Source organism: Streptomyces blastmyceticus (genome assembly GCF_039521185.1).
GTDB lineage: Bacteria > Actinomycetota > Actinomycetes > Streptomycetales > Streptomycetaceae > Streptomyces > Streptomyces blastmyceticus.
Map to the genome: position 1 here is coordinate 764,947 of NZ_BAAABW010000026.1, position 55,890 is coordinate 820,836.

The following is a 55,890-nucleotide window of genomic DNA, read 5'->3' on the forward strand; positions in this document are numbered from 1 at the left end:
TGCCGTCGGTCCAGATGTCGACCGCGCCGAAGGAGCAGTTCATGTCGGCGAGGTTGTTGGCGGCGGGACCGGCGCGGTCGAGGAGGAAGTAGTCGACGGTGCCGGACATGTCCTTGAAGACGGCGTCGGGGTCACCGGACGCGGACAGGTTCGCGGTGATCCGGCCGGTGCAGACGAAGCGCGCCGGGCCGTGTGTGTCGCCATTGGACGCGCACTGCGGTGTGTTCGAGGTGGCGCCGGCGAAGGCCGAGCGCACGTCCTCGGCCCGGGCGTAGGCGAGGGAGCCGTTGGGGGTGAAGTGGGTGTCGGGGACGTACAGCTTGTCCACCTGGGCGATCTGCTCGTCGAGGAAGGCGTCGTACTCCCGCTGCTGCGCGGCGTCCGCGCCCATCCGGGTGCGCCAGGCGTCGAAGCCCTTGGGGTCGTCGGCGCGTTGATAGCCGTACATCTCGCGGATCAGTGACGGGTGGTGCTGCCAGAGGAACTCGAAGTACGTGCCCGCGTAGGCGTAGAAGCGGAAGCCGTCGCCGGCGTAGGTGGCGTGCAGCAGTTGCTGGACGGTCATCCGCGGGCCGCCGCCGGCGGTGTCCGTGATCACGCTCTGGACGAGGGACTTGCGGACCTTGATGCCCTCGTCGCGGGTGGCGCCGTCGAAGAACTCGGCGGTGCCCTCGTCCATGGCGGTGGTCAGGTCGCCGGAGTACCAGCGGGGGTCGCCGAAGGTGCCGGGCACGGCCCAGCGGCCGTTGAGGTAGTGGGTGTACTCGTGGCGGAAGAGCTCTTCGAGGGTGAGCGAGGAGTCCTGCGGGACGCGGCGCTGGTAGGTGTAGAAGGTCGCGCCCTGCTCGATGTAGACGCCGCCGTTGTTGGTGCCCATGCCGGTGAGCAGGGGGTGGAAGACCTCGTAGTCGGCGCGCGAGGCGTAGAGGTGGATGTGGAGGGTGGTGTTGGTGTCGTCGGGCAGCGGGGCGTCGGTGCCGAGCACCCGGAAGAACTGGGTCTTGACCTGCTTGCTCGCGTAGTAGAGCTGGTCGACGGTGGCGCGGTCGAGGGCGGTGCGCACCTGGATGGCGCCGTTGTCGTAGGTGTAGGTCTGCGGGAAGAGGTCGTTCTCGATCTGCTGCTTGCAGACGTGGTGGCGCTCGCAGTCCCCGAAGGTGTTCAGCCATGAGACGACGCTGGCCCAAGGGGCGCTGAATTTGCCGAAGTTGGCCTCGGTGACGGGCAGCAGCGTGCCGAGGTCGGTGACGATGGCGGTCTTGAGGCTGTCGATCTGGCCGAAGCGGCCGTATTCGCCGAGGGCGTCGCGTACGGCCCAGGCGTTGGCCGTGCCCTTGAGGTGGGTGTGGCCGGAGAAGGCGCGGAAGGCGGCGCGGTAGCCGGGGTCGGCGGCGGCCGCCTGCCGGAACGCGGTGTCGTTGTTGCCGGGGTAGACGCCGAGGTAGTTGACGGTGAGGGCGGCGAGGGTGGCACCGCCCCAGGCGGCGTCACCTGTGGTGGGTGCGCCGGGGCCCATGGTGGCCAGCACCCGCTCGACCAGGGGCAGTTGGTGCTGGCGCAGGCCGGGCGCGCTCGCGGCGTCGAGGGTCTCGCGCAGGGTGTCGGCGTTGGGCCGGGTGGGGTCGAAGGTGTGGGCGCTGCCGCCGTAGGCGTCGACCGCGCGGCGCATGGCCTCGGCGGTGGGGGCGTCGGCGATGTCGATCTCGTGGTGCGAGAAGGCGTGGTAGGCCACGGCGTGCAGGTAGGTGAACAGCTCGTACAGATGGGCCGTGTCGGTGCCGTCGTGGCCGGGGGCGAGAGCGGTGGCGCGCCGGGCGACGGCCTGGATGTGGGCCCGGGACATCACCGGCGCGAGGCGGGGGTCCCAGGTCCATATCAGTCCGCGCAGGCAGGTGTCCGCCGTGACGGCGGGGTCGGTGAGGAAGTCCGCGAGCTGTTCGGGGCCGAGGGCGGTGATGCCGTCGAGGGTGCAGGGGGTGGTGCCGCGCAGGGCCCTGGCGGTGGAGCGGTGGTGGGGCGCGGCGCCCGGGGCGGTGTCGCCGGGTATGCGGCCGGCGGATATCAGGCCGCCGCCGGGTGCGGTCCCCTGATCCTTCGCGGGCGGTACGGCGAGCCGGTCGACGTCGTCGGCCGGGCCGGTGCGGGCCGGGGCCGTGGAGGGGGCGGCGGCCGGGGCGGGGGCGGCTTGTGCGGCCTGGACCGCGGGGAGGGCCAGGCAGGCGGTGAGGGCGGTGGCGAGCAGCCCTCTTCGGACGTGGCGCAAGGCGTGCATGGTTTCTCCTGCTGGAAGTTGACACTGCATCAGCTGAGAGAGTGCGCCCGTACATTAGTAATGTGACATTGCACTGACAACTCGGTGGCCACACCTTTGCCAGGGCTTGCCTTTTCCGCACCGGGGCCCGGGGCGAAGCCCCTGTCGAGATAAGGCCCTGGAGCGCTACGGGGAGCAGTGCGACCGCGCATCGTGGAGGAGCTGTCCCGGCCCGGCCCCGCGCTGCCCGTCGTGCGGGCCGTCGTGCACCGCTTCGCGGACGAGGCCACCCGCGACGACCTGCGGCGCGACGTCCCGGCGGGCCGCACGGGCGCCCCGGAGGAGATCGCGGCCGCGGTCCTCCACCTCGCCTCGGACGAGGCCGGATTCACCGTGGGTGCCGACCTCGTCCTCGACGGTGGTGTCACTGCCTGACGGCCTCGGCGACCGGCTCGGCGGCCTCCGGCGCGTCCTCCTGGGTCGCGCCGGGGACCGGGCGGCGGGCCGCCATCCACGCGTAGACGAGGATGCCGACGAAGAGGAAGAGCACGCCCTGGTAGATCGCGGCGTACCCGGCGCCCGCCACCAGCCAGAAGGAGAAGGCGAACGCGCCGAGCGCCAGCACCATGTCCCGCACCAGCCGGTCCATGCGGACCTTGTCGCGCCGGTCCGTCAGCAGGAAGTACACCTGGGCGGCCGCGGCCAGCAGATACGGCACGGTCGCGGAGAAGGTGGTGATCAGGACCAGGATCTCGAAGACGCCGCCCTCGCCGAGGGTGTAGTTCACGAGGGTCAGCAGCGAGGCCAGCACGGCGGCCGCCAGCACGCCCACGGTGGGCACCCCGCGCCGCTTCTTGCCGAAGGACGCCGGGAAGAGGCCGTCCTTGGCCGCCGCGTACGGCGCCTGCGCGCTCATCAGGGTCCAGCCGTTGAGCGCGCCCATGATGGAGATCACCGCGGCGGCCGCGATCAGCGTGCCGCCCCAGTGGCCGCCGAACATCGTGTCGACCGCGTCCGAGAACGGCGCGGTGGACTTCACGAGCTTGTCGTGCGGGACGGCGCCGAAGACGGAGAGCGTGCCGAGGAGGTAGACCACGGCCGCGCCGATGGTGCCGAGCACGCTCGCGCGCCCGACGTTGCGCTCCGGGTCGCGGACCTCGCCGGCGCTCATGGCCGCGGACTCCACGCCCACGTAGCTGTAGAGCAGGATCGCGGCCGACGCGGTCAGGCCGCCGGTCCAGTTGCCGCCGCCCTCGGTGAAGGCGCCGAGGTTGGCCGGGTCGAAGTAGAAGAGGCCGACGATCGCGACGAACAGCAGGGGCAGGAACTTCAGCACGGTCGATATCAGCTGGATCGCGCCGACCCAGCGCGTACCGGCGAGGTTCGCCAGCGCCGGGAGCCAGAGCGCGGCCAGCGCCACGGCCAGGTCCGCGCCCTTGGAGGAGGTGCCCCCGGTGACCACGTGGAAGTAGCCGACGCCGGCGACGGCGAGGGCGGCGTTGCTGACCCAGGTCATCGTCCAGTACGACCACGCCGACAGGAACCCGGCGAAGTCGCCGAACGCCTCACGGGCGTAGACGTACGGTCCCCCGGTCCGCGGATGGCGCTCGGCGAGCCGCCCGAATACCAGCGCCAGCGCGATCGCGCCGATGGTGAGAACGCCGAACGCGAGCAGGCTGACCGTGCCGAACGGCGCGACCGACGCGGGCAGCAGGAAGATGCCGCCGCCGATGATGTTTCCCATCACCAGGGCGACAGCAGTTGGTAGGCCGAAACGGCGGCTGTTCGTGCCGTCGGTGTCGTGCATGAGGTGGTGCGCCTCTCGTCCTGCGGGCAGGTCGCGGATCTGTGCGACAGGACATGGTGACCGGACGGGTGACCTCCGCAAAATCCTTGATTTTTGTCCCGCGGAGCGGCCCCGCGGACCGCAAAAGGTGCTGCGAGTCACCCCGCCCGCCGTCATTCGTCCACCCGCGCCCGCTCGGTGACCTGCGACACCATGGCGGGAGCGCCGTCCCACGAAGCGAGGCAGACGATGAACGAAACCGCCCCCGTCCTTGGCATCGCCGACCCCGGCGGGTTCGGCTGGGGGGTCTTCCACGAACGCCATCCCGCCCTGATCCGGAAGCTGTGCGACAGCAATCCCTACGGCCCGGCGCAGCGGTCCCGGCTCGAGGACCTGGTGGAGGAGTCGCGCTCCGGCGCCGTCCGGCCGCCGGAGGCCGCGACCGCCGGGCACGCGCCGTGGCTGGCCGGGGGCGGCGGCTACTTCGGGCGGCCGTGGAGCGAGGTGCCGTTCCTGTGGGCCGAGAACTACTTCTATCTGCGTCTGCTGGAGTGCGTCGGCTACTTCGCCCCCGGCCCCTGGCAGGGAGTGGACCCCTTCACCCCGATGAAGTCGGCCGAACTGGCCGATCCCGGGCTGGAGTCCGACACGGCGTGGCTGGACGGGCTGGAGGACGCGTCACCGGCGGAGACCTTCCACGCCCTGCTGCTGGCGTCCCTGTACGGCAACCGGGCCGACCTCGGTTTCCGGCTGGTCCAGGCCGCCGCGGCCACGGACGGCACCGACGGCCCCCCGCTGCTCGCCGACGACAGCGCCGCGGTGTGGCGCCACGTCGACGGGCGGCCGCCGGGCGAGATCCACGTGATCCTGGACAACGCGGGGCGCGAGCTCCTCGCCGATCTGCTGCTGGCCGATCACCTGCTGGCGACGGGGCGGGCGACCGGTGTGGTGCTGCACGTCAAGCCACGCCCCTATTTCGTCTCCGACGCCGTCACCTCCGACGTGCGGGACTGCCTGGTGCGGCTCGCCGCCTTCCCCGGGGAGGCGGGCAAGGCGGGCGGACGCCTGCTGGACGCCGCGGCCGCGGGCCGGCTCCGCCTGCTCGGCCACGGCTTCTTCTGCTCACCGCTCGGCTTCGACAGCATGCCCGGCGACCTGCGGGCGGCACTCGCCCCGAGCGCCCTGTGCGTCGTCAAGGGCGACCTGAACTACCGCCGCCTGGTGGGCGATCGGGCCTGGCCCGCGACGCTGCCCTTCGCCACCGCCGTGGCCGGGGTGCCGGGCGCGCTCGTCGCACTGCGCACGCTGAAGTCGGAGGCGGTCGTGGGAATGCGGGCAAAGACCGTGGAACGGCTGGACGCGACGCGGCCGACGTGGCGCACCGACGGCTCGCAGGCGCTCGTACAGGCACGGCTCCAGGACTGAACCGGGGACGGTCGTCCGGCTTCCGGTGCGGGGCCCCTGGGCAGGATGCCGGCATGACCTCGCTTCGAACGCCCCGACTGACGCTGCGCCGCTGGCGCGAGGACGACCTGGAGCCGATGGCGGCGATCAACGCCGATCCGGAGGTGATGCGGTGGATCGCGGACGGTGCCGTGCGGGACCGGGAGCAGACCGCGGCGAAGATCGCGGGGTGGGAGCGGGAGTGGGACGAGCTGGGCGTGGGGCTGTTCGCGGTGGAGGTGCGGGAGACGGGGCGGCTGGCCGGGTTCGCCGGGCTGTCCGTCCCGGGGTACCTCCCCGAGATCCTGCCCGCCGTGGAGATCGGCTGGCGGCTGGGGCAGCCGTTCTGGGGCCGGGGCATCGCGACCGAGGCGGCGCGGGCCGTGCTGCACTTCGCGCTGCGTGACCGGGGGCTCGCCCGGGTGGTGAGCGTGCACAAGGTCGGCAACGACGCCTCGGAGGCGGTCATGCGGAAGCTGGGGATGCGGCGCGAGCGCCGGACGGTGGACCCGGCGAACGGGCGGCCGGTCTGCGTCCACGTGCTGGAGGCCTGACGCGGGCCCCGCGGGGCGGCCTCCATAAGGCCGGCGTGGGGTGCGCAGGTCCGGCCCGTCCGGCATTCGAGGAGCGCGCCCGCAGGCAGCGGACGGCCCGCCGGGCAGGCTCGACATGGCTGACATGGGTGCGCACATCCAGCCCAGGACGCTCCCGCAGGGAGCCCCCGCCGCAGGCGGCAGACGAGCCCGCAGACAAACAGGCCCCCGCCGGACGGCTAGAGCACCCGGCTCCCCCCGATCGGCAGGTCCCACAGGTCCTCGCGGGGGCGGCCGGTCGCCTCCCACGCCGCGCGGACGCGGTGCAGGGGTTCGAGCGGGGGTTCCGCGGAGAGGACGAACGTCGACCAGTGCATGGGGGCCATGGCCCGCGCGCCCAGGTCGCCGCAGGCGCGTACGGCCTCCTCCGGGTCGGTGTGGACGGGGCCGAGCATCCAGCGCGGGTCGTACGCGCCGATGGGCAGCAGAGCCAGGTCGATGCCGTCGTAGCGGCGGCCGATGGCCTCGAACCAGTGGCCGTAGCCGGTGTCGCCCGCGAAGTAGACGCGCCGCCCGCCGGGGGCGGTGAGCACCCAGCCGCCCCACAGGGAGCGGCACGTGTCGGTGAGGGTGCGCTTGCTCCAGTGGTGGGCGGGGACGAAGTCGCAGCGGACCGGGCCGCCAGGGCCGGGCAGCTCGACGGACTCCCACCAGTCGAGCTCGGTGACCTGGGTGAAGCGGCGGCGGCGCGCCCAGCGGCCGAGGCCCGCGGGCAGCAGCAGCGGGGTGGCACGGGGCAGCCGCTTGAGGGTGGGGGCGTCGAGGTGATCGTAGTGGTTGTGGCTGATGAGGACGGCGTCGACGGCCGGGAGGTCCTCCCAGGGGATGCCCACGGGGGTGAGCCGGGCGGGCGTGCCGAGGATCTTCCGGGACCAGACGGGGTCGGTGAGGACCGTGAGGCCGCCGAGCCGCAGGACCCAGCTGGCGTGCCCGGCCCAGGTGACGGCGGTGGTGGTGGCGTCGACGGCGGGCAGCGGGCCGGGCGCGACGGGCAGCGCGGGGATCTGGCGGAGCGCGACGGGGTCCGGGCGCAGTCTGCGCTCGCGGGCGAGCCGGGCGAGGGCGCGGACGCCGGGCAGCGGGGTGGTGAGGCGGTCGGCGAACGACCGCGGCCAGAGGCGGTTCTCGCCGAGGGGGCGGGGCCGGGGCCGGGTGAGGGAGTCGGGGGGCTCGGTGAGGGAGCGCTCGGTCTGTTCGGTCATCGAGTGGGCTCCATTCCATGGGGAACCAAGGTGGTGCGGCGCGCGCCCGCCCGGGCGGCGGCGGGCCTCGGGGGCGGGGGCCCGGTGGGCGCGTGGGGCTCGGTACGCACGGTCGGCATCGACGGTAGGTCAGCTGTCGGCGAGTTCGCTGAAGACCGAGCCGAATTCGGTCAGCGCATCGCGGACCCCGGGCAGGGCCAGCGGGTCCGGCGCGTCCAGGGCGCGCTGCCGCTCGGCGTCGGTGGCGCCCAGCAGCGGCGGGGTCGACAGCCGGACGCGGAGGTCGTCGGGGGCGTCCCCGAAGCGGTGGCCGCCGGGGACGGGCCGGCCGAGCGCGGCGCTGAGGTGGGCCTCCAGTTCGACGGAGTCGGTGATGGCACGGGCGGCGAGGGCGGTGCGGAGCTCGCCGAGGTCGGCGTAGAGGTACGGGCCGGTCTGCGGCGGCCGGCTGAGCACCCCTGCGGTGGCGAGCCGTTCGCGGGCGGCGGCGCCCAGGGTGCCGTAGAGCCGGGCGGCGGCGGCCGTACGGGCGCGTACGGGCCCGGGTTCCGCCAGGGCGTAGGCCGCGGCCGCGGCGATGGGGGGTGCCAGCTCGGCGCGCACGGCGGCGAGCGCCGAGGTGACCCGGGTCCGCAGGACCGGGCCGCGGCCGGCGGCGGGGAAGCGGGCCACGGCGGCTGGCCAGGCGGTGGGGGTGAGCGCGCCCGCGAGGTCGGTGAGGACGACGACGTGCTCGGGCCACATCTCGGCGGGGCCGAGGAAGACGGTCCCGCCGGAGTGGTGGCGCGTGTCGCGCCAGGTCTCGTCGCTGATGACGGTCATCCGCTCGGCGACGGCCGCCTCGCAGACCTCGTGCAGGATCTCGGGCGGTGCGACGGTGCCGGTCGGGTCGTCGGCGGCGGACAGGACCAGCAGCCGCGGCCTGCCGCCCTCGTCCCGGATCCGGCGGACGGTCTCCAGCAGCGCGAACGGGTCGGGGACGCCGCCGCACTCGGCCGGTACGGGCACGTGGAAGGCGGGGCGCCCGGCGATCCGGGCGAGCGGCAGGTACCAGGCGGCGCAGGGGCGGGTGAGGAGGACGTCGCCGCCCGCGGCGGCGAGCAGGGCGAGGAGCAGCGGGGGCGCGCCGGGGGCGGCGACGACCTGGTCGGGTTCGGTGGGCAGGCCGCGCCGTGACCAGTAGCCGCAGGCGGCGGCGCGCAGTTCGGGGCCCCCGCCGAGGGGTTGGGGCGCGCTGTGGGCGGCGGCCGCGGCGAGGCGGTCGGCGAGCTCGGGCAGTACGGGGAGTCCGCGTTCGGGTGCGGTGACGGCCGGGAGCGCGGGAAGGCTCGCCTGCATCCGTACCTCCGCCCGCCGTGCCTCTGCGACCACCTTGGCAGATCGCGGGCCCCGTGGCGGCCTGACACGGCTGCGCGGGTGAGCCGGAAACCCGGGCCGGGCGCCGGACGGGCGCGGGGCGGCCCGCGGGGTTTCGATGGGGGGTGACCGGTTACCCGTCCGGCCACGCACCGCCGCACCCGCGAGGAGGCAGCAGCCCGTCGACCGGCCGCCCCCGCCCTTTCCCGTACGGCCGGCCACCCGGACGGCGTAACGGACGCCGAGAACAGGTGAGAGCCCATGAGTCGGAAAGTGTCCGGTCAGAAAGTGTCCGACTTCCTTCTGGCGAGGCTGCGCGCGTGGGACGTGGAACAGGTCTTCGGCTACCCCGGCGACGGGATCAACGGGCTGCTGGCTGCCTGGGAACGGGCGGACAACCGGCCCCGGTTCATCCAGTCCCGCCACGAGGAGATGTCGGCGCTGGAGGCGGTGGGCTACGCCAAGTTCAGCGGCCGGCTGGGGGTGTGCGCGGCCACGTCCGGGCCGGGCGCGATCCATCTGCTCAACGGTCTCTACGACGCGAAGCTCGACCACGTGCCGGTGGTGGCCATCGTCGGGCAGACGCACCGGTCGGCGATGGGCGGCGCGTACCAGCAGGAGGTGGACCTGCACTCGCTCTTCAAGGACGTCGCCTCCGACTTCCTGGAGACGGTGAACGTCCCCGAGCAGCTGCCGAACGTCCTGGACCGGGCCGTCCGCATCGCGTACGCGCGGCGCGCGCCCACGGCTGTCATCATCCCCGGCGACGTCCAGGACCTCGACTACTCGCCGCCCACGCACGACCTGAAGATGGTGCCCTCCAGCCTGGACCGCAGCGGCTGGCAGGCGGTGCCTTCGGAGGAGGCGCTGCACCGGGCGGCGGATGTGCTCAACTCCGGTACGAGGGTGGCGATCCTGATCGGGCAGGGCGCGGCGGGCGCCCGCGCCGAGACCGAGGAGGTCGCGGACGTGCTGGGCGCCGGGGTGGCGAAGGCCCTCCTGGGCAAGGACGCGCTGAGCGACGAACTCCCTTATGTGACGGGCGCGGTGGGGCTGCTCGGCACGGACCCCTCGTTCGAGTTGATGCGTGACTGCGACACGCTGCTGACGGTCGGTTCCAACTTCCCCTACGCGCAGTTCCTGCCGGAGTACGGCCGGGCGCGTGCCGTGCAGATCGACATCGACCCGCACATGATCGGCCTGCGCTACCCGTACGAGGTCAATCTGATCGGCGACGCCCGGACCACCCTCCAGCGACTGCTGCCGCTGCTGCACCGGAAGGAGGAGCGCGACTGGCAGGAGGGGGTCGCCGCCGGGATGCGGCAGTGGGAGGAGGTGATGGCGCAGCGCGCGGACGCGACGGCGCAGCCGGTGAACCCGGAGTACGTGGCGCGGGCGCTGTCGCCGCTGCTGCCGGACAACGCGATCCTGACCTCCGACTCCGGTTCGGTCGCCGGGTGGTACGCGCGGCACATCAGGATGCGCGGCACGATGCGGGGCTCGCTGTCGGGGACGCTCGCCACGATGGGGTGCGGCGTGCCGTACGCGATCGGCGCCAAGTTCGCGCACCCCGACCGGCCGGTGGTGGGGCTGGTCGGGGACGGCGCGATGCAGATGAACGGCATGGCCGAGCTGATCACCGCCGCGAAGTACCACACGCGGTGGGACGATCCGCGGCTGGTCATCGGGGTGTGGAACAACCACGACCTCAATCAGGTGACGTGGGAGATGCGGGCGATGAGCGGATCCCCGCAGTTCCTGCCGTCGCACGAGCTGCCGGACGTGTCGTACTCGGCGTTCGCGCGCTCGATCGGGATGACCGGGATCCGGGTGGAGCGGCCCGAGCACGTCGAGGGGGCGTGGCGGCAGGCGCTGGCGGCGGAGGGTCCCGCGGTCGTGGAGTTCGTGACGGATCCGACGGTGCCGCCGGTCCCGCCGCACGCGGCGGCCGCCGGATGATCAGGCTTTCCTGCCCAGTTGGGCGAGCAGCCGGGTCTGGGCGTCGGCTCCCGCGGGCGGTTCGACCGCCGCGGCGAACAGGCCCGTGCCGGAGAGGGATCCGGCGTACGGCTCGACCTCGCGCCGTGTGAAGTCCACGAGCGCCCTGGGGAGGTGCTCGTCGGCGCCGATCGCGCGGGCGAGGTCCCAGGCGTGCACGACGGCGTCCGACGTCATCTGCGCGGCGTACGCGTCGGCGGACGTGGGCCCGTAGGAGAGCCGCACCGTCCGCTTCAGGGCGCCCGGCGCGGCGAACGCCTCGCGTGCCGCGGTGGCGGCGGCGTCCCAGGCGGCGGCCGGGTCGTCGCCGAGCACGTCGCCGTCCAGGGAGTCGCCGAGGTCCTCGATGGCCGCGCCGTCCAACAGGGGCGGCACCCACAGCTGTTCGGCGGTGAGGTGGTTGACCAGGTCGCGTACGGTCCACTCGGTGCAGGGCGTCGGATCGCCCCACCGGCCGGGGCCGACGGCGTGCACGCGGTCCGTGAAGAGGCCGAGGGCCTCGCCGTGCCGCTTGAGCAGCGTGTCGGAACTCATGGCACCCATTGTCGGCGGGAATCCGGGCGGCGGCGAGGCGAGCGGTCGGCCCCGCGCGGCCGGGCGGGGTGAACGCGCCATTGTGGGCGGGACGGGCGGGGGCACGTGCCTTCCCCGCCAACCGGAATGCGGCGAGCCAGCGGGCTCGCGGGCCGTCCGGAGGCGGACGCCCGGATGAATCAAGGCTGTTGGGGCGCTCGGCTCAAAAGCATCGCGGCAAACTCTTCTTTACTCGCCCAACATTGCCGCATGACCATTCCTTGACTAATGTCCGGACGGCAGACCCCGAACACGAACCACATGAACGAAGGCCGGGACCCCCCGCCCGCCGGCGTGGGTCTCGGCCCTGTCCGTGATGTGTTTCCCAGATGTGTCCCGTGACGCGCACGCACCGGCCGGAGCTTCGCAGGCAGTTGGCCGGAGCGTCGCATCGACGCAACCCAATGTTTCGGAGGGTACCGTGAACCACCCCGATCGGCTACGTGCGGCCATCGCCGAGAACGGAACGACACCTCTCATCGGTGTCTTCGACATGTTCTCCGCCTCCGCCGCGGCCCAGCACTACGACGGCATGTTCGTCTCCGGCTTCGGCTTCGCCGCGTCCCACTACGGCCTGCCCGACATCGGCTTCATCGCCTGGCCCGACCTCGTGTCCTTCGTCCAGCGGCTGCGGCTGGCCTTCCCCGCGCAGCACCTGCTCGTGGACATCGACGACGGCTACGTCGACCCGGAGACCGCCTGCCACGTCGTCCAGCACCTGGAGGCCATCGGCGCCTCCGGGGTGATCCTGGAGGACCAGAAACGGCCGCGGCGCTGCGGGCACGTGGAAGGCAAACAGGTGCTGCCGCTGGAGGAGTACCTGGACAAGCTCACCATGGTCCTCGAATCCCGCCGCGACCTCGTCGTCGTCGCCCGCACGGACGCCACGGAGGAGGCGGAGATCCTGCGCCGCGCGAAGGCCCTGGCGGCGACGGACGCGGACGTGGTCCTGGTCGACGGCGTCCGCAGCGTCGACTGGATACGCAAGGTCCGCGAGGTCATCGGCGACAAACCGCTGCTCTTCAACCAGATAGCGGGCGGCAAATCACCCCGGCTCTCCCTTCCCGAGCTCGGGGAACTCGGCGTCGACGTGGCGATCTACAGCACGCCGTGCCTCTTCGCCGCGCAGACCGCGATGGACGACGCGCTGACCGGCCTGAAGGCGGCGGACGGCCGGCTGCCGGAATTCACGGCCAGCAGCGTGGGCGTGGCGGAATGCCTGGCCCGGCTGGAGAAGAACATCAGCCGCCACCACGCCCACAACGGCGTCCCGAAGGTCCCGGTGACGTCGTAGCCCGAGGTGTCCCCGGGCGCCGGACGGCCTGCACGGCCGTCCGGCGTCCGGGTCTGCTTCCTGAGCCGAGGGTGCTTGTTCCGTTTGCCTCGCCCGCGGGGGCGTCGCCTCCAACTAGCCTTGTTCCCATGAACATTCTGGGGACTTCGCTGAGGGTGTGTGTCAACGATCTGGAAGCAGCCGTCGCCGTCTACGAACGCCTCACCGGCGCGGAAGCTCTCCGCTTTCAGCGCGGTGGCGTCTCCGTCGCCGCCGTCGGCTGCTTCTTCCTGATGAGCGGGCCGGAGCGGGAGCTGACGATCCTGCGGAAGATCACGGCCACCATCGCCGTCTCGGACGTCGACGAGTCGCTGGCCGATCTCCGGGCGGTCGGCGCGGAGATCATCGCGGGGCCGGTGCCGACGCCGATCGGCCGCAATCTGGTGGCCCGGCACCCGGACGGCCTGGTCTTCGAATACGTCGACCGCAAACCGTTCCTATCGTGATTGGCCGGTGTTGGCCGGATCACGGCAAGCCGGATGTGTGATCCGGTGGCCCCGCGAACGGTCTTCGGGGTCGGGGAGCGGCGCGAGTTGGTCACCTTGGTCCAGTCGGGTCTTACCGCCTCGTGCGGGCGGGCTCGCTGTCCTGGGTGGGCTCGCGGTCCCGCGTGGCCTGGGGACGAATGCGGTCTGGCCGGTAGCTCTCCGCGCAGCGATCCTCTGGTCGCTGGCGGTCACACCTGGCCGACGCCGGATTCTGTGTCCCAGGCCACGCCTGCCGATAGCCACAGCCGCCGAGTGGTGGCGTGTGACCGTGGTCCTCTTGCTGGTCTGCTGGAGCGGGGTCTTCCAGTATCGCTCGCCCCAGATGCTGGTGTACGCCGGATCGACCGCGATGACGACAAGCCCGGCGTGGAACGCCATGCCGCGCAGCCGTTCCCTGAACCGTGCGGTGGGGATGCCGGCCACTGTTTTCCGGAACTTCTTGCCCCGGCCGCCGCGTCCCATCCGCTCCCGGCCTACGGTGCGGGCGTCGTCGAAGTTGAGGTTCTCCACCACGATCGCGGCGCAGTCATGCTGCCGGGCGAGGGTGATGAGCTGGCTGATCGCGTCCCGGAGGCGGCCGTCGCGCTGTGATGCGGGGCCGGTCAGGTCGAGGGGAATGGTGTGCGGTCGGCCGATGGGGTTGCCGTGCGGGTCGAGGACGCAGGTGGCAAGGTGGTCGGCGTTGAGGTCGATGCCGATGGTCCGTTCACCGAAGTCCCGGATCTCTTCCGGGGTGGGCAGCACGGCCTTGTCGGCGCACCAGGACGCATCGAGGTACCAGCGCCCGCGCACCGGGTCGTACACGAAGTCGTACCGGACGGCCCGGTTCGCGGTCACGCGGTCGAGCCACTCCTCCCGGCGGTGGGAGAACTGCACGGTGCAGCCCAGCCGGTACCGGCCCCGAGGCGCGTTCGCCAGATGCCGCAGCGGCTCCGGGAGCACGACCGTCACGCTGCCGTCATTCGGGTCCACACAGATCGTGTAGTTCCCGAACGGCGCGCCCGACTCGCCATCCGCGGTCAGGAACAGCCGGGCGGCATCCCACTGCTCACGCCACTCGTGCTCGGTGATCTGCGCTTTCTCCAGGTTGTGCCGGGCCTTCGCCAAGCGGCGTCCGCCGGCCACAATCGACGGACGGCCCGAGACGATCCGCCGCTCAACGCGGGCGAGTCGCGCGTTGAGAACCTGGAGACGGCGCTGCTTGCCGAACCGCTCGGCCTGGTCCTTATAGCCGCGGGCCTTGCCCTCCTTGCCGCCGCACGGTGCGGCCAGGCGCCGGGTAATGGTGCGGATCGCACGCCGCAGAGACGATGCCTCGTCGTACAGGCACCGCAGAGAGAGCTGATACTGGTCCTCGCTCGCCCTGGTCATCGCCCCGGCCATACGCGAGGACGACACCCTCGTCAGGCCGCGCTTCCGTTCGGTGCGCCGGTTGTCCTTGACCGGCACCTTGCCGATCCCCACCCGGCAGGCCAGGTCAGCACGCTGATGGTGTCCGAGGTGCCGGCCAACCAGCGTCAACACCTGACCGTCCTGGCCGGTGGCGTGCACACGGTCGCGTATACGGGCACCGGACGGGGCAGCGACGGTGAACGGACCGGCCAGTACGCGAAGTCGCTTACCTCGCCTCTTCCGCGCCACTGGCCCGCCTCCTCCCTCGACAAGATCACTCCATGAGTTGCGGCCAAACATGTCCTGCAAGCCCGGATGGCAGACAGCGGACTTGACCGCCTTCGCCAACGCCCCGGCCTTCGCTGAACGCTGCCCGTACAACCCGCCGGAGAACAGCTGACCACCGCCAGCGTCTCCCGCACCAGCTCCGACACCTGTGAAACCTCCAGGTCTTCATCCATACCGGTGATTTCCAGCCCGACACCGAAGGACGGCAGCATCACATCCCGTATGACCCCCGGTTTCCGAACCGGGCAAGGCGCCCCTCATGCCCGACCAGCAGCACCGTCCACCACCGGCGGTACCGGCAGCGGCCTTCCGAACTGGGGCAAGCCCCCAGACCACCGGGTGTGCAATCCAGCCCGTGGGTACACCTCTGGCGGCACCCCCGGACGGATTCTGGGGGAGGCCAGCTGGAGGCACTCCCGCCGCAGGCGGCAACGAAACCCGCACCCACCGCCGCCCTACTCCGGCCGCATGCGGAACTCATAGCGCTCAGGCAACCGCGCCCCCGACCCCAACCGCTCCGCGATCTCGTGCCACGTGGACGTCAACACCTCGTCCCCCTCCCGCAGATCATCGACCTCGAACCCCCGGTCGAAGATCTCCCGAGCCCCCACCGCATCGCCCAGAGCAAGAAGCACGCGAGCCCGCAGAAGCCGGAAGCGACCGCGTTCGCGGATGCCGGGGCGCAGGCCCTCCAGAACCGTCGCGGCGTCGTCGGCGCGGTCCACGGCGAGCAGGGCCTCGATCGTCTCGCGGCCGAGCGCGGCCATCGCGGCGGTCCACGAGGCGCCTTCGCGGGCCTGCTCGCGGGCGCTGTCGAAGGCCGACAGGAAGCGGTCGGCGGCCCGCTCCGGGTGGCCGTCCTCCTGGTCGGCGACGGCGAGGCAGCGCATCGCGGGCCAGTCGCCGTCGGCGATCTGTTCCCAGCTGCGGACGGCCTGCGAGCGGTCCCCGGCGTGCCAGCGGGCGACGCCGAGGTGGTAGGCGAGGTAGCGGTCGTAGTGGGGGTTGCCGGTCTCGGCGGTCTCCAACTGGTCGCGCCAGTAGGGCGACACCAGGGTCGGTGCCGGTGGCAGCACCTGCCGCGGCGGGGTCAGGGAGCCGGAGCGCAGCAGCTCCAGCCAGGGCGCCTGCTCCTCGCCCAGGGTCGAGGGGTCGAAGGGCGTGCCGGGCAGGGTGAAGCGGCCTCGCTCGACTTCGAGGGCGCCCCAGCCGGATCCCGTCGCGAGGCTCTCCTTGGGGCCGAGATCGGCGTACGGCCGCCACGCGGCGTACGCCTGCTCGACGTCGGCGCGCGGCAGCGCCGCTTCCAGCCGGGTTTCGACCTCGTCGCGCGCGGCGTCCCAGTCGGCGCCGTGCACGGTGGCGGGGTCGGCGGCCAGCGGGCCGTACGCCTCCAGCCAGGCGAACTCCTCTTCCGCTTCGAGCCGGACGTGCTCCAGCTGGGTGCGGGCGAGGCCGGCCTGGATCTCGGCGTAGCCGGGCGTGCCGGGCTCGGTGAGCCACTGCTGCCAGCGGCGGCCGCCGCGCCCGGCGCCCCAGACGAAGAGCTTGCGGCCGCGCAGCAGGTCGGTCGAGGTCTGCACCAGGCCCCGGCCGTCCGCGTCCAGGGAGGCGATCCAGCGGCGCTCCCCGTCGGGCACCTCGTAGAAGAAGTCGGCGGCGTGCTCGCTGTTGAGGGGGTACGTGCGGTCGGCGCCCTCCCAGTGCGGCACGGGGACGCGGCGCAGGCTGCGTTCGTAGCCGAAGCGCCAGGCCTCGTCGGCGGGGGCGAGGACGCGGCTCGTCGCGCTCTCCGGCACGGCGATGTTGGACCACCAGTAGACGGGGGCGGGCCGGTCGTGGGGGTTGCGGATGCGTACGCCCACGTAGAGGAAGTCGGAGTCGTCGGGCAGCCACAGGTCGACCTGGAACGGCAGGTCGCGCATCCGCTCCCACTCCCACAGGCGCAGCATCTCGCCGCCGTCGGGGGCGGGGACCCGGGCGGCGTGCAGGGGGGCCATGGAGAGCGGGGTGTGGCCGGTGGCGCCGATGTTCCACTCGATGCCGCCGGAGAACCAGGCGCCGTTCAGCGCGAACTCGGCGGGCTGGACGACGGGGTTGCGGTAGAGCAGCTGGGTGCCCGTCGGCTTGTGCTCCAGGGAGTGGACGCGGCCGCCGAGGCCGGGCAGGACCGTCGCGCGCAGCCGGTCGTTCTCGATGACGACGGCCTCGACGTCGGTGGGGGTGCGCTCGCGGGAGTAGCCGTCGCGGCGGCGGACGGGCAGGACGGAGCGGAGCGGGCCGTAGCCCACCTGCCGGGCCATGGCCGGGGGGAGCTGCGCGCGCTGCGCGGCGTCGAGGTGGTGCTGCTTGAGGGGGGACAGCAGCGCGGGCAGCGGGTTCTCCGGGCCCGGCGGGGCGGCGGGAAGCGACAGCACGGCTCGTCTGATGGTCGTGGGCACGGCAACCTCGTTCTCTCAGCCCTGGTGGTCCGGGATCATGTCGGCGGTGATCGCCCAGCGCTCGTGGTCGCGCCACGCCCCGTCGATGAAGAGGAACCCCGGCGAGAACCCCTCCAGCCGGAAGCCGTGCCGCTTGACCAGCGCCAGGGACGCGGCGTTGCCCGGCTGGATGTTCGCCTCCAGCCGGTGCAGGCCCAACGGGCCGAAGGCGTGGCGGAGTACGAGCCCGAGGCCCTCGCCGAGGTGGCCGCGCCCGGCGCTGGGCGCGAAGGCGCCGTAGCCGAGTGCCCCGCTCTGGAAGCCGCCACGCACGATGTTGTTGATGTTGATGAATCCCGCTATCGCCCCTCCGGAGCCGGGCAGGCAGACCAGCAGGGACACCGACTGCCGCTCGGCGATGCGGTCGACGTACGCCGTGAACGCGGCGTACGCCGTGGGCATCGCCAGCCACGGGTGGTGCAGTTGCGTGCTGGCGCGGGCGAGGGCGGTGAACTCGGCCGCGTCGTCGTGGGTGAGGGGTCGGATGGCCACGTGCGGGCCCCGTGCGAGGTAGGAGCCTTGCTGGTGATCGGGATCGGACACGTTTTCATCGTAGAGGCCGGTACCGACATCGCCCCGTCCCCGGCAGGGGTCTTGACGCGACGGCTCCGCCGCGCCGTGTCCCGCCGCTGCCTGAACTGTCAGTTCCACTTCGGCTCGTCCGTCCCCCATCGCCCCGGCGTGCGCGACCAGTCGGCCGGTCCGCCGGCGAACCGCACCGGTGACCCCGCGTACCGCACGCGCCCCCGGGGGCCGTCCGCCTCCCGCAGCCACTCCCCCGGCTCGTACGTACCGCCGGGTTCTCCCGTGTCCCGTGCGCCCGTTCCGCCGCCGGTCAGCCATGCCGCCGTCTGCGCGAGGGCGAGCCGGGCGAGGTGGGTGCCGCCGCCCGCGCACTGGTCGGTGAGCGCCCGCAGCACGGCCGCCGCCAGCAGGTATCCCGTGCCGTGGTCAAGCGCCTGCGTGGGCAGGGCGCCCGGTGTGCCGTCCGGTGCCGCCTCGGTGACCGCGATGCCGCAGGCCGCCTGGACCAGGCTGTCGAAGCCCCGCCGGCCGCCCCACGGCCCGTACGTCCCCCACGCGCTCAACTGGCCGATGACCAGGCCCGGGCGGCGCTCGGCGAGTGCCTCGGCCGACAGCCCGTGGCGGTCCAGCGCGCCGGGGCGGTAGCCGGTCACGACGACGTCCGCGGCCGCGAGCAGCTCTTCGAACGTGGCCCGGTCGGCGGCCCGTCCGAGGTCGAGCAGGGCGGAGCGCTTGCCGAATCCCGTGTCGTCGTGGGCGTCCTGGCTCTCGGCCGGATCCGGCGGATCGACGCGCAGCACGTCCGCGCCGAGCAGCGCGAGCGTGCGGGTGGCCACGGGTCCCGCGATGACCCGGGTGAGGTCGAGCACGCGCAGCCCGTGCGCGGCCGGGCCCCTCTCCGGCCTGCGTACGGGTCCGCCCGCGATCCGGTCCAGGGAGAGCAGGGGGCGGCGCGCGGCGGCCGCGCCCTGGGGGTGGCGGGCCCAGTCGCCGGGGGTGCGGACGGCGACGGCGAGCGCACCGGCCGCGTACGCCGCCTCCTCCACGTCCTCGGCGCGCCGTTCCGCGAGCGTGGCGGCGACGCGGGCGACGAGGGCTTCGTCATCGGCGGCATCGGTGATGCCGAGCGCGGTGAGGAGACGGGCGCGGTGGTGGGGGTAGTTGGCGTGTGTGCGCACCCAGCCGTCCGCGCTCCGCCAGAACCGGGACAGCGGCGCGAAGGTGGCGCCCGCGCGCCCGTCGACCCGCAGATGGCGCTCGCTGACGAACGCGGTGGCCACGGCCCCGTCGTCCACCGTCACCCTCGGCAGCGCGCCGCCGCCGTGCCGTACGGTGCTCAACTCGGCCGCGGCGAGCGCGCACACCGCGACGGTCGCCCGGGCGAATTCCCGTACGGGCAGCGGGGACGGCAGCGTCCGGGCGTCGGGCCCGCCGTACTCGACGGCGGCGGTGAGCGCCGGATCCCCGCCGAGCAGGGCCCAGGCCCGGTCGGTGGCGTCCGTGGATCGCTTGATCATCAACGCAGTCTGGCACTGGTGGCCCCCGGCCCGCCAGCCTCAATCTCGCTGCTCCGCGGCCGAGGTGGGCCCTTCCGGCCGGTGAGGGCCGGCCGGAAAGTGTGTCAGGAGGGGCTGCCCGGATCGAGGAGGTCGGCGATGCGGAGCAGGGCCGGGAGTGCCGCGCGGACGGCCGACCGGTCGTCCGCGTCCAGCGATTCGAGGGCCTCGCTCAAGCGGCGCTCGTGGGCCTGTGCCCACGCCGCGAGTTGTCCGCGGCCGGCGTCGGTGAGGGTGACCGCGGAGGCGCGGCGGTCCCGGGGGTCGACGGCGCGGGCCACGAGACCGGCGCTGATCATCTGGCTGATGAGGCCGCTGACGGTGCTGACGGCCAGGCGTTGCCGCGCCGCGATGTCGCCGACCCTGGCGGGTGAGTGCTCGGCCAGCACCTGGAGCAGTTCGACCTGGGCCATGGGCAGCGTCTCCCACGGGTATTCGGTGCGGATCGAGGCGCGCAGGGCCCGGCGGAGGTGGGTGACGGCCTCCGTCAGGAGCCGGGCGTCCGGTGCGTCCGCGGCGGTGGGCCGGGGCGTCGGCGGGTGGTGCCTGGACTGCGGGGACATGGCATCACTGTAATCGGCGCGGGGCCCCGCCCCGTCCCCGGAAGGGTGCCCGGGGCCGCGTTCCGCCGCGCGACGGCGAGCGCTGCCAAGGCCGCGGCCAGCAGGGTGAGTACGGCGCGCTGCGGGCCGTCCGGCCAGTGTGTGCCGCCGGGGAGTTGCAGGGCGAGGGAGACGAGGGCGACGCCCAGGGCCGTGCCCAGGCCGCGGGCCATGTTGACCAGACCGCCGCCGGTGCCCGAGGAGCGCGCGGGGATCGCGGTCATGACGAGGGTGTTGTTGGCGGGCACATGGACGCCGAGCCCGAGGCCGAGGAGGGCGAGGAGCGGTGCGAGCGACGTGGCGTGCCAGGGCAGGACGAGCATGAGGGCGAGCGCGCCCGCGGACAGGGCGGCGCCGAGGGTGCAGCGGGACCGCTCGTCCCACGCGTACGGCAGGACCCTGTCGGCGGTGGCGGCGGCGAGCGCGAAGCCCGCCGGGAGCGCGCTGAGCACCAGTCCGGCGCTCAGCGCCGAGGAACCACGGGCGGTGAGCGCGAGGGGCACGAGCACGAGCGGGCCGAAGAGCACCAGGTAACCGCACAGGGCTCCGGCCAGGCCGAGGGGGACGGCGCGCACGCGCAGCAGTGCGGGGCTGAGCAGGGGTGACGCGGCCCGGCGCTGGCGTACGGCGAAACCGCCCGCCGCGCCCGCCGTGAGGAAGAACAGCCCGGCGGTCCACCCTGCGGGGACGGCCGGGCGGGGCAGGAGGGAGAGGGCGAGCAGGAGTCCGGTGGTGGCGACGGCCAGGAGCGCGAGCCCGGGCCAGTCGAAGCCCTGGGCGCGGTGGCGGGTGCGCGTGCGCGGCAGCAGATAGTGCCCGGCGGCCAGGGCGGCCAGCCCCACGGGCACGTTGAGGGCGAAGATCGACCGCCAGCCGAGGGTGGAGACCAGCAGGCCGCCCGTCAGGGGCCCCAGCGCGAGCCCGAGCGCCTGGGCCGCCGCCTGCACGCCCAGGGCGAGGCGCAGCCGGTCCGGGGGCGCACTGGTGGTGACCAGGGCGACGCTGTTGGCCTGCATCATCGCCGCGCCCGCGGCCTGCACGACGCGCAGGGCGATCAGGGCGGAGAGGGACGGTGCCAGCGCGCAGGCCGCGGAGCCGGCGGTGAAGACGACGAAGCCGTGGAGGTAGAGCAGCTTGCGGCCGTGGGCGTCGGAGAGCCGCCCCACGGGCAGCAGCAGGGCGACGAGGGTGAGGAGGTAGGCGAGGGAGACCCAGGTGACGGCGGCGAGCGAGGCGTGGAACTCCGCGCGGATGCTGCCGTAGGCGAGGGTGACGATGCTGGCGTCGAGCTGGCCCATGAAGGCCCCGGCGCACACGGTCGCGACGGCCGGCCGCCAGGCGCCCGGACGGTTGCGTATGCGTTCCGGCCGCGCGCGCTCGCGCGTCAGGACGCCGGGCACGCGGAGTCCGGGTGTGCCTGGTCCGGGTATGCGCGGCCCGGATATGCGCGGACGTCTCAGTCTCAGGTCGCCTGCCATGCCACCTCCCGCGACCGAGATTACATCGGTCACCGAACTATTCGGCAACCGACGAGTCAGGGGCGCGGAGGGGTGCGGGCGGCGCCCGGGGGCGCACGGCCGGGCGGGCGCCCCCGGAAAATCTCCGCAGGCGGGGCAGGGAAATGCCGGGGAATTCCCCTCTGTCTCGTTTTCGATGCACCTTCCAGGGAGTTCCCCGAACGCGGTTTCCCTCTTGCGTCGACGCCGTCGGAAATGCCAGCGTGCAACAAACGACGTGCCACGCACACGGAACCCCGGGTGCCGCGCTCACCTCTGCCCACCTGCTGTGATTCCCCAGGAGCCACGCCCGCTCGACGCCCTCCTAATTCTCCCCGCACCGGTTTTCGGCAACGCGAAAAAATTCCAGATGATAAACACAGGAGACGTCATGTCGCACACGCAGACCGCCGCCCGGTATCTGTCGCGTGCAACGGCCCGGGTTCGCGGATATCTGCCCACGCGTCTACCCACGTATCTGCCCACGCGGGACGACCTCGCCGTGATGTGCGCGTCGCCGCGCGAGGACGCCGTGGCCGGGCTGACCGTGGCCGTGGCCGCGCTGCCCCTGTCCCTCGGTTTCGGCGTGGCCTCCGGGCTGGGTGCGCAGGCCGGGCTGGTCAGCGCGGTGGTCGCCGGAGGGCTGGCGGCGGTGCTCGGCGGCTCGAAGCTGCAGATCACCGGGCCGACCGGGATCCTGGCCGTGGCCCTGCTGCCGGTGGCCCGGGCCTACGGGGCCGCGGGCGTGCTGACGACCGGTCTGCTGGCCGGTCTCGCACTCATGGCCGCGGCCCGCTTCGGGATCGGCCGGTACGTGCGCCTGGTGCCCGCGCCCGTCGTCACGGGCTTCGTCACCGGCGGCGCCGCGGTGATCGTCTGCCAGCAGCTGCCCGCGGCCATCGGCACCCACGGCACGGACGGCGAGGGCGTAGCCGCCTCGGCGGTCCGGGCCCTCGGCGACTTCTCTCCCGACCGGAACGGGGCGGCGGCAGCCATGACGATCGGCGTGCTCGCGCTGTGCCTGGCGGCCCGGCGCCTGCCCGCCGTACTGCCCGTACCGCTCCTCGCCGTGGGCATCGCGACCGCCCTCACCCACTTCCTGCACCTGCCGCTCGCCACCATCGGGCGGCTGCCCGCGGGACTCCCGGCCCCCTCCCTCGACTTCGTCTCACCGATGCTCGTGCCGCACCTGCTGCCCTCGGTGCTCGCCGTCGCGGCCCTGGGCGCGCTCGAAGCCCTGATGACGGCAGCGGCGGCGGACGCGCTCAGCCACGGCGAGCGCCACGACGGCGACCGCGTGCTCCTCGGGCTGGGCATCGCCAACGTGGTCACCCCCCTGTTCGGCGGGATGGCCGCGACGGGCACCGTCTGCCGCACCGGCATCAACATCCGCTCCGGAGCCGTCTCCCGGCTGGCCGCCATCGTCAACGTGGCCGCCATCGCGCTCGTCGCCTTCACCGCGGGTCCGCTGGTGTCCGCCGTCCCCCTGGCCGCGCTGGCCGGCTTCCTCATCGCCATTGCCGTCCGCATGGTCGACCTCACCGCGCTGCGGGCCCTGCGCGGCTCCGGCCACGGGCAGTTGGCCGTGGCCGCGGTCACCGCGACGGCCACCCTGCTGTTCGGTCTCGTCACCGGTGTCACCGTCGGTGCCGCGCTCACCGCGGCACTGGCCCTGCACGCGGTGACGAGGACCGCCGCGGTCCACCGCATGCTGCCCCGGCAGAACCCGGCCCGCGAGGGCGACGCGCCACTGCCCGTACCCGACGACGCGTCCGTCGCCGTCTACCGCATCGACGGCCCGCTCCTCTTCACCACCGCCGAACGGCTCCTCAAACCCGTCAGCGGCTCCCAGGCCACCGTGACCGTCCTGCACATGGCCCGCGTCACCATCATCGACGCCACCGGCGTGCTCGCCCTCGGCGAGGCCATCGACATCCACTACCGGCGCCGCGCCCACATCCTCCTCAGCGGCATCCGCCCGAACCACCGCCCCCACCTGGATTCCCTGGGCGTCCTGCGCAGGCTGCGCTCCCACGAGCACCACGCCTTCGCCGCACCCGCCGACGCGGTCCGCTACGCGCAGCACGCCCTGCTCAACCCGCTCGCCCTGCCGGGCCCGGCGCCGGATGCGTCGTGGCTGGAGACGGATGACACGATGTCCGGATGAGACCGGCATCATCCGAACGAACGCGCATACCCCTCGTCCGGCTCGGCGCGCTGCTCGCCACGGTGGGCCTGCTCTCGGCCTGCGGCCTCCCGACGCCGAAGCCCAAGCCGATGGACCCGCCACCCGAGCTCTCGAAGCTCCGCCCGGGCGACGCCCCCTCCCCCGACGCTCCCTCCGGCACGCCTCCCCCGCTCGACTGCCCCAAGTCGGGACTGATCGCGCAGGCCGGACCGGCCGACGCGGCGATGGGGCTACGGGTGTTGACCCTCGAACTGTCCAACTGCGGCAAGGAACGCCGAGTCGTGAACGGCTATCCGGACATACGGATCCTCGACCGCGACCGAAAGCCGGTGGAGGTCGAACTCGAGCGCGGGGCGAAGTCCATCCTCGCCCAGGAAAACTTCGACGCCGGGCCCATCCCGGTGACATTGCTGCCGGGCCAGAAGGCGGTGGCGGCGCTGGCGTGGCGGAACACGGTGGATATGACCGGGTCGCCTGTGAACGGGACGTATGTGTCCGTCGCCCCTGTACCGGGCTCTGCTCGGCAGCTCGTACCGGAGACGATCGACTTGGGGACGACCGGGAAGCTGGGGCTGAGCGCTTGGGCGGAGCCGAAGCGGTAGGTTCGTTGCCGCCTGCGGCGGGAGCCGATCAGGCCTTCTCGATGGCTTCGAAGATGTCGGCGTCGGTCTCCTGCTGCCAAGTCGGGAGGTCGGGCCAGTCTGCGACGTAGCCGGGCTTGGGGTTCTCGAAGTGCTTGAACATTTGCGCGGTCCAACACGTTGCCACGAAACGCCCCTTCTGCTCCCGGGACAGTCTGGCCGCGTGGCCCCCGCTGATCGCGATGAATTGGCGGACCTGGTCGTACACGGCGCCTGCGGCCTCACGCTCCCACTGCGGCGTGTCACCCCAAGGAGTGATGTACCCGGCTTTCGGCTCTCCAGGGAAGTGCTGGTGCACTCCCGCGATCCACGCTTCCCGGAACAGTCGTGCACCTTCGGTCTTCGGCATGCCAACTCCTCTCGTCACGGCGTGCCCAGCGCGGCGATCTCTGCCCCCAGCTCTGCTACACGGCGGTCACGGCTGAGGGGGCCGAACTCGTCGCACAGGGCTTGGAGTCTACGGGCGACGTATCCGGAGGCTGAGGCTCGGGCCAGGCCGAGGGCATCCCGGCCGTAGGCGATGAGCTGTTCGGGATCGCGTCGCTTGGCGCCGATGGCCGCCAGATCGGTCAGCACCGCACCCCTTCGACGGTACGAGTGACCTGCCGCGAGGACGGCCTGCCCCAGCGCTCGCTTGAGCGTCTCCTCCGCCGGGTCGAGGTGGCCCAGCTGCACATACCGGGCGCCGCGTTCATCTGCCAGACGGTCCCCGTCGAAGCGGAGCCAACCGCCGTTCGTACTGCCTGTGGTGAGGTCCTGGACTTTCTCGGCCCGGGCCAGTGCGTGTTCACAGGCCGCCAGGTCGCCGAGGCCGGCGTGCGCCTCGGCTTGGACCGATGCGACCCAATACCGAGTGGCGAGGCTGCTGTCTCCCCGGTCTGCGACGCGTTCGGCCGCCGCGAGGATTTGGGCCGCCTTTCGGTGGCGACCCTCGGACATGTCCACGTAGGCGTGCCGAACGAGAGCGCAGGCCCACAGGTCATGGGCTCCGGCTTCTTTACTGACGGACGCCGCCAGCGAGTAGGCGGCGGCTGCGTCGGCGTACCGGTTGGCGTCGAAGGAGACCTCGCCCGCCAGCTGGAAGAGGTCGGCCGCCGCGATCAGGAGTGGGCGGGAGTTGCCCCGGGTGTCCGCTGCCAGGGCTTCGTTGAGGGTGGAGAGCTGGTCTCGAGAGTGGCCTCGATGCTGGCGCGGATCGCGTAGCGTCGCTGCCATTCCTCGCTCCGCTGGCCGAGCCGGTTGCGCCTCTGGATCTCGTGGAGTTCGCGGGTGGGCAGCAGCGCGAGGGCCCGGGGGAGTCGAAGGAGTCGAAGGAGTCGATGCACCGACTGCGGGCCGGGCAGGCCAGGCAGTCCGCCTTGGCGAACTTGGCCTGGATGTAGTTGTTTCCGTTGATCCGCAGTGGTCTCCATTCCCTGCCGACCGAGCCCTTCGGGCACGTGGCCCTGGCCGTCTTCCAGTTGATGGTGAACGCGGACTTGCCGTAGCCCGCTTCGCTCTCTGGCCTGGTGACTGTGGTCGGGAACGATGGGCCCCAGCAGGGTGATGCCGTGGACGCGTTCGACGCGGGCAAGGGTGATGTAGGCGGCATCGGCCATATGCTCACCCGAGGCCAGCGCGCCGACCGCGAGATCGTCGAGGATCTGACCAGTGAGCTCGCCGTCCTGGACAGGGCGGTCGTGGTGGCCACGTGCACCACCACCTTGGGCCGTTCGACCTCGCACGTTTCGGTGAAGTGAACCCGGTACCCGCTCCAGCCGGTGCCCCGCTTGACGCAGCAGTGCGCATCCGTGTCGTAGGGCGAATCGAACCACACGGAGTTCGGCAGGATGCCTTGCAGAAAAGCCGGTCTGCCACCGGCTGCGACCCCGGCGACCGCTCGCGCCAGGGCGGCAGCAACGGTGCGATCAGCACCACAAGTCATCCTCCGGAATCAATGGCTGAATGCTCACGCCATCCAGAGCGGCCCGACCACTAGACCGTCACACCCCCTAGGAGTTCAAGAGACCGCGCTACGAGCTCTACAGCAACACCGTGATTCCGACACTCTCTATTGGGCCAGAATCACGGTGCTGAGCTTCAGCCGGGTGGCCGCGCCCGCTCACGGCCTTCGGTAACAAGCGCCAGCAGGCCGCAGAAAAGGATGAATAGAACAAGGAGCACTTCAGTGCCCATCATGCCGACATCCTTCTCGACCACGTAAGCCCCGGCGAAGAGCCACATCAACGAACCCATCGCCACGAGCAGATGGTTTCCTCTCTCCCGTAAAGCGCGCATCCCTGCCCATAACAGCACCGGCATCACCGTCACCCCGGCGGCCGTGGCCAGTGCCGACTCGAGGAACCCACCGAAGAACGAGTCAGAACGGGCTTCTCCGACATCCGACGCCCAATGCCTTGCGGACGCCCAGATCCAGTAGGTGGTGTGCGCAGCAGCAGCCGACACGACGGCCCCCTTCACGAAGCGGGAGGACTTACTTTTTGCCATACCTTCGCCCTTCATGGCACGGCAGCGGGGCCTGGGCAAGTCTACTCAGCCCCCCCGGCCTTCACTGAGTCAGTTCCCTTGGAGCGTGTGCTCCAGGCTGTGGCTCGCGGCTGGCACCCCGACCTCGCACCGCATCTCCGTGCCCGCGCCGAGGCCCTCAGCGGCGTCCAGCCGCCTGCCCCGGCGAACGCCGAAGTCAGAGCCTGAACTCACCCGTTCCGGAGGGTGCGTAGGAAATCCGTCCAGGACGAGGCGGGGAAGATCAGCGGGGTACGGCCGGGGTTCTTGCTGTCCCTGACGGGGACGAAGCCGGTTATGTTGTCGGCGACTTCGACGCACCCACCGCCATTGTTGCCGCTATAGCTGGACTTCTTCCCGCCCGCGTGCCAAGCAAAGTTGCGGGCGAGCTCTACGCAGTTGCCTTCGTTGCCACCGCTGTAGCTGGACTTGATCCACTCTGCCCCGGAAAGATCGAGCGTCTTCATCTGGTCCATTCCTCCTTCACCTTGCGAATCAGGTCAAGCGAATCCGATGGGGACAGCGCGCGGAGCGTACTTCGGGGTCTGGGGCGGGGCTGGGGAAAGAACCGTCACCCGTTCCGGAGGGTGCGCAGGAAATCCGTCCAGGACGAGGCGGGGAAGATCAGCGGGGTACGGCCAGGGTTCTTACTGTCCCTGACGGGGACGAAGCCGGTTATGTTGTCGGCGACTTCGACACACTGGCCTTCGTTGCCGCCGCTGTACGAGGATTTACGCCAGCTGGCGCGCGAAGCGAAGTTTCGGGCGACCTCCACGCACTCGCCTTCATTGCCTCCGCTGTAGCTGGATTTGATCCACTCCGCACCGGAGATGTCGAGCATCTTCATCTGGTCCATTCCTTCATCACGTCACGAATCAGGGCGAGCGATTCCTCTGGGGACAGCGCATCGGCGCGCAGCCGATCGTAGGTCACGTTCGCGTCCGCCACGGTCTGCGGCGAGTCGATCACCTGACCGGAGACCGGGTCCTCTACGTAGAGCACGTCCGATTCGCCGTCAGCGAATTTGAGCACGACGAAAGGCAGGTGTGTCGCCGGGGCCCCCGACTTGAACGGGAAGATCTGAAGCGTGACATGAGGCGTATCGGCCATTCGCAGAAGGTGGGCCAGCTGCTCATGCATGACCTCCGGGCTGCCGATCGTGTGTCGGAGGCACGACTCGTCCAAGACGACCCAGAGCAGTGGCGGATTCTCGACTTCCATGACCTGTCGCCTCTTGAGTCGTCGCGCGACCTTCTCCGCAGTCACGTCCAGGTCGTCCCGAGGGTGTGCCTTGCGGAAGACCGCGTGTGCGTACGCCTCCGTCTGCAACATCCCCATGACGAGGGTCGGGTTGTAGCTCAGGATCACCGTCGCCCGCTGCTCCAGCCGAACGTACGGCTCGAACCAGTCGGGATACCCGCGCCTCGCCACCCGCTCCCGCAGGCGCGCGAACATGCCCGGCGTACCGAACACCCTGTCACACGCCTCGGCGAATTCCGGGCTCGCGAGCCGCTCCCCCGCCTCCACCTTGGCCACGTACTGCTGCCCGTACGTCGCCTTCTCGCCCAACTCCCGCTGGCTCAGCCCACGGTCCGTGCGCCACGCGCGCACTTCGGTGCCGAAGTACGCCGCGCCGGTCAGATGCGCCCCATCGCTCCAGTCGTCTGCCATGGCAAACCCCTTTCACCCCAGTCCCGTTGGGGTGGCTTGAGATCTGTTCACCGTACGAGCGGAGGGCGACTCTGGACGCACACACAGTGAACAACGCCCCATGTGGGCGAACCGGTTACGTGAGGTTGCCCTATGGCCCATACCCCTCAGCCCGCCCCCTACGCCGCCCGCAAGGGCGAACTCGTATGGGACAGCGCACTCGACCGCGTAGGCGAGGTCACGGACGACCGCTACCGGCTCCGTTCGCCCGGCGGCGGAGCCGAATGGCACGCGGAGCGCTGCACGATCCGCCCCGCCACCCGCGTGGAAGCACTGCGCGCCCGTGTGGCTGCCGCGAACGCGGAGAGCCGGAAGGGGCGCGAGTGACCACCCCGAACGCCGCCGCGCAAGCGCCCGCGCCACCGGCCCGCTGCGCGGAATGCCGACGGATCAAGGCCGGGCACTACGAGGCCAGTCGGAGCGGCGACCTCCAGAAGGCCAGGGCGTGGACGGAAGAGATGGGGCGCCACGTATGGGCGGCTCACGCGTGACCATGACCTGGCTGGGCCGCCTCGTCCGGCACTGCGCGCACGCGGCGGGATGGCGCAGCAGCGGTGGGGTCGCGCGGTGTGCGGCCGGTTGTGGGACGGAGCGCTTCACGGGGTACGAGGCGCTCGTACCCCCTGCGGGAATGGGGCCGGAACCACCGCCTCCCGCGGACAGCCGCCGCAGGGGCGACTGGTGGACGTCCCCCCTCTACCCCGCGCGCGCCCTTGAGTGATGATGGCCCGATGAATCACCTCGGCCTGGTGGCCCTCGTCGTGCGCGACTACGACGAGGCCGTCGACTTCTACGTCAACTCCGTCGGCTTCGAACTCGTCGAGGACACGCGCATAGACGAGCACAAGCGGTGGGTGGTGGTGGCCCCTCGCGGTGCGAGGGAGGCGGGTGTGCTCCTTGCGCGGGCCGTCACCCCGGAGCAGGAGGCCCGGATCGGCGATCAGACGGGCGGGCGCGTGGGGTTGTTCCTCCACACGGACGACTTCGCGAGGGACCACGACCGGATGCGCGCCGCCGGGGTCGCCTTCGAGGAACCGCCGCGCGAGGAGCCGTACGGCACGGTGGCGGTCTTCCGGGACCTGTACGGCAACCGCTGGGACCTGCTCCAGCCCGCCCGCGTGTCTGGCGGCTCTACAGAGGGAGGAAGGTGATCACGGCCGTGCCGTCGTTGTGCTCGATCTCGCCGCCGGCCAGGCAGAGCTTTCCGTCGGTCAACGAGGTATAGACACCATTACCGTTGAAGTGGTGGCCCACGAACCACGTCCCGCCGGTGACCGTGCCGGTCCACTCGTACACGCGCGTGCCGTCCTCGCGCGGCAGCGTGGAGACGGTGCCGGTCAGGGTGCTCTCACCGGTCCGGTGTCCGCTGTCCGGGGCGGACCAGTGATCGGTCTCGGTGATCGAAGGTGCGATGACCTGGCCGGGGCTCGCCTGCAGGCATCCGGTGACGGATGTGACGGAGCCGCCGAAGGTGCCGTGCCAGGTCCGGGCCTTGAGCACGGGGAGTGAGGAACAGGAGTAGTCGCCCGACCAACTGGTGGTCGTTGGGCGGGGGGTGGCTCTGAGGGGCGGGCTGAAGGTGTAGTGGATCCGCCCGACGCAGGTCCCGGTCGCCGGGCTCGCCGCCCCGGCGTCGGCGGAGGCGGGCGGCAGGCCGAGCATCAGAAGGAGGGGGAGGGCACCGGCGGCGACCGGGAGGAAGGCGCGCTTACGCATACCGCGGTGATCCTTTCGGGACGGGACCTCGGTGTCGCTTGCCCTGCACAGTCTTCACAAGGGCGACGGCCCCCACCACCGGGCCCGGGCAGCGTACGGATGGACCGCCCGGCGCACGAACGAGCTCGGCGCCGCTCAACTCCCTCGCGTAACCAGGATCCTGCGCCCACCGCAGGTCGGCATCAGCGGCACAAGGCCGTGTCCACGACACGCTCCACGCGCTTCATCGTTCCCACGTCGCTCGGCTGGGTGGTCACCGCAATGTTGACGGCGCGGCCCTTGGCGGTGACGCCGCCCCGGGTCTCGTATCCGGTGGTGCTGCCGCCGTGGCCCCAGTAGACGCCGCCGCACGACAGCGGCGTGCTCACGAGCCCCAGTCCGTAGCGGGCGCCGTCGGCGAAGGGGGCTCCGGCGGGGACGGTGGTGCGCATCTGGGCGAGCTGGGCCGGCGGGAGGAGGCGGCCGGACAGGAGCGCGGTGAAGAACCGGTTGAGGTCGGAGTTGGTCGAGATCATCTGGCCTGCCGACCAGCCCCAGGAAGGGTCGAATTCCGTGACGTCGAGCGGGGCGCCCGCCGAATCCCGGTCGTAGCCCTTGGGGTGGGGCTCCCGGATGGTCACGTCACCGGGGGCGGGGAAGTACGTGTGGCGCAGCCCGATGCGCTTGATGACGCGCCGGTCGATCTCCTCGGCGACGGGGTGGCGGGTGACCTTCTCGACGATCAGGCCGGCCAGCACGTAGTTCGTGTTGCTGTACTCCCATTTCTCCCCCGGGTCGAAGTCCGCCTTGTGCTGGAGGGCGAGGCCGAGGAGCTCGTGGGGGGTGTAGTACCGGGGTTCGTCGGCGAGGTACTTGACGTAGTTGGGCAGTCCGCTGGTGTGCTGGAGGAGTTGGCGTACGGTGATGTGGCGGCCGTCGATCCTTTCCCCGCGGACGAGTCCCGGCAGGTAGGTGTCGACCGTGGCGTCGAGGCCGATCTTCCCCTCGCCGACCAGTTGCAGCACGACCACCGCGGTGAACGTCTTGGTGTTGCTGCCGATCCGCACCTGCCCGTCGACCGGCACCTTCGCGCCGGTGGCCAGATCGCCGACCCCCGCAGTGTAGGTACGGGTGTGCCCCTCACGGTCCTTCACACTCGCCAGCGCGGCGGGCACGCCATCGGAGCGCGCCAGCGAGCTCAGCCCCTGCTGCACGGCGTCCGGCCTGGCGGCGGCGAACGCCGCGGGCGGCGCCAGGGCACCCATAGCCATGACGCCCGCCACCACGGCCGCGGCCGGCACGGCTCTGAACCGGCCGCCACTCCGCCTGAAGGAACGGGGCTTCTGCCATGCCTGCTCGCACACGAGTCAACTCCTACGGAATCATCGGGAAACCAGCGGTATGCCCGCCGGGCCCAGCATGTCCGGATGGAGCCACCCGGGACGATCCTGCTACCCGCCCGGCTCCGGGTAGGGCTAACCCCCTGAGACAGCCGCACGGACTGTGTGCCTGCGTGCCATTGCCTTGTCCGCCCGCACCGGGGAAGGATCTGCTCATGAGGGTTACCGGGGCGGACGGAGCAGCCGCGGCTGCCACGTCCGCCGCGCGGCGGGCGCGGATCGTGCGGGCGGCCACCGAGACCATCGCCGACTACGGGCTCGTGGGGGCGTCCTTCGCCCGGATCGCCGAGCGGGCCGAGGTGCCCAGCACCGGGGCGGTCTGCCGCCACTTCAAGAACAAGCAGGAGTTGATCGACGAGGTGGCCTCGGGCGTCCTCGCCGATCTCGGGCAGTCGGTCACGGCGCGGCTGCGGCAGGAGACGACGGCGCGGGGCGCACTCCTCGCCTTTCTGCGGGCCAATGTCGAGTTCACCGGAAGCCATCGCGTCCGGATGAGCGCGCTCCTGGCGATCTTCACCAACAGCGGCTTCCCCTTCGCCGCGGCCGAACGCGACCGCGCCCGGGCCCCGATCGAGGCGATCCTGCGCGACGGCCAGGCCCGCGGGGAATTCCGCGACTTCGACCCCGAGATGATGGCTTCCCTGGCCCAGAGCGCGCTGGAGGGCCTGCCGATGCTGCTGGAATCCCGGCCGGAGCTGGATCTGGCGGCCTTCGCGGACGAGGTGGCGGCGACGTTCGACCTGGCGACGCGGCGGGAGCCGTGAGGGGCCTGCGGGCCGGTTATGGGCTTGTCGCCGTCCCCCCGGCCGTCGCCACCGCGATCGCCGCCGCGTAGCCCCGGTCGGTCTCGACGTCCGTCAGCGTCCAGCCGTGCGGTGACGCCGGGGTGCGGCCCGTGCCGACGTACTGCTTGGCGGGGCTCTCGGAGAGGCCGGTTCCGATGCCCTTGAGGTACGCCTCCTTGCGCGTCCAACAGCGCGCGAACGCGGCCGGGATTTGCGCCGCCTGGAGCGCGGCGAGCTCGGCGGTCTCGGCGGGGTGGAGCATGCGCGCCACCTCGGTGGCGACATCGGCGGGTTGCTCCTGCTCCACATCCGCCCCGACCGGGGTGTCGGCGAAGGCGAAGAGAGCCAGGTCACCGGCGTGCGAGAGGTTGAAGTGGAAGGGGGCGCCGACCGCGGCGGGGCGGCCGTGCGGGCCGCCGCAGCCGGGGCACGGCTCGCGCGTCAGCGCGACGGCGGCCGGGTCGGTACCGAGGTAGGCGCCGAGCAGTTGGCGCAGCGCTGCGTGGCTCGCGACATAGCGCTGCCGGAGTGGTTCGCGTGCGAAGGCGGCTGCTCTGGTTCGCTCCTGGGCGTCCAGGGTCCGCTCGTCCGCTTCTGCGGTGGGGTCGATGCGCAGCAGCCATACGTGGGGTGGGGCGGGGGTCCAGACGGTGGGGAGCGGGTCGTTGCCGAGGATGCGGGGCGTGATGGTCACCCGGTGGATCTTCCCCTACCTCGCCCCTTCCCGCAGCGTCTGTTGCACGGCTCCGCCGAGGCCGGGGCTCCGCCCCGGACCCGTACCCGGGTGCGGCCCGGCGGGGCTTTGTTCCCCTACCCCGCCCCTTCCCGGCTGTGTCAATTTGCGGCTCCGCCGCGTGGGGGGCTCCGCCCCAGACCCCGAAGCACGCTTCGCGCGCTGTCCTCAAACGCCGGACGGGCTGAAATTCGCACCCCGTGCAAAACAAAAAGCCGGCCCCAGCAGCGGCATCCGCTGGGGCCGGGGTCGTTACCGCAGTGGGCCTGCGCGGTCGATGCTGCCGTCGTCGCGCCACCGCGCCGGCACGCCCGTGCGGTACATCCGGGCGCCCGGCGGCCCGTACGGATCGGGCTCCGTGTCCGCCGTCGCGAGGCGCTCACCCGCCACGTACAGCTCTCCCGCCACGCCGGGTGGGCAGAGCCGGCCGGCGGGGTCGAGGACGTAGAGCCTGGTGTTCCAGGTGGGGCGGCCGATCGGGAGGGGGCCGGTCGCGCCCGGTTCGGACGTGTGGAGGGCCACGGCCTGCCCGTACAGCTGGTGCAGCCGCGCGCCGGGCAGCGTCCGGTGGAACGCGTCGGCCGTGGCGCGCGGCAGCTCGTCGCCGCCGCTGAGCACGTCTCGCAGATCCGTGCACGCTGCCGCGCCGGGCTCCGCGAGGAACTCGGCGAGCGTGGTGGGCGTGAAGTGTGCGACGGTGACGCGGTGTTGGCGGATCGTACGGGCGACGCCGTCGGCGCCGGGTTCCGCGAGGACCAGCGTCGCGCCCTCGCGCAGCGGCCAGAACAGCTCCGGTGCGGAGGAGCCGGTGCACAGGACCCGGTCGCCGGGGGCGAGGCGGTAGCGCGACTGCGTCCAGCGCAGCCGGTTGTCGACGGTGGCGTGCGGTACGGGCGCGGCCCCGGGGAGCGCGTACGCGGGGTGCTGCGGGGTGAGCGCGCGGCCCGGGTCGGTGGGGAGGTACGCGGCGAGCCCGGCGACGAGGCCCGGGCCGTCGAGGGCGAGCACGGGGATGCGGGTGTCCGGCAGGGTCGCACGCCCCGCGCGGTCGGTGAGGACGCACACAAGGTCCCCGTCCGGCTCCGGCCGGTCGAGCGGCACATACGCGCCCCCGGCCTTGAGCACGGCGAGCAGTGCCACGACGAGCTCCGGGGAGTGCGGCAGCGCGACGGCGACGAGCGCACCGGGCCGTACGCCCAGTGTGCGGAGGTGGCGGGCGAGGCGGTTGGCGCGGGTGCCCAGTTCGGCGTAGGTGAGGGTCCCGGCGGCGGAGATCAGCGCGGGCGCGCCGGGGGTGCGGGCGGCACGGGCCTCGACGGGGCCGATGAGCGTGGTGGGCGGCACGGCGACGGCGGTGTCGTTGAACTCGGCGCGGATCCGCTCGCGTTCGGCGTCCGTGGCGAGGTCGAGGTCGGCGAGGGGGCGGTGCGGGTCGCTGTCGGCGAGGCGGGTCAGCAGGTCGAGGAAGCGGGTGTGGTGGGCGTCGAGCGCGTCCTGGCCGTAGAGGGCGGGGTTGGCCTCGTAGTCGATGCGCAGGCCGGTGCCGTCGGCGCGGTCGTGGAGGTGGACGGTGAGGTCCTCGACGGGCCCGGCGGCGAGGGTGTGCAGGTCGGAGCGGGCTCCGGCGAAGGCCGGTCCGTCGCTGAGGGGCACGATGTTGACGCGCGGCCCGGCGAGGGCCCGGTCCGGGCCGGTCAGGCCGAGGTCGCGGCGGATGTCCTCGTGGCGCAGCCGCTGGTGGCGGCGTGCGGCGCGGATACCGGTGACGACCTGGTGGGTGAGCTCGGCGAACGTGGTGTCGTGGGTGACGGTCAGCCGCAGCGGGAGCACGTTGACGGCCATGCCGGGGACGCGCAGGGCGACGGAGCCCGTACGGCCCATCACCGGCAGGCCCAGCACGACGACGTCGCTGCGGGTGGCGCGCGCGAGGTAGAGCGCCTGGGCGGCGAAGGCGGCGTCCTTCCAGGTGGCGCGCACGGACTCGGCGAGGTGGCGCAGCCGGTCGGCGGTGCCGGGCGCGAGGCGGGCGGTGCGGCGCAGCGGGGTGCGGGCGGGCGGGGCCGTGCGTCCGGCGAGGGTCGGGACCTCGGGGCGGTCGGCGAACTCGCCGAGCCAGTGGGCGCGGTCGCGCTCCCGGAGGCCGGAGGCGCGGTACGCGGCGTCCTCCTCGACCAGCGCGGCCAGCGGCCCGAAGGGGCTGGGGCCGGGGTCGGCGCCGGTGGCGAGCGCGGAGTACGCCTCGGCGACGCGGCGGGCGACGAGCAGGTGGCCGTAGCCGTCGAGGACGGCGTGGTGCGCGCGCTGGTACCACAGCCACCGCCGGTCCCCGACGCGCAGGAGCGCGTGCCGGAACAGCGGTCCGTCGACGAGGTCGAGTGGCTCTTCGAGGTCGCCCCGCATCCAGGCCAGCGCGGCGGCGTCGGGGGCGCGCCGGTCGCGGAGGTCGGCGACGCGGAAGGGGAGGCGCAGCGGCCGGTGGACGCCGGAGGGCGCAAGGGCGCGTGGAGGCGCCACCGGTGAGCCGGCCGCCTTGTGGGAGGCGGCGTACGGGACCGTACGGGGAACGGCCGCGGTCCCGTCCAGTGGTTCGAGTGCCGTCGGCACCTGGCGGAGGCCGCCGGCCGTCGTCACGATGCGGACGCGCAGTGCCTCGGCCTCGGTGACGGTGCGGTGCAGTGCCCGGGCGAACAGGCCCGGGTCGACCGGGCCGTGGATCTCCAGGAAGCCGGCGGTGTCCGCCGGCCGGGCGGACCACATGGCCGCCTGTGCCGCGGTCAGCGGCAGCGGCGGGCCCGCCGACGCGGGCGGTCGCGGCCGCGCGTCGGCGGGTGACACCCGGTCCAGGGTGCGGAGGTTCATCCCCGGGCCCCCAGCAGGGGAACCCACTGCTCGATCGCCGGCTGCTCGGCCAGTTCGACGAAGGTCACCTCGGTGCCGTGCGCGCGGCGCCAGCGCTCGGCGAGAGTCATGATGCGGACGGAGTCGAGGCCGTAGTCGACGAGGTTCTCGTCGTCGGGGATGTCGGCGGGGTCCTCGCCGAGTACGTCGGCGACGTCGGCCCGGATCTGTTCGAGGGTGAGTGCCATGGGTGTCACGCTCCTTCGAAGAGCCGGTCGGTGGTGGTGACGACGGCGCACTTGGCGGCCGCCCAGCGCAGGGCCATCGCGTGGTCCTCCGGGGAGAAGTCCGCGACGGCGTCGGCGACGACGAAGGGCTGGATGTCGCGCATCCAGGCGTCACCGGCGGTCATCAGCACGCCGATGTGCGCGTACACGCCGACGATGACCAGCTGGTCGCGGCCCTGCGCGGCCATCCGCTCGGCGAGGTCGGTGCGGACGAAGGCGCTGTACTTCCACTTCGTCAGGACGGTGTCGCCCTCGGTGGGCGCGACGGCGGCGGGGATCGCCTTGGCCTGCTCGTCGTCGGGCAGGCCCGGTCCCCAGAAGTCCTGCTGGAGGCCGCGCTCGGCGGGGCTCTGGCCGCCGGGCTGGGCGGAGTAGACGACCGGGACGCCGAGCCGCTCGCAGTGCTTCTTGAGCGTGGCGACGTTGGCGAGGAGCTCGGTGACGGGCGAGGCGCCCTCGGTGAAGGCGCCGAGGAAGTAGTTCTGGAGGTCGTGCACGAGCAGGACGGCGCGGTCCGGGTCCACGGTCCAGCCGACCTTGTTCGCGGGCAGCGCGTCGGCGGCCGGCATGGGGTAGGGGGCGATGGCTGGCAGTGCCATGAAGGGGCCTTTCGGGTACGGGAGATCTGTGGGGCGGGCGGCGCGCGTCTCAGCCCGCGGCGGCGAGCGACGCGGTGATCGCGGCGCGGAGGTCCTTCTTGCTGACCTTGCCGATGCCGGTCTGCGGGAACTCCTCGACGAACTCGACCCGGTCGGGGACCTTGTAGGCCGCGAGGCCGCGCTCGCGCACGAACTTCTTGATGGCGAGGGACTTCACCGGCGCGGCGCCCGCCCGCAGGACGACGTAGGCGCAGGTGCGCTCGCCGAGGTAGGCGTCGGGCATGGAGACGACGGCGGCGTCGTGGACGGCGGGGTGGGCGAGGATGTGGTTCTCGATCTCCTCGGCGGCGACCTTCTCGCCGCCGCGGTTGATCTGGTCCTTGGCCCGTCCCTCGACGACGAGGTGGCCGGTCTCCGTGCGCCGGACGATGTCGCCGGTGCGGTAGAAGCCGTCTTCGGTGAAGGCGGTGGCGTTGTGCTCGGGGGCCCGCCAGTAGCCGCGGATGGTGTAGGGGCCGCGGGTGAGGAGGTGGCCGGTCTCCCCCACGGGCAGGTCGTTGTCCTGGTCGTCGACGACGCGGATCTCGTCGTCCGGGGAGATCGGGCGGCCCTGGGTGGTGACGATCGTCTCGAAGGGGTCGTCGAGCCGGGTGTAGTTGACGAGGCCCTCGGCCATGCCGAAGACCTGCTGGAGCGTGCAGCCGAGCGCGGGCGTCACGCGCCGGGCGGCCTCCTCGCTGAACTTCGCGCCGCCGACGAGCAGCACCTGGAGGCTGCTCAGGTCGTACCGGGTCGTCGCGGCGGCCTCGGTCCACACCAGGGCCAGGGGCGGTACGAGCCCGGTCAGGGTGACGCCCTCGCGCTCGATGACGGGGAAGGCCACGTCGGGGCTGGGGCTGCGGGTGAGGACGACGCGGGCCCCGGCGTACAGGGCGCCGAGGGTGCCGGGCGAGCTGAGGGGGAAGTTGTGGGCGGCGGGCAGCGCGCAGAGGTAGACGCTGTGCTCGTCCACCGCGCAGATCTCGTTGGAGCCGCGCAGCGAGTAGATGTAGTCGTCGTGGGTGCGCGGGATGAGCTTGGGCACGCCGGTGGAGCCGCCGGAGAGCTGGAGGAAGGCGAGGTCCTCGGGGCGCGGGCCGTCCTCGGCCGGCACGGGTTCGCGGGGCACGTCGGTGAGCGCGGTGTGCTCCCCGGGGTCGCCGACGACGAAGACGTGGCGCAGGGTGGTCACCTCGGCCCGTACCTTCGAGGCCAGTTCGCGGTGGTCGAACCCGGCCTCGGTGTCGGGGATGACGTAGGCGACGGCCTCGGTGAAGGCGCAGAAGTGCCGGATCTCGCTCTCGCGGTGCGCGGGCAGCGCGAAGACGGGCAGGGCGCCGATGCGGAAGAGGGCGAAGACGACCTCGAAGAACTCGGCGACGTTGGGCAGCTGGAGGACGACGCGGTCGCCCTTGCCGATGCCCTTGGCGAGGAACCCGGCGGCGAGCCGGTCGGCGCGCTCGTCCAGTTCGCCGTAGGTCCAGGCCCGGCGCTCCTTGCCGCGCGCCTCGTCCGCGGGGTCGACGATCGCGACCCGGTCGGGGTGGGCGAGCGCGCGCTCGCGCAGCATCCCGCCGAAGGTCTCGCCGCGCCAGTGGCCGGCGGCGCGGTAGCGCTCGGCGTACTCGGCCGGGTAGGCGGGGGCGTCGTGGGTGATCGGCTGGGCGCTCATCGGCCGGCCTCCTGGTGGTCGGCGCCGACGGCGTCGAGGAACGTACGGAACTTGGCGCCGGTCTCGGCGGTCTCGGCCTCCGGTGACGACCGGTCGACGATGCCCGCGCCGGCGTAGAGCCGCAGGGTGCGCTCCTCGGCCTCCGCGCAGCGGATGGTGACGACCCATTCGCCGTCGCCGCTCGCGTCGCCCCAGCCGACCATGCCGGTGAAGTGGCCGCGGTCGAAGGGCTCCAGCTCGCCGATGACGTCGCGGGCGGTGCGGGTGGGGGTGCCGCACACGGCCGGGGTGGGGTGCAGGGCCGAGGCCAGCTCCAGCGCGGAGACGGCGGGTTCGGCGAGCTCGCCGCCGATGGTCGTGGAGAGGTGCCACATGGCGGCGGTGCGCACGAGCGTGGGGCGCTCGGGCACGTCGAGGCTGCGGCAGTAGGGGGTGAGCGCCTCGCGGACGGCGTCGACGACGACGGCGTGCTCGTGGAGGTCCTTCTCCGACTGCAGGAGGGCCGCGGCCCGCCGGACGTCCTCGGCGAGGTCGGCGCTGCGGGGGGTGGAGCCGGCGAGCGGGTTGGCGGTCAGGGTGGTGCCGCGCCGGGAGACGAGGAGTTCGGGGCTGGCGCCGAGCAGGGTGCGGCCGGGGCCGGAGGGCACGGCGAAGGTGTATCCGGCGGGGTCGCGGCGGGCGAGTCGCTGGAGGAGCGCGGGGAGGTCGAGTTCGCGGTCGGAGGACAGCTCCAGGGTGCGGGCGAGGACGACCTTGGCGAAGTCGCCGCGCTTCATGCGGCGTACGGCCTCGGCGACGGAGGCGCCGTAGGCGGCGGGCTCGGGCACGGGTCTGATGTCCCAGCGGGCCGCGGCGGGCGCGGCGGCGGGCAGGGCGATCAGCGGGTCGTCGGCGAGCGGCGGCGCCCAGCGGGCGGCCAGGGGCACGGCGAGCTCGGCGCGCGCGGCGGGGTCGAAGGGCACGGTGCCGACGACGATGGGTGCCTCGTGGCCCGCGAGCAGCTGGGCGTCGAGGGTCTCGGTGACGCGCCTGGCGAGGGGGGTGTCGCCGTGCGGCACCTCGGCCCGTACGCCGTGGGCCAGCAGGGTGCGGGTCGGGGAGGCGAAGAAGCGGGCGCGGCCGGGTTCGTAGGCGTCGAGGAGCGAGGTCGCGGCGCCGACGGTGTCGACGGCCCCGCCGGTACCGCGCCCGGGGCCGCCGGGTATCGCGGCGAGGCGGGCGGCGGGTCCGCTCGTCCGGTCGGCGACATGGTGGACCGTGGTCACCTGTTGCTCCGTTTCCTCCGGTGGGTCTCACCGGCGTGGTGTGAAAGGGGGTGCGGCGGGCCGGTGGGCGCGTCGGCCCCGGGTGCTGCCGGGTGTGGCGTGCCGTCAGGCGCGCAGCGTGGCGCCGCCGTCGACGTAGAGGTCGTGCATCGTGATGTGCCGGGCGCGGTCGGAGACCAGGAAGGTGACGGCCTCGGCGATGTCGGCGGGCTCGGCGATCCGGCCGAGGGGGATGCCGACGCGGTAGGTCGCGGGGTCGCCGTCGATGACGCGCCGGGGCGCCTCGTCGTCGGTCCACAGGTCGCGCTGCATGGCGGTGTCGGTGGAGCCGGGCGAGACGACGTTGCAGCGGACGCCGCTGCGGGCCAGCTCCAGGCCGAGGCACTTGGTGAACATGGTGGCGGCGGCCTTGGAGGCGGCGTACGCGGCCATGCTGGTGCGGGGCACCCCGGCGGCGTTGGAGCCGACCGTGACGATGCATCCGCCGCGGCGTTCGGTCATCCGGCGGGCGACGGCCCGTGAGGCGACGAAGACGCCGGTGGAGTTGACGGCGAAGGTCTGCTCCCAGATCTCGTCGGTGATCTCGACGACGGGGGAGGCGCGGAGCACCCCGGCGACGTTGACGAGGATGGCGAGCGGGCCCATGGTGCGCTCGACCCGGTCGACGACGGCTTCGACCGCGGTGCTGTCGGCGACGTCGGCGGTGTGGGCGGTGACGGTGTCGGTGCCGAATTCGGCTTCGAGGCGCCCGATGCCGTCCGGGGTCCGGTCGAGGGCCGCGACCCGCGCTCCCTGTGCGACGAGGGCGCGGGTCACGGCCTCGCCTATGCCCTGGCCCGCGCCGGTCACCAGCGCGACGCGGCCGGAGAGTTCTGACTGCTGCACGGCGGTTCCCCCGATTCCCATACGAACGATTCCCATACGAAGTAAGGTAAGGCTTACCTTACATGACGGATTCGGTCGAAGTGCACCGGTCGGCACCTCCGCGGCAGCGACGCACCCAAGGGCTTAGGTTAGGCTAACCTCAGGCTCTTGCCTATAGGGGAGCCCCCCTGAGGTGACGGTTCGTCACCCCGCTCACCACCTGAGCTCCAGGACGGGCGTGCCCGGCACCTCGACGCCGAAGGTCTGCGCGTAGAGGGACAGTTCCGCCTGCAGCGCGCGGACCATGGTCTCGGCGCGGCGGAAGCCGTGCCCCTCCCCCTCGAAGGCGATGTACGCGTGCGGCACCCCCCGCCCGGCCATCGCCGCGGCGAAGCGCTCGCTCTCCGCCGCCGGGCAGACCGGGTCCTCCAGCCCCTGGAGCAGCACGAAGGCCGCCGAGATCCGGTCCACCCCGTACAGCGGAGAGCGCTCGCGGTAGCGCTCCTCGGAGAGCGGGCCCACCAGCGTCTCCAGATAGCGGGACTCCAGGTCGTGCGTGCCGCCCTGAGCCCAGCTCAGCAGGTCCAGCACCGGATACGCGATGGTCGCGCAGGCGTAGAGGCCGGTGGAGACGAGCGACGCCGCCGCCGTCCAGCCACCCGCGCTGCCGCCGCGGATCGCCAGCCGGGCGCGGTCGGCGGTGCCCTCGGCGGCCAGCGCCTCGGCGACCGCCGCGCAGTCCTCCACGTCGACCGTGCCCCACGCCTCGCGCAGCCGCTCGCGGTAGGCCCGGCCGTAGCCCGTCGAACCGCCGTAGTTCACCTCGGCGACACCGATGCCGCGCGAGGTGAAATAGGCGATCTCCAGGTCGAGGACGAGCGGGGCGCGGCTGGTGGGCCCGCCGTGCGCCCACACCACGAAGGGCGGCAGCTCCCCGTCGGGCGCCGTGTGGTCGGGGCTGTGCGGCGGGAAGACATGGGCGTGGATCTCCCGGCCGTCCGGGCCGGTGAAGGTGCGGATCCGCGGCCGGGGGTAGTAGGCGGGGTCCACCGCGTCGGTGTGGCGGGCGCCGATGGCGCGGGCCCGGCCGGTGCGGGTGTCGAGCTCCACCACTTCGTACGAGGTGCGGTCGCTCGCGGCCACCCCCACGACGCGGGTGCCGCTCACCGCCAGGGTCGGGGCCCACTCCGTCCAGGGCCCGGCCGCGTCGGCGATCTCGCCGGTGGCGGGGTCGAGTATGCCGAGGACCGCGGCGCCCCTGCCGTGCAGCACCGCGACGAGACCACTGGCCAGCGGCGCGAACCAGCGCTGGTGCGTGCGCCACAGCGGGCCCGCGAACTCCTCCTCGCGGGCGCAGAGGTTGACGCTCCGTCCGGTGTCCGCGTCCACGCGGTGCAGGTTCCACCAGCCGCTGCGGTCGGTCGCCGCGATCAGGGAGCCGTCCGGGGCCCACTCCACCTGGGCGACGGACTCCCGCGGCCCGCCCAGGACCGTACGGACCTCCGTGAAGCGGCCGTCCTCGGTGACCCGGGCGGTCTTCAGCTCGCTGCCGTCCCAGGGCATCCGCGGGTGGTCCCAGGCGATCCAGGCCGCCCGCCGGCCGTCCGGGGACAGCCGCGGTCCGGTGACGAAGCGGTGGGTGTCGTCCGTGAGCTCGCGGACCGCGGAGCGGTCCCCGGCCGCCGAACCGTCCAGCGGCACCGCGGCGATCACCCTGCGCACGTCGGTGGGGCCCTCGCCGGTGAACTCCTCCAGCACGCACCACACTTCACCGCGCACGGGCAGGAGCACGGGGTCCGCCCAGCGCAGCCCGCCGCCGACCGGGGACAGCGGGGTCAGCGGCCGGGGCTCCCCGCCGCCGGGCGCGTCGGGCTCGGCCGCGTACAGCCGCTGGTCGGCGAAGTGCGTGAACACCGCGAGCGGGCCGCCCTCGTCCCGGGGCACCGCCGCCCAGGGGCCGCCGCCGTACTCGATGACCCTGCTGCGTACGTTCCACGGCGCGGCCGGCAGCGACGACTCGGAGCCGTCGGCCCGCCGCCGCACCAGGGTGTGGCGGCCGCCCTCGGCCGGGCGTGGCTCCACCCACCACACCTCGTCGCCGACCACCCCCACGGCGTCCGGCCTGCCGCCGGAGTGCGCCGCGTGCCCTGCCTCGATCGGGGACTGCCAGGCTCCGTAGGGCGCCGTGGACACCATGTCCGTCACATCTCCTGTCCGTTGAAGTCGAATGTCAGAGGTTCATCAGGAAGTGGTCGAGCACCCGGACGCCGAAGTGCAGCCCGTCGACCGGTACGCGCTCGTCGACACCGTGGAAGAGCGACTGGTAGTCGAAGCCGGGCGGCAGCCGGACCGGGGCGAAGCCGTAGCCGACGATGCCCAGGGTGGCGAACTGCTTGGCGTCCGTACCGCCCGACATGCAGAAGGGCACCACGTGCCCGCCCGGGTCGAAGCGCTCGACGGCCGCCCGCATCAGCGCGAACAGCGGCGCGTCGACGGGGGCTTGCAGGGCGTCGAAGCGGTGGTAGTAATCCCAGCTCACCTGCGGCCCGGTGAGCCGGTCCACGGTCTCCGCGAACTCCTCCTCACCGCCCGGCACCGTCCGCCCGTCCACGTGCCCGACGGCCGTGCCGGGGATGACGTTGACCTTGTACCCCGCCTGCAGCATCGTCGGGTTGGCGCTGTTGCGGAGCGTCGGGGCGAGCAGCGCGGCGGCCGGGCCGAGCTTGCCGAGCAGGTCCTCCACGTCGAAGTCGGGGGCGTCCGGGTCGGCGTCGATGCCGTGCAGCGCGGCGATCTCCACCAGCGCCGCCCGTACGGTCGGGGTGAGCCGCAGCGGCCACTGGTGGTCGCCGATGCGGGCGACGGCGGCGGCGAGCGCGCTGACCGCGTTCTCCGTGTTCACCTTCGAGCCGTGGCCCGCCCGGCCCCGCGCGGTCAGCCCGATCCAGGCCGTGCCCCGCTCCCCCGCCGCCACCGGATAGAGCCTCAGCCGCGGCCCGGCGTGGAAGGTGTACGCGCCGGACTCCCCGATGCCCTCGGTGCAGCCCTCGAACAGCCCGGGGTGCTCGGCGGCGAGGAAGGCGGACCCGAAGACGCCGGTGTCCTCCTCGTCGGCGGTGAAGGCCAGCACGATGTCCCGGCGCGGCCGGACCCCGGCCCGCGCCCACGCCCGGACGGCCGCCAGGATCATCGCGTCCGTGTTCTTCATGTCGATCGCGCCGCGGCCCCACACCACGCCGTCGCGCACTTCACCCGAGAAGGGGTCGACGGACCACTCGGCGGGCTCGGCGGGCACCACGTCCAGGTGGCCGTGGACGAGCAGGGCGTCCGCGCCCGGGTCGGTGCCGGCGATCCGGGCGACGACGTTCGTGCGGCCCGGTGCCTTCTCCAGCAGCACGGGGTCGAGGCCCGCCTCGCCCAGCCGCTCGGCGACGTACTCGGCCGCCGGGCGCTCCTCGCAGTCGCCGCCGCCGCGGTTGGTGGTGTCGATGCGGATCAGCTCCGAGGTGAAGCGCACCGCCTCGTCCAGCGCGTGCCCGTCGACCCGCTCCGCCTGGGTGTCAGCCATATTCTTCCTCCACGGCGGCCGACACGACGGTCGTGACCGCTTTGAAGCAGCGAATGCCCTCGTACATGGTCGGCGTGGTGTAGGCGACCCGGCGCTCACCGCTCCGCTCGACGCCCGGCACGCACGTGGCGGCCCCGGCGAGGTGCTCGGCGTCGAACTCCAGCTCCATGGTGAGCGGCCCCCTGCGGACCGGCTCGTGGCGGACCGCGAGCGGCACCGCCTCCCGCGCCGCGGCCCGGATCTGCTCCGCCGTGCGTGCCGGGGTGCGGCACACCGCCGCGTAGCGCGACACATAGTCCTTGACGGCGACCGAACGGGCCGCGGGGGCATAGCCCTTGGCGTCCTCGCAGGTCCGGTCGTCACCCGTCACCAGCACCACGGGCACACCGTATTCCGCGACGACCAGAGAGTTGAGCAACCCCTCGCTGGCTCGCGTGCCGTCCACCCATACGCCGGTGAGCGAATTGGCCAGATAGGTGTGCGCGAGGACGCCCTCGGCGCCCGCGGCCGCGTGATAGCCGACGAAGGCGATGCCGTCCACGTCGCCGTGCTGCACGCCCTCGACCATGCTCAGCGTCTTGTGCTTGCCGGTGAGCATCTCGGCGCGCTCGTCCAGCTTCTCCAGCAGGAGGTTGCGCATGCTCCAGTGCGCCTCGTTGACGAGGACCTCGTCGGCGCCGCCGTCGAAGAACCCGGCGATCGCTGCGCTGACGTCGGAGGTGAACAGATGGCGGCAGCGCTCCCACTGCGAGGCGCCGGGCAGCACGTCGCCCGGCCAGGTGACGCCGGTGGCGCCTTCCATGTCCGCGGAGATCAGGATCTTCACCATGCGACAGTCTTATCGCAGGGGGTGGCGGTGCGCACGGGTATCGGCGGGGTTTCTCTCCCCGCCCCGCCGAAGGGCCCTCGCGCGGGCGCGAGCGGAAGCGGCCGCTCGTGGACGGTCGGGGCCGTCCCTCGCGGAGGCCAAGGGCCCTTTACGGAGCGGCTGTTCGGCGCTCCGGCGCGCAGCGCCCACCGACGAGTGAATCCCCGCGCGCGGGCCGGGTGCCGTGGGTAGCTGGTGGGCACCAGTCCGTCACCTTTCGAGGGGATTCCCGATGCGTATCCGCCGTGCCCTGGGCGCCGTTGCGCCCGTCCTGCTGCTCGTCGCCGCGCTCTGCCCGGACGCGAGCGCCGCGAACGGCGCGCTGACCGTGGAGTACGACCGGTGCTCACCGGGCACCGGCGCGGCGGGCACGGTCTGTCTGCACGAGACCGTGCGGCGGCGCACCGAGAACCCGCCGGCCGACAAGTGCGTCGAGCTGCTCTCCGGCGGGCACACCACGGTCCAGCAGATCACCAACGGGACGAACAGCCGCGCCGTCTACTACTCCGACAACCGCTGCACCCGGCGGCTGGGGTCGCTGGCACCGCGCGCCGCGGTCGGGAACGTCGCGGCGCGCAGCGTGAAGTTCACGCGCTGACCGGCCCGCGCGCCGCCTCCGGCACCGGCGTCCGCCCCCGGAGGCGGCGCAGCATCCGCGCGTCCTGGAAGCCGACCACGCGGGCCGCCGCCTCCACGGTCGAGCCCTGGGCGATGAGGTGCTCGGCGCGCTCGACGCGCAGATCCTGCTGGTACCGCAGCGGGGTCAGGCCGGTGGCGGCGGTGAAGCGGCGGGTCAGGGTGCGCTCGCTCAGGCCGCAGGCCGCCGACAGGTCCGCGAGGCCCAGCCGTTCGGCGAAGCGGGCGTCGATCAGGTCCTGCGCCTGGTGGACGGCGTCGATCAGGTGGTCGCGGTGCCGCAGCATCACGCTCGCCTGCCGCTCGTCGCCGTTGCGGCGGGCGAAGACGACCATGGAGCGCGCCACGCGGGCGGCCACGGCCGGGCCGTGCCGGGCGGCCACGAGGTGCAGCGCGAGGTCGATGCCGCTCGCGATGCCCGCGGAGGTGACGACGCGGCCGTCGAGTACGTAGAGCACGTCGCGGACGACCCGCGCCCGTGGGTGGCGCCGGGCGAGCTCGTCCTGGAGGTCGTGGTGGGTGGTGCAGCGGCGGCCGTCGAGCAGGCCCGCCCGGCCGAGGGCGTCCGCCCCGGCGCAGACGCTGGCGACGGTGCCGCCCGCGGCGTGGTGCGCGGCCAGCCGCTCCAGCGTCGCGGCCGACATGTCGCCGTTCTCGCGGAAGGCGAGGGAGCGCCAGCCCGGGACGACGACGAGATCGTCGGCGGTCAGCTCCGGCCAGTCGACGGCGGCCCGCAGCATCACGCCCTGGGCGGTGGGGACGTCCTCCTGCTCGGCCACGTATCCGATGGTGTAGCCGTGGCCGAGGTCGGCCGCCGTGGAGAAGACCTGGGCGGGCCCGGCGAGATCCAGCAGATGCAGCTGCGGGACGAGCAGGAAGACGACCCGTGTCACGATCCGGTCAGCTCCTCGACGGTGGCGATCCTGGCGAAGCGGCCCGCGAGCGCGTACTCGGTACGGGCGACGATCGCGTCCGTGGTCAGGGTACGGGGGTCGGCCAGGATCTCGTCCAGGCTGCGGCCCGCCGGGGCGTCCCAGTGCTCGATGGGGTGGGTCGCGGTCGCGTCGGTGACGAAGGTGACGCCGTAGCCGAGGTCGGAGGCGACGCGCGCGGTGGTCTCGCAGCACTGCTCGGTGCGGATGCCGCTGACGACCACGTCGCGGATGCCGCGTTCGGTGAGGATCTGCTGGAGGTTGGTCGTCGTGAAGGCGTTGTGCGAGGTCTTGGTGAGGACGGGCTCCCCCGCCAGCGGGGTCAGGCCGTCGATGAGGCGGGTGAAGCCGAGGGCGGGGTCGAAGACGTTGCCGGTGCCCGGCTCGTGGTGGAGCACCCAGACGACGAGGTCCCCCCTGTCCCGGGCGGCGGCGACCAGACGGTCGACCTGGCCGACGATCCCGGGGTTGGACACGGCCGCCCAGTTGGGCCGCTGGCGGAAGGACTCCTGGACGTCGATGACGACGAGTGCGCTGTTCATGACCTCATCCTCACCGCCGCGCGGCCCCTCGCCCAAGGCATGATCGGGGCCCGATGCGGAACGATCCGGTCAGGAGTCCCGGGAGGGGAAGGAGTAGTCGTCCCACAGGGCGCGCTCCCGCTCCAGCGGGGCGCTCTCGACGCGGGGTGTGAGATTCCAGATCCGCGTGGCACGGTCCGTGATCCGGTACGGGCGCCAGCCGGGGGTGCCGAGGCGGGCGAACGCCGTCCAGGCGTCCTCCATCGCGCGCGACAGGCGCGTCAGGGCGGGCCGCTGGGCGCGCACGGTCTCCGTGCCGCGCGGCACCCATCCGAGGTCGAGGTTGCCGAAGACGAAGGGCATCTCCAACTGGTGCATGGCGCCGAGGTTCTGGGCGTCGGGCACCCCCTCCGCGTACGGGACGTGCCAGTCGAATTGGTACACGTACGAGGGGCGCCAGCGCGACTGCGCCTGGGCGAGGCGGAGCATGGGCATCCGCTCGACCTGGTCGGTGAGCATGGCGTTCACCACCCGGCCCTCGCTCAGCCCGGGGCGGTCCGCGGCGTAGACGTCGTACATCTGCTGCTTGCGGGCCGCGAGCACGGGCGGGAAGGAAGGGTAGGCGCTGAGCGGGAGCTTCAGCAGGTCGGGGGTGAACAGCGCCCAGAAATCGGTCTCGTTGGTGTTGGTGCCGGTCATGACGTCGACGTTGCGGGCGCTGCCCGCCGTGATCCGGTCGACGACCGGGCCGGGGACGAGCGAACCGTCGATGTACGGCCCGAAGAACACGGCGCCGGAGAGCCCCGGAAGACCGGTGCGGGCCTTCTTCTGGAGCTCCAGGATCTGCTGCGTGGAGAGGGCGTTGAGGTCGCCGACGCCACGGATGCCGCCGAGCTGGAAGACGCGGGCGGCGGCCGTCTGCGCCGAGTGCGCGGTGTGCACGGCGTTCCCGGGGCCGCTCTCCACGATGGCCCGGTGGAAGAGCCGCTCCGGGCGGTCCCCCGCGAGCAGCGCGTCGATGGACACGGCGCCCGCCGACTGGCCGAAGACGGTGACGTTGCCCGGGTCGCCGCCGAAGTCGCGGACGTGGTCGTGCACCCAGGAGAGCGCGGCGACCTCGTCCCGGAGGCCGTTGTTGCCCGATCCGGCGTACGAGCGGTCCAGGCCGCCGAGTTCCGTCCAGCCGAGGATGCCCAGGCGGTAGTCGGCCGAGACGACGACCGCGTCGCCGCGCGCGGCCAGCGCGGCGCCGTCGTCCAGGGCGTCGCTCGCGGATTCGTAGATGTCCTCCCCGCCGTGCAGGAAGACCATGACGGGCTTGCGGGCACCGGGGGCGCGGGAGGACCACACGTTGACGTGCAGGCAGTCCTCGACGCCGCTGCCGTCGCCGTCGGAGAGGTCCTGGGGGCACGGCGGTTTCGCCTTGTCGGCCGGGAGGGTGTCCTTCCAGGCGGCGGGCGGCTCGGGCGGCCGGAACCGCCGGGCGCCGGTGGGCGGCGCGGCGTACGGCACGCCGAGATAGGCGCACACACCGCTCTCCGGCGCGCCCTGCACCGCGCCCAGCGAGGTCCGCGCCCGGCAGCCGGCCGCCTCCGCGCCCTCGGCGCCCGCGGGCGCGCGCATCGCGCCGGTGAGCACCAGGGCCGTGACGGCCGCGGCCACGGCGCGGCGGCGGCCACGCCGCGAACTGCTCCTCGGGAACACCAGCTCTTCTCCCTCTACCGTTTTGCGATCTCATTGCGGACCCGTTGCCGGACTTCCGTCCCGCCTCGTCCAGAATCGGTTGACGCACCGCCCCGGGCCATCACCTGTCCGGGGGAACCCGGGGCACAGATGACCTCGGAGGCGCGCACGGAGCCGACGCGCCCTCACCCCTAAGGAGTCGAACATGGACAACGCCCCGGTGGCGCCCCGCCGTACGCTGTTGCGGATGATCACGCTCGGCGGGCTGGTGACCGCGACCGGAGCCGTGACGTCCGCCTGCGGCAAGGGCGAGGGCAAGGCTTCGGCGGCGACGTCCGACTCCCCCGCCGGTGCCGGCGGCTCCGGTTCGGGGGCCGACATGATCATGATCATCCGGCACGGCGAGAAGCCGAAGGAGAACGGCAAGAAGCCGCCCTTCGGCATCACCGAGGACGGCGAACGCAGCGACTACTCCCTGCTCGTGCGCGGCTGGCAGCGGGCGGGCGCGCTGGTGACGTTGTTCGCCCCCGAGGGCGGAACCCCGCGCAAGGGGCTGCGGCGCCCGGCCGCCGTCTACGCCGCGGGCCCGCACCCCGGGGCGAAGGGGCTGCGCCCGAGCGAGACGGTGGCGCCGGTGTCCGCGAAGCTGGGGGTACGGACGAACCTCACCTACCGCACCGGTGACGAGGCCGCGCTGGCGAAGGAGCTTGCCGGGCGGCACGGTTGCACGCTGGTGTCGTGGGAGCACCACGCGATCACGGACATCGTCAAGGGGCTGGGCGGGGAGGTGCGCCCCTCCCCGCCGTCGGCCTGGCCGGATTCACGCTTCGATCTGGTGTGGGTGCTGGTGCGGTCGGGTGGTGGGTGGACGTTCACGCAGGTGCCGCAGCTGCTGCTGGACGGCGACAGCCCGGATCCGGCGTAGCGGCCGCCGGATCAGTCCGCGCGGCCCGTCACGAACCACCGCGCCGGCAGCACGATCCGCTCACCGTCCGGCCGGAACTCCGTCATCGCGAGCGTGATGGCGCCCTCGGAGAGGATCGTGAGGCCCGCGTTCCGGAGCAGTGACGGGACCTCGTCCTCGGCCACCTCCGCGGGGCGCAGGCCGTGCTTCATGACGAGGCTGCCCTTGGGTGACGGGCCGTCGGGCCGGAGGATCGCCTCCGCCAGCACGTCCTTCGCCGCCCCGGTGAGCTCGGCCACGAACGCGCGGCCCCGCGCACCGGTCAGCTCCGCGACCGCCTGCGCGACGGCCGGGCGGTCCTCGGGGCGGCTCTGGTGGATCACGGCCCGCATATAGACGTTGGCGTCGCCGATCCGCGCGTGGAGCGCGCGCACCGCCTCGGTGTCCGTCAGGTCGAGCCGCTCGAACTCCGCCACGCCGCCGGTGTCGGCGCGGCGCGCGTGCTCGACGGCCGCCGCCGAGATGTCCACGCCGACGGCGCGCGGGAAGCGGGTGGCGAGATAGCGGGTCTGGGTGCCGTTGCCGCAGCCGAGGTCGACCACCGGCAGGGCGGGGTCCGCGTGCGGGGCGAACAGTTCCAGATGGGGGGCCGCCGTCAGCGAGGGGTCCGCGTCCCAGATCGCGTCGCCCGGGGTGCCGGAGGCCTCCCGCCAGAAGCCTTCCCACGCCTGGGCGTACTGCTGCGATGTGCTCATACACGCTCCCGGGTAGCCGGTATGACTGATCGTCATGATCTTGACTACCGTCGTCCGGCGCCCCGCGGCAAGATCTGCGCGGCTACCGTGCCCGTACCTTCACCGGGTGTTCGACCCGGGGCGCGCGGCGCTGACCAGCGACTGCTCGAACCACACCGTCTTGCCCCGGCCCGTGTGGCTCGCACCCCACTCGCGCGCGAGGCCGCTCACCACCCTGAGCCCGCGCCCGGATTCGTCGCCGGGGCCGGAGCCCATCAGCGCGGGAAGCGCGTGGTCCTCGTCGGTGACCTCGCACAGCAGGACGTCCGTGCGGACCAGGCGGAGTCCCAGCCGCCGTGACTCCGTGTGCCGTACGGCGTTGGTGACGATCTCGCTGACCAGGACCTCGGCGGTGGCGGCCGCCGAGCCGAGCCCCCACTCGGCCAGTTGGTCCCGTACGAGCCGGCGGGCCCGGCCGACCTCGGCCGGGGTGCGCTCCAGCTGCCACGCGGCCGTGTGCTCGGCAGGGATGCCGTTGAGCCGGGCCATCAGCAGGGCGACGTCGTCCTTGCGGCCGTCGCCGGTGTTGAGCGCGCGGATGATGGTGTCGCAGGCGTCGTCCATGGACGCCGCGGGGTGGGCGGCGGACTCGCACAGCGCGGCGAGCCCCGCGCCGATGTCCTGACCGCGGACCTCCACCAGCCCGTCCGTGCACAGCACCAGCCGGTCGCCGGGCGCGACGGGGACGGTCGCCGCCTCGAAGGCCACCCCGCCCACGCCTATGGGGGCGCCCGTGGGCAGGTCGAGCAGCGCGCTGCGGCCGTCCGCCGCCCGGACGAGCACGGGCGGGATGTGTCCGGCGTTGGCGATACGCAGCTCGGAGCGGATCGGGTCGTAGACGGCGTAGAGGCAGGTGGCGAGGTAGTGCTCGCCGAGCCGCTGGGCGAGGTCGTCGAGGTTGCGCAGCAGCTGCTCGGGCGGCAGGTCGAGGGCGGCCATCGTCTGCACGGCGGTGCGCAGTTGGCCCATCATGGCCGCGGAGTTCAGGCCGTGGCCCATCACGTCGCCGACGACGAGGGCGGTGCGCGAGCCGGGCAGCTTGATGCTGTCGAACCAGTCGCCGCCCACCCTGCCGAGGCGGGTGCCCGGCAGGTAGCGGGTGGCGGTGTCGCACCCGGCCATGCGCGGGGCGAGCTGCGGGAGCATGCTGTCCTGGAGGGTGTCGGCGACGTTCTCCTGGTAGGTGTACATGCGGGCGTTGTCGAGCACGAGCCCGGCGCGCGCGGCGAGTTCGGCGCCGGTCGTGCGGTCCATGTCGTCGAAGGGCGTGCGCCCGTCGCGGCGCATCAGGACCATGAAGCCGAGCACCACGTTGCGCGCCTTGAGGGGCACGACCAGCATCGACCTGCCGTTGATGAGCGGGCGCAGGTCACGCTTCTCGAACTGGCCGGAGATGCGGTTGGCCAGCTCCTCGCCGATGCGCGGGATGAGCACCGGCTCGCCGGTGACCATGCACTGGAAGAACGGGGTGTGCTCGGGGAAGGCGATGGCCTCGCCGACCGGCACGGTGTCGTCCCAGCGGCCCGGTTCGTCGTTGTGCTCGACCCAGACGCGGTGCCAGACGGTGGTGACGTCGGGCGGGCCGTCGGGGAAACCCTCGCCCGCGAGGACGGCGGCGCGCAGGTGCGTGCCCGCGAAGTCCGTGAAGCGGGGCACGGCGGCGCTGGTGACCTCGCGGATGGTGCGGGCCAGGTCGAGGGAGGTGCCGATGCCGCCGCTGACCTCGTTGAGGAACTCCAGCCGCTCCCGTACGGCCGCGTATTCGAGGTCCGGCGCGTCGGCGGGGTCCGCGAGGGCGTCGGGGGACGTCCGCTGCCGCGGCGGGGCGGTGGCGGTACGGGCGCGCCGCGCCGCGCGCTCCGTGTACTTCGGGGTGCCCCAGTCGGGGGTGACCGGGATCCGCTGCCGGTGGCTGATCTCCAGGACGGGGTAGCCCAGTTCGAGGACCTGGGAGACGATCCGGCCGCTGAGGGCGGGGCCCATGCTGGGCAGGATGTCGGGCAGCCGTCCGGCGAGGGCGTCGCCGTCGGGCAGCGCGGTGTGCGGGGCGAAGCCGGGGAAGAGCTGGTCCTGCGGGGCCTCTTCGAGGGGCCCGCACTGCGCGGCGTCGGCGGCGAGGACCAGCAGCCGCTCCTCGCCCGGCCCGGCGAGCGGATAGGCCCACCACAGCACGTCGACGGGCCCGCGACCGGGGGCGCCCGAGCGGGCCCGTCCGGCGCTGGGGTAGCCGGCGGCGCCGTCGGCGGAGGGGCGGCCGAGCCGGACGTCGAGACTGGTGCCGCGGTGGCCGTCGTCGCTGTCGTGGGACAGGGCGCCGCCGATGGGCATCAGGTCGGCGGCGGGGGCGCCGACGGCCTCGTCGCGCCCGTACCCGAAGAGTCTGCGGGCACCCGTGCTCCAGTGGGTCACCAGGCCGGCGGACCCCACGACGACCACCGCGAGCGGGATCCGTCCGGGGACGGGCGTGCCATGGTGCATGGGCGGATGCTCCTTATGGTTTGCGCCACCGTTACTACCGTAGGGGGCCGGGAAGGGCGTGCGGGCGGAAATCCCCGGAACCGGCGTCCGCAATCGCCTGGCGGGCCCGGGGCCGGCCGGCCCCGGGCCCGCCTCCGGCCGTCAGTCCGCGTGGCCCAGCTGGAGGTCGCGCTCCGTGCGGCCGCCGCCCGCGACCTGGAGGACCGTGGCCACCGGGGGGTATCCCGCGGCGATGACCGTGTATTCGCCCGCCGACAGGTCCACGAAGCGGAACGCCCCGTCCGCCCCCGTGGCCGCCGAGTCGACCACATTGCCCGCCGCGTCCAGCAGGGTCACGCGCGCGTCCTCGACGGCCCGGCCCCCGCCCGCCCTGACGACGCCGCGCAGCACCGCGCCGCCCGCCAGCTCGATGTCCTGGCGGGTCTCGCGGCAGGACTGCACGGTCACGGGCAGCGCCGCGGGCCGGAAGGCGGGGGCGCTGGAGGCGAGGGTGTACTCGCCGGCGACCAACTCCGAGATCACATAGCCGCCTTCGCGCCCGGTGCGGGTGGTGGAGACGACCTCGCCGTGCACATTGGTCAGGGTGACGAGCGCGTCGCGCACGGGGTTGCCGTCGGGGGTGAGCACGGTGCCCGCGAGGCGTCCGGCGCCGCCGAGGACCACGTCGAGCTCGATGGGCCGCTCGCCGATGGTGACGGTGACCGCCTGCGGCTGGTGCCCGCCCGCCGCGGCGATGAGGACGTACGAGCCCGTGCCGGGTGTGCTGAGCGCGTACCGCCCGTCCTCCCCGCTCGCGCCGCGCCCGATCTGCTGGCCGCGGACGTCGATGAGGGTGAGGGCGGCGCGCGGCACGGTGGTTCCGTCGGGGTGCTGGACGGTGCCGGTGACGGGGATGCCCGCGACGAAGGGCGCCGGGCCGTCCTGGGGTTCGGCGCGCGCGTGCGGGATGACGGGGGCTTCGGGGGCGTTGTGGGACACCAGGGGTTTCTCTTTCAGCAGGAAGGCGAGCAGAAAACCGAGGATGAGCACCGGTACGAGATAGAGGAAGATCCGCGGCATGGCGTCGGCGTAGGCCCGTACGTAGCCGTCGCGGACGGCGGCCGGCAGGGCGTGCACCAGCTGCGGGGTGATCGAGTCGGGCGAGGGCAGTCCGGCGCGGTGGGGCAGTTCGGCGTGCAGCCGGTCGGCGAGGCGGCGGGCGAAGAGCGTGCCGAAGACGGCGGCGCCGACCGAACCGCCGATCTGCCGGAAGTAGTTGTTGGCGCTGGTGGCGGTGCCGAGGTCGGCGGGGTGGACGGAGTTCTGCACGGCGAGGACGAGGACGGGCAGGGCGAGCCCGATGCCGACGCCGAGGATGCCCATCCAGAGGCTGTAGACGGTCCGCGGGGTGTGGGTATCGAGGTGGGAGAGGAAGTACATGCCGACGGCGGAGAAGGCGCCGCCGACGATGGGGAAGGGCTTGCAGCGGCCCGTGCGGCTGATGAGCTGGCCGGTGACGAGGGAGGCCAGCACGACCCCGCCCATCATGGGGAGCATCAGCAGCCCGGACTCCGTGGCGTCCGCCCCGTCGACCATCTGGAGGAACGTCGGCAGGTAGCTGGCGGCGCCGAAGAGGCCGACGCCCATGGCCGCGCCGACGAGACCGCAGACGTTGAAGACCCGGTCGTGGAAGAGGTGCGGCGGGATGATCGGGTCCGCCGCGACGTGCTCGACCACGACGAAGAGCAGGGCGGTGCCGAGCGCGCCCGCGGCGAGCCCGAGGATGACGCGCGACCGCCACTCGTACTCGGTGCCGCCCCAGGTGGTCAGCAGCACCAGGCAGGTCGAGAAGGCCATGAGCAGCAGCGCGCCGAGTACGTCGAAGCGCCCCCTGCGGAAGCGTGCCGGGAGCCTGAGGCCCAGCGCGACGACGAGGAAGGTGAGGAGGCCGAAGGGGATGTTGACGTAGAAGCACCAGCGCCAGGAGGCGTGGTCGGTGAAGTAGCCGCCGAGCAGGGGGCCGGCGACGGAGGCGAGCCCGAAGGCGGCGCCGATGACGCCCATGAAGCGGCCGCGCTCCCGCGGCGGGACGATGTCGGCGATGATCGCCTGGACGCCGATCAGCAGCCCGCCGCCGCCGACGCCCTGGAGGGCGCGGAAGGCGATGAGCTCGTTCATGGTGGCGGCGTGCCCGGCGAGCGCGGAGCCCGCGACGAAGACGACGATCGAGAAGAGGAAGACCCCCTTGCGCCCGCAGAGGTCGCCGAGCTTGCCGTAGACCGGGAGGACCGCCGTGGAGCTCAGCAGATAGGCGGTGACGGCCCAGGACATCCGGTCGAGGCCGTGCAGCTCCCCCACGATCTTGGGCAGGGCGGTGGCGACGATGGTCTGGTCGAGCGCGGCGAGGAGCAGCGCGAGCATCAGGCCGACGAAGACGACGCGGACGCGGGCCGGGCCGTGGCGGGGCACCGGGCGCTGGGACGGCCCGGGCCCGGGGAGGACGGGCGGTGGACCGTCGCCGTGCGCGAGGGCCGCGCCCTGGTCCCGCAGGGCCGGGGACGGTGGTCCCTCGCTCTGCACCAAGGTGGTCCCGAATGTGGTCCCGCCCACGTACGACTCCCCTCATCGCGCCTGCATCGCCGCCCTTTTCTCGCATTTGGCAATAACGGCTAGCAAGCGCGGTGATTGGACGGAGAGTGCACCCTGTGCGGCTTTCGCGCCGGTCGGAGGCATACGGGGCATGGTGGGAGGGTTGGGGAAACCACCCGAAACGGTGAAGCCCGGACCGCCTGCGGTCCGGGCTTCCACCGATCTGTTCTCGCGTTGTTCCAGGGCGGGTTCGCGGCCGGCCCGGTGGCCCGCCGCCGTGCGGCGGCGGCTTCGCGTCCTACTTCTCGACCTCGGCGGCCAGCTTGGTGAGCACGGCGTCATAGATGCGGCCGAG

The 55,890-nt window shown here is 73.0% G+C and carries 51 protein-coding genes and 1 pseudogene (2 of these 52 cut by a window edge); 16 read left to right on the plus strand and 36 right to left on the minus strand.

Translation table 11 applies throughout. The features are described from left to right. Positions 1–2,272, minus strand: the 5' portion of a protein-coding gene (locus tag ABD269_RS25765; RefSeq protein WP_344121486.1) for a collagenase. The gene continues 47 nt to the left of window position 1, outside the view; the window shows 2,272 of its 2,319 coding nt (coding positions 1–2,272); its start codon is at positions 2,270–2,272; its stop codon lies beyond the left edge, outside the window. Positions 2,273–2,449: 177 nt separating this feature from the next. Here ABD269_RS25765 and ABD269_RS25770 point away from each other — a divergent pair, with 177 nt between their 5' ends. Continuing rightward, a complete protein-coding gene (locus tag ABD269_RS25770; RefSeq protein WP_344121488.1) occupies positions 2,450–2,686 on the plus strand; it encodes an SDR family oxidoreductase in 237 nt (78 codons plus the stop codon). Here the strand turns inward: ABD269_RS25770 and ABD269_RS25775 are convergent. Continuing rightward, entirely contained in the window at positions 2,676–4,058 is a 1,383-nt protein-coding gene (locus ABD269_RS25775) for an amino acid permease (protein WP_344121490.1), read from the minus strand. The two genes, ABD269_RS25770 and ABD269_RS25775, sit on opposite strands and share 11 nt — an antisense overlap. A 228-nt stretch (positions 4,059–4,286) precedes the next feature. Between ABD269_RS25775 and ABD269_RS25780 the strand changes: the two genes are divergently transcribed. Together ABD269_RS25780 and ABD269_RS25785 are read left to right on the plus strand one after the other, a co-directional pair. Continuing rightward, on the plus strand, positions 4,287–5,462 hold the full coding sequence (locus ABD269_RS25780) for a damage-control phosphatase ARMT1 family protein (RefSeq protein WP_344121492.1): 1,176 nt from the start codon (positions 4,287–4,289) through the stop codon (positions 5,460–5,462). 53 nt (positions 5,463–5,515) lie between these two features. Further along, positions 5,516–6,034, plus strand: coding sequence for a GNAT family N-acetyltransferase (locus tag ABD269_RS25785; protein WP_344121494.1), 519 nt, complete (start codon positions 5,516–5,518; stop codon positions 6,032–6,034). 218 nt (positions 6,035–6,252) lie between these two features. Here the strand turns inward: ABD269_RS25785 and ABD269_RS25790 are convergent, their stop codons facing one another. Both ABD269_RS25790 and ABD269_RS25795 read right to left on the minus strand, forming a co-directional pair. After that, positions 6,253–7,275, minus strand: a complete 1,023-nt coding sequence (locus tag ABD269_RS25790) for an MBL fold metallo-hydrolase (RefSeq protein ID WP_344121496.1) — start codon at positions 7,273–7,275, stop codon at positions 6,253–6,255. Positions 7,276–7,404: 129 nt separating this feature from the next. Next, positions 7,405–8,613, minus strand: a complete 1,209-nt coding sequence (locus ABD269_RS25795) for an aminotransferase class I/II-fold pyridoxal phosphate-dependent enzyme (protein ID WP_344121498.1) — start codon at positions 8,611–8,613, stop codon at positions 7,405–7,407. A gap of 279 nt (positions 8,614–8,892) precedes the next feature. Here ABD269_RS25795 and ABD269_RS25800 point away from each other — a divergent pair, with 279 nt between their 5' ends. Continuing rightward, positions 8,893–10,590 carry a thiamine pyrophosphate-requiring protein gene (locus ABD269_RS25800; RefSeq protein WP_344121500.1) on the plus strand — a complete coding sequence of 566 codons (1,698 nt, stop codon included), beginning with the start codon at positions 8,893–8,895 and terminating at the stop codon, positions 10,588–10,590. On the opposite strand, the gene ABD269_RS25805 is transcribed toward ABD269_RS25800, so the two are convergent. Further along, positions 10,591–11,163 (minus strand): TIGR03086 family metal-binding protein, encoded by a 573-nt coding sequence (locus tag ABD269_RS25805; protein WP_344121502.1) that lies wholly within the window; start codon positions 11,161–11,163, stop codon positions 10,591–10,593. 460 nt (positions 11,164–11,623) lie between these two features. Here ABD269_RS25805 and ABD269_RS25810 point away from each other — a divergent pair, with 460 nt between their 5' ends. Both ABD269_RS25810 and ABD269_RS25815 read left to right on the plus strand, forming a co-directional pair. Further along, positions 11,624–12,496 (plus strand): isocitrate lyase/PEP mutase family protein, encoded by an 873-nt coding sequence (locus ABD269_RS25810; protein WP_344121504.1) that lies wholly within the window; start codon positions 11,624–11,626, stop codon positions 12,494–12,496. Positions 12,497–12,624: 128 nt separating this feature from the next. Further along, on the plus strand, positions 12,625–12,981 hold the full coding sequence (locus ABD269_RS25815) for a VOC family protein (RefSeq protein ID WP_344121505.1): 357 nt from the start codon (positions 12,625–12,627) through the stop codon (positions 12,979–12,981). Here the strand turns inward: ABD269_RS25815 and ABD269_RS25820 are convergent. The 6 genes from ABD269_RS25820 to ABD269_RS25845 all read right to left on the minus strand — a co-directional run bounded on the left by ABD269_RS25820 (position 12,973) and on the right by ABD269_RS25845 (position 21,344). Then, on the minus strand, positions 12,973–14,574 hold the full coding sequence (locus ABD269_RS25820; protein WP_344121507.1) for a hypothetical protein: 1,602 nt from the start codon (positions 14,572–14,574) through the stop codon (positions 12,973–12,975). The genes ABD269_RS25815 and ABD269_RS25820 overlap by 9 nt on opposite strands. Before the next feature lie 584 nt (positions 14,575–15,158). Further along, a complete protein-coding gene (locus ABD269_RS25825; protein WP_344121509.1) occupies positions 15,159–17,144 on the minus strand; it encodes a DUF5107 domain-containing protein in 1,986 nt (661 codons plus the stop codon). 15 nt (positions 17,145–17,159) lie between these two features. After that, on the minus strand, positions 17,160–17,726 hold the full coding sequence (locus ABD269_RS25830; protein WP_301891404.1) for a GNAT family N-acetyltransferase: 567 nt from the start codon (positions 17,724–17,726) through the stop codon (positions 17,160–17,162). Between the two features lie 98 nt (positions 17,727–17,824). Then, entirely contained in the window at positions 17,825–19,225 is a 1,401-nt protein-coding gene (locus tag ABD269_RS25835; RefSeq protein WP_344121512.1) for a CoA transferase, read from the minus strand. 104 nt (positions 19,226–19,329) lie between these two features. Further along, positions 19,330–19,827, minus strand: a complete 498-nt coding sequence (locus tag ABD269_RS25840; protein WP_301891406.1) for a MarR family winged helix-turn-helix transcriptional regulator — start codon at positions 19,825–19,827, stop codon at positions 19,330–19,332. Further along, positions 19,752–21,344, minus strand: coding sequence for an MFS transporter (locus ABD269_RS25845; protein WP_344121515.1), 1,593 nt, complete (start codon positions 21,342–21,344; stop codon positions 19,752–19,754). Before ABD269_RS25845 ends, ABD269_RS25840 begins: the two co-directional genes overlap by 76 nt. Positions 21,345–21,753: 409 nt before the next feature. Between ABD269_RS25845 and ABD269_RS25850 the strand changes: the two genes are divergently transcribed. Next, the gene (locus ABD269_RS25850; protein WP_344121517.1) at positions 21,754–23,529 is read left to right on the plus strand and encodes a SulP family inorganic anion transporter; all 1,776 of its coding nucleotides are present in this window, start codon (positions 21,754–21,756) and stop codon (positions 23,527–23,529) included. Then, positions 23,526–24,152: a DUF4232 domain-containing protein gene (locus tag ABD269_RS25855; RefSeq protein WP_344121519.1), complete on the plus strand. Its 627-nt coding sequence runs from the start codon at positions 23,526–23,528 to the stop codon at positions 24,150–24,152. Before ABD269_RS25850 ends, ABD269_RS25855 begins: the two co-directional genes overlap by 4 nt. A 28-nt stretch (positions 24,153–24,180) precedes the next feature. Here the strand turns inward: ABD269_RS25855 and ABD269_RS25860 are convergent, their stop codons facing one another. Beyond that, on the minus strand, positions 24,181–24,540 hold the full coding sequence (locus tag ABD269_RS25860) for a hypothetical protein (RefSeq protein WP_344121521.1): 360 nt from the start codon (positions 24,538–24,540) through the stop codon (positions 24,181–24,183). 14 nt (positions 24,541–24,554) lie between these two features. After that, a pseudogene (locus ABD269_RS25865) lies at positions 24,555–25,589 on the minus strand (NsdA family TPR-like regulatory protein); the annotation flags it as partial. 152 nt (positions 25,590–25,741) lie between these two features. Between ABD269_RS25865 and ABD269_RS25870 the strand changes: the two are divergent. Then, positions 25,742–25,930, plus strand: coding sequence for a hypothetical protein (locus ABD269_RS25870; protein ID WP_344121523.1), 189 nt, complete (start codon positions 25,742–25,744; stop codon positions 25,928–25,930). 340 nt (positions 25,931–26,270) lie between these two features. Here ABD269_RS25870 and ABD269_RS25875 read toward each other — a convergent pair whose 3' ends face one another. From ABD269_RS25875 to ABD269_RS25890, 4 genes are all read right to left on the minus strand, one after another. Continuing rightward, positions 26,271–26,678, minus strand: a complete 408-nt coding sequence (locus tag ABD269_RS25875; protein WP_344121525.1) for a hypothetical protein — start codon at positions 26,676–26,678, stop codon at positions 26,271–26,273. Between the two features lie 209 nt (positions 26,679–26,887). Next, positions 26,888–27,172 carry a DUF397 domain-containing protein gene (locus ABD269_RS25880; RefSeq protein WP_344121527.1) on the minus strand — a complete coding sequence of 95 codons (285 nt, stop codon included), beginning with the start codon at positions 27,170–27,172 and terminating at the stop codon, positions 26,888–26,890. Positions 27,173–27,267: 95 nt separating this feature from the next. Further along, a complete protein-coding gene (locus ABD269_RS25885; RefSeq protein WP_344121531.1) occupies positions 27,268–27,543 on the minus strand; it encodes a DUF397 domain-containing protein in 276 nt (91 codons plus the stop codon). Then, positions 27,540–28,367: a helix-turn-helix domain-containing protein gene (locus ABD269_RS25890; protein WP_301891412.1), complete on the minus strand. Its 828-nt coding sequence runs from the start codon at positions 28,365–28,367 to the stop codon at positions 27,540–27,542. Before ABD269_RS25890 ends, ABD269_RS25885 begins: the two co-directional genes overlap by 4 nt. Positions 28,368–28,499: 132 nt before the next feature. On the opposite strand from ABD269_RS25890, the gene ABD269_RS25895 reads away from it, so the two are divergent. From ABD269_RS25895 to ABD269_RS25905, 4 genes are read left to right on the plus strand one after another with little or no spacing between them, the layout of a single operon-like run. After that, the gene (locus ABD269_RS25895; protein ID WP_344121534.1) at positions 28,500–28,733 is read left to right on the plus strand and encodes a hypothetical protein; all 234 of its coding nucleotides are present in this window, start codon (positions 28,500–28,502) and stop codon (positions 28,731–28,733) included. Further along, the gene (locus tag ABD269_RS25900) at positions 28,730–28,897 is read left to right on the plus strand and encodes a hypothetical protein (RefSeq protein WP_344121537.1); all 168 of its coding nucleotides are present in this window, start codon (positions 28,730–28,732) and stop codon (positions 28,895–28,897) included. Before ABD269_RS25895 ends, ABD269_RS25900 begins: the two co-directional genes overlap by 4 nt. A gap of 2 nt (positions 28,898–28,899) precedes the next feature. After that, positions 28,900–29,127: a DUF6255 family natural product biosynthesis protein gene (locus ABD269_RS35420; protein WP_425572990.1), complete on the plus strand. Its 228-nt coding sequence runs from the start codon at positions 28,900–28,902 to the stop codon at positions 29,125–29,127. A 10-nt stretch (positions 29,128–29,137) separates the two neighbouring features. Further along, complete coding sequence (locus ABD269_RS25905) at positions 29,138–29,557, plus strand: VOC family protein (RefSeq protein ID WP_344121539.1); 420 nt, start codon at positions 29,138–29,140, stop codon at positions 29,555–29,557. Here ABD269_RS25905 and ABD269_RS25910 read toward each other — a convergent pair. Together ABD269_RS25910 and ABD269_RS25915 are read right to left on the minus strand one after the other, a co-directional pair. Further along, positions 29,538–30,122, minus strand: coding sequence for an SRPBCC family protein (locus tag ABD269_RS25910; protein ID WP_344121541.1), 585 nt, complete (start codon positions 30,120–30,122; stop codon positions 29,538–29,540). The genes ABD269_RS25905 and ABD269_RS25910 overlap by 20 nt on opposite strands. A gap of 182 nt (positions 30,123–30,304) precedes the next feature. Beyond that, complete coding sequence (locus tag ABD269_RS25915) at positions 30,305–31,372, minus strand: serine hydrolase domain-containing protein (protein WP_344121543.1); 1,068 nt, start codon at positions 31,370–31,372, stop codon at positions 30,305–30,307. Positions 31,373–31,656: 284 nt separating this feature from the next. On the opposite strand from ABD269_RS25915, the gene ABD269_RS25920 reads away from it, so the two are divergent. Then, a complete protein-coding gene (locus ABD269_RS25920; RefSeq protein WP_301891418.1) occupies positions 31,657–32,265 on the plus strand; it encodes a TetR/AcrR family transcriptional regulator in 609 nt (202 codons plus the stop codon). Positions 32,266–32,281: 16 nt separating this feature from the next. On the opposite strand, the gene ABD269_RS25925 is transcribed toward ABD269_RS25920, so the two are convergent. The 10 genes from ABD269_RS25925 to ABD269_RS25970 form a co-directional block, all read right to left on the minus strand. Then, positions 32,282–32,980, minus strand: a complete 699-nt coding sequence (locus tag ABD269_RS25925) for a 4'-phosphopantetheinyl transferase family protein (RefSeq protein WP_344121546.1) — start codon at positions 32,978–32,980, stop codon at positions 32,282–32,284. A 291-nt stretch (positions 32,981–33,271) separates the two neighbouring features. Next, entirely contained in the window at positions 33,272–35,878 is a 2,607-nt protein-coding gene (locus ABD269_RS25930; RefSeq protein ID WP_344121548.1) for a condensation domain-containing protein, read from the minus strand. Then, on the minus strand, positions 35,875–36,105 hold the full coding sequence (locus ABD269_RS25935) for a phosphopantetheine-binding protein (protein WP_116214633.1): 231 nt from the start codon (positions 36,103–36,105) through the stop codon (positions 35,875–35,877). The genes ABD269_RS25930 and ABD269_RS25935 overlap by 4 nt, the downstream gene beginning before the upstream one ends. 5 nt (positions 36,106–36,110) lie before the next feature. Further along, positions 36,111–36,743: an isochorismatase family protein gene (locus tag ABD269_RS25940; protein WP_344121551.1), complete on the minus strand. Its 633-nt coding sequence runs from the start codon at positions 36,741–36,743 to the stop codon at positions 36,111–36,113. A gap of 49 nt (positions 36,744–36,792) precedes the next feature. Beyond that, positions 36,793–38,454, minus strand: a complete 1,662-nt coding sequence (locus tag ABD269_RS25945) for a (2,3-dihydroxybenzoyl)adenylate synthase (protein ID WP_344121553.1) — start codon at positions 38,452–38,454, stop codon at positions 36,793–36,795. Further along, on the minus strand, positions 38,451–39,659 hold the full coding sequence (gene dhbC / locus ABD269_RS25950; protein ID WP_344122072.1) for an isochorismate synthase DhbC: 1,209 nt from the start codon (positions 39,657–39,659) through the stop codon (positions 38,451–38,453). The genes ABD269_RS25945 and dhbC overlap by 4 nt, the downstream gene beginning before the upstream one ends. Before the next feature lie 165 nt (positions 39,660–39,824). Further along, positions 39,825–40,640, minus strand: a complete 816-nt coding sequence (locus ABD269_RS25955; RefSeq protein ID WP_344121555.1) for a 2,3-dihydro-2,3-dihydroxybenzoate dehydrogenase — start codon at positions 40,638–40,640, stop codon at positions 39,825–39,827. Positions 40,641–40,796: 156 nt separating this feature from the next. Continuing rightward, complete coding sequence (locus ABD269_RS25960; RefSeq protein ID WP_344121557.1) at positions 40,797–42,779, minus strand: S9 family peptidase; 1,983 nt, start codon at positions 42,777–42,779, stop codon at positions 40,797–40,799. Between the two features lie 34 nt (positions 42,780–42,813). Then, positions 42,814–44,151 carry a M20/M25/M40 family metallo-hydrolase gene (locus ABD269_RS25965; protein ID WP_344121559.1) on the minus strand — a complete coding sequence of 446 codons (1,338 nt, stop codon included), beginning with the start codon at positions 44,149–44,151 and terminating at the stop codon, positions 42,814–42,816. Further along, a complete protein-coding gene (locus ABD269_RS25970; RefSeq protein WP_301894264.1) occupies positions 44,144–44,977 on the minus strand; it encodes a M55 family metallopeptidase in 834 nt (277 codons plus the stop codon). Before ABD269_RS25970 ends, ABD269_RS25965 begins: the two co-directional genes overlap by 8 nt. A gap of 274 nt (positions 44,978–45,251) precedes the next feature. Between ABD269_RS25970 and ABD269_RS25975 the strand changes: the two genes are divergently transcribed. Next, entirely contained in the window at positions 45,252–45,617 is a 366-nt protein-coding gene (locus ABD269_RS25975; RefSeq protein ID WP_301891426.1) for a hypothetical protein, read from the plus strand. On the opposite strand, the gene ABD269_RS25980 is transcribed toward ABD269_RS25975, so the two are convergent. The 3 genes from ABD269_RS25980 to ABD269_RS25990 all read right to left on the minus strand — a co-directional run bounded on the left by ABD269_RS25980 (position 45,607) and on the right by ABD269_RS25990 (position 48,812). After that, complete coding sequence (locus tag ABD269_RS25980) at positions 45,607–46,548, minus strand: GlxA family transcriptional regulator (RefSeq protein ID WP_344121563.1); 942 nt, start codon at positions 46,546–46,548, stop codon at positions 45,607–45,609. The two genes, ABD269_RS25975 and ABD269_RS25980, sit on opposite strands and share 11 nt — an antisense overlap. Beyond that, complete coding sequence (locus ABD269_RS25985) at positions 46,545–47,129, minus strand: cysteine hydrolase family protein (protein WP_344121565.1); 585 nt, start codon at positions 47,127–47,129, stop codon at positions 46,545–46,547. The genes ABD269_RS25980 and ABD269_RS25985 overlap by 4 nt, the downstream gene beginning before the upstream one ends. A 69-nt stretch (positions 47,130–47,198) precedes the next feature. Further along, a complete protein-coding gene (locus ABD269_RS25990; RefSeq protein ID WP_344121567.1) occupies positions 47,199–48,812 on the minus strand; it encodes a carboxylesterase/lipase family protein in 1,614 nt (537 codons plus the stop codon). 184 nt (positions 48,813–48,996) lie between these two features. On the opposite strand from ABD269_RS25990, the gene ABD269_RS25995 reads away from it, so the two are divergent. Further along, complete coding sequence (locus ABD269_RS25995) at positions 48,997–49,716, plus strand: hypothetical protein (RefSeq protein ID WP_344121569.1); 720 nt, start codon at positions 48,997–48,999, stop codon at positions 49,714–49,716. 11 nt (positions 49,717–49,727) lie between these two features. Here the strand turns inward: ABD269_RS25995 and ABD269_RS26000 are convergent, their stop codons facing one another. The 4 genes from ABD269_RS26000 to ABD269_RS26015 all read right to left on the minus strand — a co-directional run. Further along, positions 49,728–50,450 (minus strand): class I SAM-dependent methyltransferase, encoded by a 723-nt coding sequence (locus ABD269_RS26000; RefSeq protein ID WP_344121571.1) that lies wholly within the window; start codon positions 50,448–50,450, stop codon positions 49,728–49,730. A 99-nt stretch (positions 50,451–50,549) separates the two neighbouring features. Further along, positions 50,550–52,967: an ATP-binding SpoIIE family protein phosphatase gene (locus ABD269_RS26005; RefSeq protein ID WP_344121573.1), complete on the minus strand. Its 2,418-nt coding sequence runs from the start codon at positions 52,965–52,967 to the stop codon at positions 50,550–50,552. Positions 52,968–53,108: 141 nt separating this feature from the next. Then, on the minus strand, positions 53,109–55,556 hold the full coding sequence (locus tag ABD269_RS26010; protein ID WP_344121575.1) for an MFS transporter: 2,448 nt from the start codon (positions 55,554–55,556) through the stop codon (positions 53,109–53,111). A 277-nt stretch (positions 55,557–55,833) separates the two neighbouring features. Then, positions 55,834–55,890 carry the final stretch of an SRPBCC family protein gene (locus ABD269_RS26015; RefSeq protein WP_301891434.1) on the minus strand. 387 nt of this gene lie beyond the right edge of the window, so the window shows 57 of its 444 coding nt (coding positions 388–444); the start codon falls outside the window, past its right edge — the gene reads right to left on this strand; it ends in the stop codon at positions 55,834–55,836.

Excerpts from the sequence above, each read along its gene's own strand:
- ABD269_RS25775 (WP_344121490.1), bottom strand. The coding sequence starts at position 4,058 with ATGCACGACACCGACGGCACGAACAGCCGCCGTTTCGGCCTACCAACT.
- ABD269_RS25780 (WP_344121492.1), top strand. The coding sequence starts at position 4,287 with ATGAACGAAACCGCCCCCGTCCTTGGCATCGCCGACCCCGGCGGGTTC.
- ABD269_RS25785 (WP_344121494.1), top strand. The coding sequence starts at position 5,516 with ATGACCTCGCTTCGAACGCCCCGACTGACGCTGCGCCGCTGGCGCGAG.
- ABD269_RS25790 (WP_344121496.1), bottom strand. The coding sequence starts at position 7,275 with ATGACCGAACAGACCGAGCGCTCCCTCACCGAGCCCCCCGACTCCCTC.
- ABD269_RS25795 (WP_344121498.1), bottom strand. The coding sequence starts at position 8,613 with ATGCAGGCGAGCCTTCCCGCGCTCCCGGCCGTCACCGCACCCGAACGC.
- ABD269_RS25800 (WP_344121500.1), top strand. The coding sequence starts at position 8,893 with ATGAGTCGGAAAGTGTCCGGTCAGAAAGTGTCCGACTTCCTTCTGGCG.
- ABD269_RS25805 (WP_344121502.1), bottom strand. The coding sequence starts at position 11,163 with ATGAGTTCCGACACGCTGCTCAAGCGGCACGGCGAGGCCCTCGGCCTC.
- ABD269_RS25815 (WP_344121505.1), top strand. The coding sequence starts at position 12,625 with ATGAACATTCTGGGGACTTCGCTGAGGGTGTGTGTCAACGATCTGGAA.
- ABD269_RS25835 (WP_344121512.1), bottom strand. The coding sequence starts at position 19,225 with ATGATCAAGCGATCCACGGACGCCACCGACCGGGCCTGGGCCCTGCTC.
- ABD269_RS25840 (WP_301891406.1), bottom strand. The coding sequence starts at position 19,827 with ATGTCCCCGCAGTCCAGGCACCACCCGCCGACGCCCCGGCCCACCGCC.
- ABD269_RS25845 (WP_344121515.1), bottom strand. The coding sequence starts at position 21,344 with ATGGCAGGCGACCTGAGACTGAGACGTCCGCGCATATCCGGGCCGCGC.
- ABD269_RS25850 (WP_344121517.1), top strand. The coding sequence starts at position 21,754 with ATGTCGCACACGCAGACCGCCGCCCGGTATCTGTCGCGTGCAACGGCC.
- ABD269_RS25855 (WP_344121519.1), top strand. The coding sequence starts at position 23,526 with ATGAGACCGGCATCATCCGAACGAACGCGCATACCCCTCGTCCGGCTC.
- ABD269_RS25860 (WP_344121521.1), bottom strand. The coding sequence starts at position 24,540 with ATGCCGAAGACCGAAGGTGCACGACTGTTCCGGGAAGCGTGGATCGCG.
- ABD269_RS25875 (WP_344121525.1), bottom strand. The coding sequence starts at position 26,678 with ATGGCAAAAAGTAAGTCCTCCCGCTTCGTGAAGGGGGCCGTCGTGTCG.
- ABD269_RS25880 (WP_344121527.1), bottom strand. The coding sequence starts at position 27,172 with ATGGACCAGATGAAGACGCTCGATCTTTCCGGGGCAGAGTGGATCAAG.
- ABD269_RS25885 (WP_344121531.1), bottom strand. The coding sequence starts at position 27,543 with ATGAAGATGCTCGACATCTCCGGTGCGGAGTGGATCAAATCCAGCTAC.
- ABD269_RS25890 (WP_301891412.1), bottom strand. The coding sequence starts at position 28,367 with ATGGCAGACGACTGGAGCGATGGGGCGCATCTGACCGGCGCGGCGTAC.
- ABD269_RS25895 (WP_344121534.1), top strand. The coding sequence starts at position 28,500 with ATGGCCCATACCCCTCAGCCCGCCCCCTACGCCGCCCGCAAGGGCGAA.
- ABD269_RS35420 (WP_425572990.1), top strand. The coding sequence starts at position 28,900 with ATGACCTGGCTGGGCCGCCTCGTCCGGCACTGCGCGCACGCGGCGGGA.
- ABD269_RS25905 (WP_344121539.1), top strand. The coding sequence starts at position 29,138 with ATGAATCACCTCGGCCTGGTGGCCCTCGTCGTGCGCGACTACGACGAG.
- ABD269_RS25910 (WP_344121541.1), bottom strand. The coding sequence starts at position 30,122 with ATGCGTAAGCGCGCCTTCCTCCCGGTCGCCGCCGGTGCCCTCCCCCTC.
- ABD269_RS25915 (WP_344121543.1), bottom strand. The coding sequence starts at position 31,372 with ATGGCTATGGGTGCCCTGGCGCCGCCCGCGGCGTTCGCCGCCGCCAGG.
- ABD269_RS25920 (WP_301891418.1), top strand. The coding sequence starts at position 31,657 with ATGAGGGTTACCGGGGCGGACGGAGCAGCCGCGGCTGCCACGTCCGCC.
- ABD269_RS25930 (WP_344121548.1), bottom strand. The coding sequence starts at position 35,878 with ATGAACCTCCGCACCCTGGACCGGGTGTCACCCGCCGACGCGCGGCCG.
- ABD269_RS25935 (WP_116214633.1), bottom strand. The coding sequence starts at position 36,105 with ATGGCACTCACCCTCGAACAGATCCGGGCCGACGTCGCCGACGTACTC.
- ABD269_RS25940 (WP_344121551.1), bottom strand. The coding sequence starts at position 36,743 with ATGGCACTGCCAGCCATCGCCCCCTACCCCATGCCGGCCGCCGACGCG.
- ABD269_RS25945 (WP_344121553.1), bottom strand. The coding sequence starts at position 38,454 with ATGAGCGCCCAGCCGATCACCCACGACGCCCCCGCCTACCCGGCCGAG.
- ABD269_RS25955 (WP_344121555.1), bottom strand. The coding sequence starts at position 40,640 with ATGGGAATCGTTCGTATGGGAATCGGGGGAACCGCCGTGCAGCAGTCA.
- ABD269_RS25960 (WP_344121557.1), bottom strand. The coding sequence starts at position 42,779 with ATGGTGTCCACGGCGCCCTACGGAGCCTGGCAGTCCCCGATCGAGGCA.
- ABD269_RS25965 (WP_344121559.1), bottom strand. The coding sequence starts at position 44,151 with ATGGCTGACACCCAGGCGGAGCGGGTCGACGGGCACGCGCTGGACGAG.
- ABD269_RS25975 (WP_301891426.1), top strand. The coding sequence starts at position 45,252 with ATGCGTATCCGCCGTGCCCTGGGCGCCGTTGCGCCCGTCCTGCTGCTC.
- ABD269_RS25985 (WP_344121565.1), bottom strand. The coding sequence starts at position 47,129 with ATGAACAGCGCACTCGTCGTCATCGACGTCCAGGAGTCCTTCCGCCAG.
- ABD269_RS25995 (WP_344121569.1), top strand. The coding sequence starts at position 48,997 with ATGGACAACGCCCCGGTGGCGCCCCGCCGTACGCTGTTGCGGATGATC.
- ABD269_RS26000 (WP_344121571.1), bottom strand. The coding sequence starts at position 50,450 with ATGAGCACATCGCAGCAGTACGCCCAGGCGTGGGAAGGCTTCTGGCGG.
- ABD269_RS26005 (WP_344121573.1), bottom strand. The coding sequence starts at position 52,967 with ATGCACCATGGCACGCCCGTCCCCGGACGGATCCCGCTCGCGGTGGTC.